Annotated in this window: 51 protein-coding genes and 2 pseudogenes (1 of these 53 cut by a window edge); 31 read left to right on the top strand and 22 right to left on the bottom strand. The window is 61.7% G+C overall.

Annotated features, from left to right (window positions below):
• Positions 1–480: Gfo/Idh/MocA family oxidoreductase (locus AC1ECN_RS01305; protein WP_477951937.1), on the top strand; the 480-nt coding region annotated here is incomplete at its 5' end.
• Positions 481–554: 74 nt separating this feature from the next.
• On the opposite strand, the pseudogene AC1ECN_RS01300 reads toward AC1ECN_RS01305, so the two are convergent.
• A pseudogene (locus AC1ECN_RS01300) lies at positions 555–958 on the bottom strand (DoxX family protein).
• Between the two features lie 239 nt (positions 959–1,197).
• Here AC1ECN_RS01300 and AC1ECN_RS01295 point away from each other — a divergent pair.
• Positions 1,198–2,571, top strand: coding sequence for a GH1 family beta-glucosidase (locus tag AC1ECN_RS01295; protein ID WP_130673117.1), 1,374 nt, complete (start codon positions 1,198–1,200; stop codon positions 2,569–2,571).
• Positions 2,572–2,772: 201 nt separating this feature from the next.
• Positions 2,773–4,986, top strand: a complete 2,214-nt coding sequence (locus AC1ECN_RS01290) for a putative bifunctional diguanylate cyclase/phosphodiesterase (protein ID WP_477951935.1) — start codon at positions 2,773–2,775, stop codon at positions 4,984–4,986.
• A gap of 53 nt (positions 4,987–5,039) precedes the next feature.
• Here the strand turns inward: AC1ECN_RS01290 and trhO are convergent, their stop codons facing one another.
• The 4 genes from trhO to AC1ECN_RS01270 all read right to left on the bottom strand — a co-directional run bounded on the left by trhO (position 5,040) and on the right by AC1ECN_RS01270 (position 8,047).
• Positions 5,040–5,969 (bottom strand): oxygen-dependent tRNA uridine(34) hydroxylase TrhO, encoded by a 930-nt coding sequence (trhO, locus tag AC1ECN_RS01285; protein WP_130673115.1) that lies wholly within the window; start codon positions 5,967–5,969, stop codon positions 5,040–5,042.
• Positions 5,970–6,040: 71 nt separating this feature from the next.
• Positions 6,041–6,517 carry a VOC family protein gene (locus AC1ECN_RS01280; RefSeq protein ID WP_130656254.1) on the bottom strand — a complete coding sequence of 159 codons (477 nt, stop codon included), beginning with the start codon at positions 6,515–6,517 and terminating at the stop codon, positions 6,041–6,043.
• 155 nt (positions 6,518–6,672) lie between these two features.
• Complete coding sequence (locus AC1ECN_RS01275) at positions 6,673–7,581, bottom strand: CHAD domain-containing protein (protein WP_024322282.1); 909 nt, start codon at positions 7,579–7,581, stop codon at positions 6,673–6,675.
• Positions 7,559–8,047: a CYTH domain-containing protein gene (locus tag AC1ECN_RS01270; protein WP_024322283.1), complete on the bottom strand. Its 489-nt coding sequence runs from the start codon at positions 8,045–8,047 to the stop codon at positions 7,559–7,561. The genes AC1ECN_RS01275 and AC1ECN_RS01270 overlap by 23 nt, the downstream gene beginning before the upstream one ends.
• 154 nt (positions 8,048–8,201) lie before the next feature.
• Here AC1ECN_RS01270 and AC1ECN_RS01265 point away from each other — a divergent pair, with 154 nt between their 5' ends.
• From AC1ECN_RS01265 to AC1ECN_RS01250, 4 genes are all read left to right on the top strand, one after another.
• The gene (locus tag AC1ECN_RS01265; RefSeq protein ID WP_130662259.1) at positions 8,202–8,840 is read left to right on the top strand and encodes a 2-dehydro-3-deoxy-phosphogluconate aldolase; all 639 of its coding nucleotides are present in this window, start codon (positions 8,202–8,204) and stop codon (positions 8,838–8,840) included.
• A 112-nt stretch (positions 8,841–8,952) separates the two neighbouring features.
• Entirely contained in the window at positions 8,953–9,672 is a 720-nt protein-coding gene (locus AC1ECN_RS01260; protein WP_018072739.1) for a tellurite resistance TerB family protein, read from the top strand.
• A 169-nt stretch (positions 9,673–9,841) separates the two neighbouring features.
• Entirely contained in the window at positions 9,842–10,537 is a 696-nt protein-coding gene (locus tag AC1ECN_RS01255; RefSeq protein WP_024322285.1) for a GNAT family N-acetyltransferase, read from the top strand.
• Entirely contained in the window at positions 10,534–10,740 is a 207-nt protein-coding gene (locus tag AC1ECN_RS01250) for a hypothetical protein (RefSeq protein WP_018072741.1), read from the top strand. Before AC1ECN_RS01255 ends, AC1ECN_RS01250 begins: the two co-directional genes overlap by 4 nt.
• 2 nt (positions 10,741–10,742) lie before the next feature.
• Here AC1ECN_RS01250 and AC1ECN_RS01245 read toward each other — a convergent pair whose 3' ends face one another.
• From AC1ECN_RS01245 to AC1ECN_RS01235, 3 genes are all read right to left on the bottom strand, one after another.
• Positions 10,743–11,819 carry a nickel/cobalt transporter gene (locus tag AC1ECN_RS01245; protein ID WP_130662258.1) on the bottom strand — a complete coding sequence of 359 codons (1,077 nt, stop codon included), beginning with the start codon at positions 11,817–11,819 and terminating at the stop codon, positions 10,743–10,745.
• Positions 11,813–12,454 (bottom strand): DUF1007 family protein, encoded by a 642-nt coding sequence (locus AC1ECN_RS01240; protein WP_130673114.1) that lies wholly within the window; start codon positions 12,452–12,454, stop codon positions 11,813–11,815. Before AC1ECN_RS01240 ends, AC1ECN_RS01245 begins: the two co-directional genes overlap by 7 nt.
• 138 nt (positions 12,455–12,592) lie before the next feature.
• Positions 12,593–13,486, bottom strand: coding sequence for a LysR family transcriptional regulator (locus AC1ECN_RS01235; protein ID WP_018483511.1), 894 nt, complete (start codon positions 13,484–13,486; stop codon positions 12,593–12,595).
• A 527-nt stretch (positions 13,487–14,013) separates the two neighbouring features.
• On the opposite strand from AC1ECN_RS01235, the gene odc2 reads away from it, so the two are divergent.
• The 4 genes from odc2 to AC1ECN_RS01215 all read left to right on the top strand — a co-directional run bounded on the left by odc2 (position 14,014) and on the right by AC1ECN_RS01215 (position 18,442).
• Positions 14,014–15,147 (top strand): ornithine/lysine decarboxylase, encoded by a 1,134-nt coding sequence (gene odc2, locus AC1ECN_RS01230; protein WP_130662257.1) that lies wholly within the window; start codon positions 14,014–14,016, stop codon positions 15,145–15,147.
• 94 nt (positions 15,148–15,241) lie between these two features.
• Positions 15,242–15,832, top strand: coding sequence for a GNAT family N-acetyltransferase (locus AC1ECN_RS01225; RefSeq protein WP_130662256.1), 591 nt, complete (start codon positions 15,242–15,244; stop codon positions 15,830–15,832).
• Between the two features lie 260 nt (positions 15,833–16,092).
• A complete protein-coding gene (locus AC1ECN_RS01220) occupies positions 16,093–17,121 on the top strand; it encodes a serine hydrolase domain-containing protein (protein WP_130673560.1) in 1,029 nt (342 codons plus the stop codon).
• Between the two features lie 163 nt (positions 17,122–17,284).
• Entirely contained in the window at positions 17,285–18,442 is a 1,158-nt protein-coding gene (locus AC1ECN_RS01215; RefSeq protein WP_130662255.1) for a GGDEF domain-containing protein, read from the top strand.
• A 34-nt stretch (positions 18,443–18,476) separates the two neighbouring features.
• On the opposite strand, the gene cysE is transcribed toward AC1ECN_RS01215, so the two are convergent.
• From cysE to AC1ECN_RS01190, 5 genes and pseudogenes are all read right to left on the bottom strand, one after another.
• A complete protein-coding gene (gene cysE / locus AC1ECN_RS01210; protein WP_477951928.1) occupies positions 18,477–19,295 on the bottom strand; it encodes a serine O-acetyltransferase in 819 nt (272 codons plus the stop codon).
• 98 nt (positions 19,296–19,393) lie between these two features.
• A pseudogene (locus AC1ECN_RS01205) lies at positions 19,394–19,890 on the bottom strand (N-acetyltransferase family protein).
• A 15-nt stretch (positions 19,891–19,905) separates the two neighbouring features.
• Positions 19,906–20,895, bottom strand: coding sequence for a WD40 repeat domain-containing protein (locus tag AC1ECN_RS01200; protein WP_130662254.1), 990 nt, complete (start codon positions 20,893–20,895; stop codon positions 19,906–19,908).
• Positions 20,895–21,962: a CobW family GTP-binding protein gene (locus AC1ECN_RS01195; protein ID WP_477951926.1), complete on the bottom strand. Its 1,068-nt coding sequence runs from the start codon at positions 21,960–21,962 to the stop codon at positions 20,895–20,897. The genes AC1ECN_RS01200 and AC1ECN_RS01195 overlap by 1 nt, the downstream gene beginning before the upstream one ends.
• Before the next feature lie 148 nt (positions 21,963–22,110).
• Complete coding sequence (locus AC1ECN_RS01190) at positions 22,111–22,899, bottom strand: creatininase family protein (RefSeq protein ID WP_130662252.1); 789 nt, start codon at positions 22,897–22,899, stop codon at positions 22,111–22,113.
• A gap of 85 nt (positions 22,900–22,984) precedes the next feature.
• Here AC1ECN_RS01190 and AC1ECN_RS01185 point away from each other — a divergent pair, with 85 nt between their 5' ends.
• From AC1ECN_RS01185 to AC1ECN_RS01155, 7 genes are all read left to right on the top strand, one after another.
• On the top strand, positions 22,985–23,497 hold the full coding sequence (locus AC1ECN_RS01185) for a MarR family winged helix-turn-helix transcriptional regulator (protein WP_024322296.1): 513 nt from the start codon (positions 22,985–22,987) through the stop codon (positions 23,495–23,497).
• Between the two features lie 117 nt (positions 23,498–23,614).
• Positions 23,615–24,637, top strand: a complete 1,023-nt coding sequence (locus tag AC1ECN_RS01180) for a LacI family DNA-binding transcriptional regulator (protein ID WP_003542973.1) — start codon at positions 23,615–23,617, stop codon at positions 24,635–24,637.
• A 29-nt stretch (positions 24,638–24,666) separates the two neighbouring features.
• Positions 24,667–25,623, top strand: a complete 957-nt coding sequence (locus AC1ECN_RS01175; protein ID WP_130673111.1) for a 2-hydroxyacid dehydrogenase — start codon at positions 24,667–24,669, stop codon at positions 25,621–25,623.
• Positions 25,624–25,833: 210 nt separating this feature from the next.
• Positions 25,834–27,009 (top strand): Toxic anion resistance protein (TelA), encoded by a 1,176-nt coding sequence (locus tag AC1ECN_RS01170; RefSeq protein ID WP_130673110.1) that lies wholly within the window; start codon positions 25,834–25,836, stop codon positions 27,007–27,009.
• Positions 27,010–27,031: 22 nt separating this feature from the next.
• Positions 27,032–27,739: a TerD family protein gene (locus tag AC1ECN_RS01165; protein WP_024322300.1), complete on the top strand. Its 708-nt coding sequence runs from the start codon at positions 27,032–27,034 to the stop codon at positions 27,737–27,739.
• Between the two features lie 13 nt (positions 27,740–27,752).
• Positions 27,753–28,790, top strand: coding sequence for a hypothetical protein (locus AC1ECN_RS01160; protein ID WP_130662250.1), 1,038 nt, complete (start codon positions 27,753–27,755; stop codon positions 28,788–28,790).
• A gap of 3 nt (positions 28,791–28,793) precedes the next feature.
• Positions 28,794–29,573, top strand: coding sequence for a VWA domain-containing protein (locus AC1ECN_RS01155; RefSeq protein WP_477951921.1), 780 nt, complete (start codon positions 28,794–28,796; stop codon positions 29,571–29,573).
• Positions 29,574–29,624: 51 nt separating this feature from the next.
• Here the strand turns inward: AC1ECN_RS01155 and AC1ECN_RS01150 are convergent, their stop codons facing one another.
• Complete coding sequence (locus AC1ECN_RS01150) at positions 29,625–30,404, bottom strand: gamma-glutamyl-gamma-aminobutyrate hydrolase family protein (protein WP_130673109.1); 780 nt, start codon at positions 30,402–30,404, stop codon at positions 29,625–29,627.
• Positions 30,405–30,697: 293 nt separating this feature from the next.
• On the opposite strand from AC1ECN_RS01150, the gene AC1ECN_RS01145 reads away from it, so the two are divergent.
• Positions 30,698–31,804: a TRAP transporter substrate-binding protein gene (locus AC1ECN_RS01145; protein WP_018072760.1), complete on the top strand. Its 1,107-nt coding sequence runs from the start codon at positions 30,698–30,700 to the stop codon at positions 31,802–31,804.
• Positions 31,805–31,888: 84 nt separating this feature from the next.
• Here the strand turns inward: AC1ECN_RS01145 and AC1ECN_RS01140 are convergent, their stop codons facing one another.
• Positions 31,889–33,379 carry a TRAP transporter large permease gene (locus tag AC1ECN_RS01140; RefSeq protein WP_477951918.1) on the bottom strand — a complete coding sequence of 497 codons (1,491 nt, stop codon included), beginning with the start codon at positions 33,377–33,379 and terminating at the stop codon, positions 31,889–31,891.
• A 21-nt stretch (positions 33,380–33,400) separates the two neighbouring features.
• Positions 33,401–33,940 (bottom strand): TRAP transporter small permease subunit, encoded by a 540-nt coding sequence (locus AC1ECN_RS01135; protein ID WP_018497531.1) that lies wholly within the window; start codon positions 33,938–33,940, stop codon positions 33,401–33,403.
• 327 nt (positions 33,941–34,267) lie between these two features.
• Here AC1ECN_RS01135 and AC1ECN_RS01130 point away from each other — a divergent pair, with 327 nt between their 5' ends.
• From AC1ECN_RS01130 to AC1ECN_RS01105, 6 genes are all read left to right on the top strand, one after another.
• On the top strand, positions 34,268–36,571 hold the full coding sequence (locus AC1ECN_RS01130) for a putative bifunctional diguanylate cyclase/phosphodiesterase (protein WP_018497532.1): 2,304 nt from the start codon (positions 34,268–34,270) through the stop codon (positions 36,569–36,571).
• A gap of 142 nt (positions 36,572–36,713) precedes the next feature.
• On the top strand, positions 36,714–37,466 hold the full coding sequence (locus tag AC1ECN_RS01125) for an N-acyl amino acid synthase FeeM domain-containing protein (protein ID WP_003542957.1): 753 nt from the start codon (positions 36,714–36,716) through the stop codon (positions 37,464–37,466).
• 235 nt (positions 37,467–37,701) lie between these two features.
• A complete protein-coding gene (locus AC1ECN_RS01120) occupies positions 37,702–37,926 on the top strand; it encodes an aa3-type cytochrome c oxidase subunit IV (RefSeq protein WP_003552834.1) in 225 nt (74 codons plus the stop codon).
• Between the two features lie 155 nt (positions 37,927–38,081).
• Positions 38,082–39,230 (top strand): Re/Si-specific NAD(P)(+) transhydrogenase subunit alpha, encoded by a 1,149-nt coding sequence (locus tag AC1ECN_RS01115; RefSeq protein WP_024322305.1) that lies wholly within the window; start codon positions 38,082–38,084, stop codon positions 39,228–39,230.
• Entirely contained in the window at positions 39,230–39,628 is a 399-nt protein-coding gene (locus tag AC1ECN_RS01110) for a proton-translocating transhydrogenase family protein (RefSeq protein WP_130662247.1), read from the top strand. Before AC1ECN_RS01115 ends, AC1ECN_RS01110 begins: the two co-directional genes overlap by 1 nt.
• A gap of 7 nt (positions 39,629–39,635) precedes the next feature.
• Entirely contained in the window at positions 39,636–41,030 is a 1,395-nt protein-coding gene (locus tag AC1ECN_RS01105; RefSeq protein WP_130673107.1) for an NAD(P)(+) transhydrogenase (Re/Si-specific) subunit beta, read from the top strand.
• 86 nt (positions 41,031–41,116) lie between these two features.
• Here the strand turns inward: AC1ECN_RS01105 and AC1ECN_RS01100 are convergent, their stop codons facing one another.
• From AC1ECN_RS01100 to AC1ECN_RS01080, 5 genes are all read right to left on the bottom strand, one after another.
• Positions 41,117–41,599 (bottom strand): DUF992 domain-containing protein, encoded by a 483-nt coding sequence (locus AC1ECN_RS01100; protein ID WP_018072768.1) that lies wholly within the window; start codon positions 41,597–41,599, stop codon positions 41,117–41,119.
• Between the two features lie 61 nt (positions 41,600–41,660).
• Complete coding sequence (locus AC1ECN_RS01095; protein ID WP_477951913.1) at positions 41,661–43,316, bottom strand: HWE histidine kinase domain-containing protein; 1,656 nt, start codon at positions 43,314–43,316, stop codon at positions 41,661–41,663.
• A gap of 448 nt (positions 43,317–43,764) precedes the next feature.
• The gene (locus tag AC1ECN_RS01090) at positions 43,765–44,634 is read right to left on the bottom strand and encodes a tetratricopeptide repeat protein (RefSeq protein ID WP_024322307.1); all 870 of its coding nucleotides are present in this window, start codon (positions 44,632–44,634) and stop codon (positions 43,765–43,767) included.
• A gap of 134 nt (positions 44,635–44,768) precedes the next feature.
• Entirely contained in the window at positions 44,769–44,981 is a 213-nt protein-coding gene (gene rpsU / locus AC1ECN_RS01085) for a 30S ribosomal protein S21 (protein WP_018072771.1), read from the bottom strand.
• A gap of 177 nt (positions 44,982–45,158) precedes the next feature.
• Positions 45,159–46,760, bottom strand: a complete 1,602-nt coding sequence (locus AC1ECN_RS01080; protein WP_130673106.1) for an adenylate/guanylate cyclase domain-containing protein — start codon at positions 46,758–46,760, stop codon at positions 45,159–45,161.
• A 286-nt stretch (positions 46,761–47,046) separates the two neighbouring features.
• Between AC1ECN_RS01080 and AC1ECN_RS01075 the strand changes: the two genes are divergently transcribed.
• Positions 47,047–49,218: a CHASE2 domain-containing protein gene (locus AC1ECN_RS01075; protein ID WP_130673105.1), complete on the top strand. Its 2,172-nt coding sequence runs from the start codon at positions 47,047–47,049 to the stop codon at positions 49,216–49,218.
• Between the two features lie 6 nt (positions 49,219–49,224).
• Here the strand turns inward: AC1ECN_RS01075 and AC1ECN_RS01070 are convergent, their stop codons facing one another.
• A complete protein-coding gene (locus tag AC1ECN_RS01070) occupies positions 49,225–50,220 on the bottom strand; it encodes a FecR family protein (protein ID WP_477951910.1) in 996 nt (331 codons plus the stop codon).
• A gap of 254 nt (positions 50,221–50,474) precedes the next feature.
• Between AC1ECN_RS01070 and AC1ECN_RS01065 the strand changes: the two genes are divergently transcribed.
• The 5 genes in view from AC1ECN_RS01065 to soxG are tightly spaced (at most 12 nt apart) and all read left to right on the top strand, a layout consistent with a single transcriptional unit that may run on beyond the window.
• On the top strand, positions 50,475–51,728 hold the full coding sequence (locus AC1ECN_RS01065; RefSeq protein ID WP_477951908.1) for a sarcosine oxidase subunit beta family protein: 1,254 nt from the start codon (positions 50,475–50,477) through the stop codon (positions 51,726–51,728).
• Positions 51,728–52,129 (top strand): hypothetical protein, encoded by a 402-nt coding sequence (locus tag AC1ECN_RS01060; protein WP_130673103.1) that lies wholly within the window; start codon positions 51,728–51,730, stop codon positions 52,127–52,129. Before AC1ECN_RS01065 ends, AC1ECN_RS01060 begins: the two co-directional genes overlap by 1 nt.
• Positions 52,130–52,141: 12 nt before the next feature.
• Positions 52,142–52,483, top strand: a complete 342-nt coding sequence (locus AC1ECN_RS01055; protein WP_018483536.1) for a sarcosine oxidase subunit delta — start codon at positions 52,142–52,144, stop codon at positions 52,481–52,483.
• Positions 52,480–55,473, top strand: a complete 2,994-nt coding sequence (locus tag AC1ECN_RS01050; RefSeq protein ID WP_018072780.1) for a sarcosine oxidase subunit alpha — start codon at positions 52,480–52,482, stop codon at positions 55,471–55,473. The genes AC1ECN_RS01055 and AC1ECN_RS01050 overlap by 4 nt, the downstream gene beginning before the upstream one ends.
• A protein-coding gene (gene soxG / locus AC1ECN_RS01045; RefSeq protein ID WP_075224416.1) for a sarcosine oxidase subunit gamma family protein crosses the window boundary here: on the top strand, positions 55,466–56,003 show its 5' portion. Its footprint extends 11 nt past the window's final position; the window shows 538 of its 549 coding nt (coding positions 1–538); it begins with the start codon at positions 55,466–55,468; the stop codon falls past the right edge of the window. Before AC1ECN_RS01050 ends, soxG begins: the two co-directional genes overlap by 8 nt.

Here is a 56,003-nt window from a genome sequence, read left to right as displayed (position 1 = left end):
GTTCCGGGCCGCCGGCTGGACGATAATGCGCATGTCATGCTGCGCTTCAAGGCGAAGGGTTCGGAGAAGCCGGCCAAGGGCATGCTCTGGTGCAGCCAGGTTGCTCCCGGCCATGAAAATGGCCTGATGGTCCGCGTCTACGGCACCAAGGGCGGGCTGGAATGGACCCAGAAGGACCCGAACTACTTGTGGTACACGCCTTTCGGCGAGTCGAAGCGGCTGATCACCCGGGGCGGCGCCGGTTCAGGCGCGGCTGCCGGCCGTGTCACGCGCGTGCCATCCGGGCATCCGGAAGGCTATCTCGAAGCCTTTGCGACGATCTATACGGAAGCCGCGCATGCGATCAATGCTCGCAAGAAGGGCAAGCCGGTCGACAAGGCTGTGGTCTACCCGACGGTCGATGACGGCGTGAAAGGTGTGGCCTTCGTCGAAGCCTGCGTCGCGTCTTCGAAGAAGAACGGCGCCTGGGTCAAGGTCTGAATTTACCGATCCGCGTGGCCAATGAAAAACGTCGAGGCGATCTCAAGTCGCCTCGGCGTTTTGTTTTATTTTGATCAGGCAGCAGCAGTGCGGCCACGCTTCAGCAGGCTGTCGACGCTCAACGGTCCGGCACCTGCCGCCACCAGATAAAGAAACACGAAGCAGAACAGGATCGCCGCGACGCCACCGTTCTGCGCGGGGTAGATGCCCTTCGACGCATGGCCGATGAAATAGGCGAAGGCCATCAGGCCGGAGAGCACGAAGGCTGCGATACGGGTCTGGAATCCGACAAGCACCAGGAAGCCGAGGTGAGTTCGAGCAGTCCGGCAATCCAGGAGAGCGAGCCCGCCGGCGGCACGCTTGCCGCAGCCGGAAAATGCAGGATCTTCTGTGTTCCGTAGCTGAAAAGTACAAGTGACGAGACGATGCGCAACAGGCTCAGCAGATGAGGCTGCAACGAATGGATCGAAGCGAGCATTGGATTCCTTTCACATTTGTGATGCCATTTCCCGTGTAAGGATCGCGGTCTCAACGGCCAAGTCACGACTGCTGACATTGCCGTTATGAGGTCGGCCGCGCGGTGAGGGAAGGTCAGTTGCAGCTGTTCTGCTTTTCCTCCTGCAACGTTGCAGTTTTTCTCGCCGTCAGCCTGTACTTTGCCTTCAGGCTTGGCTAAATCCGGCGCAAACGGCTCAACCTGAGAGATAGGATTTCCAGATGATCGATCCGAAGAAACTCGCGGAACGCTTTCCCGGCGACTTCACTTTCGGCGTTGCCACCGCTGCCTTCCAGATTGAAGGCGCCAGCAAAGCCGATGGCCGCAAGCCATCCATCTGGGATGCTTTCTGCAATATGCCCGGCCGCGTCCATAATCGCGATAACGGCGATATCGCCTGCGATCACTACAATCGCCTGGAGCAGGACCTCGATCTCATCAAGGAGATGGGGGTCGAAGCCTACCGGTTCTCGATTGCCTGGCCGCGCATTATCCCCGACGGCACGGGTCCGGTGAACGAGGCCGGCCTCGATTTCTACGATCGGCTGGTCGACGGCTGCAAGGCGCGGGGCATCAAGACCTTCGCGACGCTCTACCACTGGGACCTGCCTCTGCTGCTCGCCGGCGAGGGCGGCTGGACCGCGCGCTCGACTGCCCATGCGTTTCAGCGTTATGCCAAGACGGTGATGAACCGCCTTGGCGACCGCCTCGACCGGGTCGCGACTTTCAACGAACCCTGGTGCATCGTCTGGCTCAGCCACCTCTACGGCATCCATGCTCCGGGCGAGCGCAACATGCAGGCTGCCCTTCACGCCATGCATTACATGAACCTTGGCCACGGCCTCGGCGTCGAGGCGATCCGCTCGGAAGCCCCAAATGTGCCCGTCGGGCTTGTGCTCAACGCCGCCTCGATCATTCCCGGCTCCGACAGCCCGGCTGATCTTGCCGCCGGCGAGCGTGCGCATCAGTTCCACAACGGCGCTTTCTTCGATCCCGTCTTCAAAGGTGAATATCCAAAGGAATTCATTGAGGCGCTTGGCGATCGCATGCCGGTCATCGAGGATGGCGACATGAAGCTCATCAGCCAGAAACTCGACTGGTGGGGGCTGAACTATTATAAGCCCGAGCGGGTCACTGATGATGCCGAACGCAAAGGTGATTTCCCCTGGACGGTGGAAGCGCCGCCGGCAAGCGACGTCAGGACCGATATCGGCTGGGAAATCTATGCGCCGGGCTTGAAGCTCTCGGTCGAGGACCTCTATCGTCGTTACGACCTGCCGGAATGCTACATCACCGAGAACGGCGCCTGCGACAACACCGATGTCGTCGACGGCGAGGTCGACGACAAGATGCGCCTCGACTATGTCGGCGATCACCTCGACATCGTCGCCGGCCTCATCAAGGATGGCTATCCCCTGCGCGGCTATTTCGCCTGGAGCCTGATGGACAATTTCGAATGGGCGGAAGGCTACCGCATGCGCTTCGGCCTCGTGCATGTCGATTATCAGACCCAGGTACGCACGGTGAAGAAGAGCGGCAAGTGGTATCGCGAACTGGCGGCTCAGTTCCCGAAGGGCAATCACAAAGCGGGTTAGCGCAATTACTCCAGCGGGCACTTGATCCAGGCGCCTTTTGAACTTGCCCTTCCGGCGGAACGGCAAGCTGACGCTGCTTGCCATCAATTTCGCGACCACCGGCGGCACGGACAAAAATAGATCGTCAGACACGTGCAACAGGCGGTTGTTTAAACGTTTTTGAACCCTTGGCTGGCAAAGTACACCGGTCAGGGAGCTGTTATGCAGGCAGTCGGAAAGTCGCAGAGCAAGGGATCGGGAATAGGCCGTCACATTACCGTCACCGGCGTACTTTTCTCCTTCGCGGTCATCGTCGCCGTCGTCACCGTCATGGTGCTGACTGCGCTCGAACGCGTGACCGAAAACGCCAATCTCCTCGATGACGAGCGCTCGCGCGAAACGACGATCGGCGCGGTGAAGACATTCGAGGATCAGCTCGGCGCGACGCTCGACGATTATGCCGCCTGGGACGATGCCGCCGCCAACGTCTACGCGCCGGACGGTATGGCCTGGACGGTGAGCAATTACGGCGAGATGTCGGTCAATAGCTCGCTGTTCGACATAGCGATCGTCGTCGATGGCGAGAAGAAGGCGATCATGACCTATCGCGACGGCAAACCGATGGAGGAGCCGCTCACGGATTTCTTCGCGCCGTCGCTCTGGATCCTGCTCGACAGAGTGAAGGCGGCCGGCCCGGCCGATCGTCCTCAGGCGGTCGGTTTCGTCACCACCAAGCGGGGCATTGCCGCCGTCGGCGTGGCATTGGTGCGGAAAAAGTCTGGTGCGCTTGACGTGCCCGCCGACCAGCATCGTTATCTCGTTTTCGCTCGCCATCTCGATGACGACAGGGTGACTGCTCTCGGCCAGACCTATGTCATCGGCGGGCTGAGGCTGGCGCCGCCGAGCTTTGCGGCCGACTATCTCGTACCGATCGTCGATCCGACGGGGGCAACGCTCGGCAAGCTCGTCTGGGCCTCGCGTTCACCCGGCGATATCGCCTATGCACAGGTGCGGCCGATGGTCATCCAGGCGCTCGGTCTCGTCGGATTGTTTTTCGTAGTGCTGCTGGTCATCGGCTGGCTTGCCGGCCGCCGCCTGAAGGCAGAGGAAGGCAGCGCCCGCGAGGAGGCGCTGCGCGACAGGCTGAGCGGCCTTTCCAATCGGGATGGTCTCGGGCTCGCCGTCGATCGTTTTGTCATCGAAGCACGCCAGACAAAGCGCAATGTGCTGCTCCTCTACCTCGACCTCGATGGCTTCAAGGAAGTCAACGACAGCTATGGTCACGGCACCGGCGATCAGTTGATCCGTGCGGTCGCGGCCGGGCTCGCTGTGCTCATTCCGCAGGGTGCGGTTCTCGCCCGTATTGGCGGCGACGAATTTGCGATCGCCTTTCTCTCCGACAGCGAAAATGCCGCCGCCCTGCAGCTTGCCGAACAGATCCTCGATTTTCTCGTCGAGCCATTGGAGATCGGTCGCCGTGTCGTCGTCGTCGGGGCAAGCATTGGTATCGCCATGTCGCCTTTCGGTGCGATCGGGCGTGAGGAGCTGGTGCGCCGTTCCGACCTTGCCATGTACAAGGCAAAGGAGGCCGGCCGCGCGCGCATGACGCTCTACGATCCGTCGATGGATGCCGATCGAGAGCAGCGCAATGCGCTGGAACTCGACCTTCGGATCGCTATCGAAAGCGGCGACCTGACGCTTGCCTACCAGCCGCTGATCGATGCGGCGACGCATGCGATGACCGGCGTCGAGGCGCTGGTGCGCTGGAACCGTCCGGGCCATGGCCCTGTATCGCCCGAACTGTTTATCCCAATTGCCGAGACTAGCGGCCTCATCGAATCGCTCGGTCTGTTCGTGCTACGCAAAGCCTGCGAGACGGCGAAACAATGGCCGGACCTCAACGTTTCGGTCAACGTCTCGCCCGGCCAGTTCCGCAATCCCGCCTTTACCGACTATGTGCGCTACGTGCTGAAGCAGACGGAGATTGAGGCCGGCCGCATCACGCTCGAGATCACCGAAGGCTACATGATCCAGAATCCGCAGCGCACCCGCCAGTCGATCGAACGGTTGAAGGGGCTGGGGGTCAAGGTGGCGCTCGACGATTTTGGTTCTGGCTTCTCCTCGATCGGTTATCTCAGGCAGTTCGGCTTCGACCGCATCAAGATCGACCGTTCGCTGGTCATGGGTGTCAACGAAGACAAACGCCAGCGCGAGATGCTGCAGGCGACGGTGGCGCTCGCCCGCTCGCTCGACATTCCGGTGACGGCCGAAGGCATCGAGACCGAGGAGCAGGCAATAGMCATGCGCCTTTTCGGCTGCGACTGCCTGCAGGGCTATTGGTTCGGAAAGCCTGTGACATCAGACCTTATCACCGAGATGCTGAACGAGCGGCGTGCAGCCGGGCCGGAAACTCGGCGCCGTATCGGCGCAGCCTGACCGGCGGCCCGATCATCCTCAGGCAGCAAGGCTGGTCCAAACGGAACCCCGGCTCAGCTGCCGATATGCCGTTGGCCGCGCTTTTTCGCGAGGGCGATCTGGTGCTGCCGCTGACGGTAGCGCAGCCGGTCTTCCTCCGTGCGCGAGTGGTAGCAGTGGCTGCAGGAAACGCCTTCCTCGTAGAGCGGCGAGCTGATTTCCTCGGCGGTGATCGGGTTGCGGCAGGCGTGGCACAGCCTGTGTTCGCCTTGCTTCAGACCGTGCTCGACGGAGACGCGCTCGTCGAAGACGAAGCAGGCACCATCCCAGAGGCTTTCCTCCTGCGGCACTTCCTCCAGATATTTCAGGATGCCGCCCTTCAGATGATAGACCTCGTCGAAGCCCTCAGCCTTCATGAAAGCGGTGGCCTTCTCGCAACGTATTCCGCCGGTGCAGTACATGGCGACCTTCGGCTTGTTGTGCAGGCCGGTATTGTTGCGCACCCAATCGGGAAATTCACGGAAAGTCTTGGTCTTCGGGTCGAGCGCGCCGCGAAAGGTGCCGATTGCCGTCTCGTAATCGTTGCGGGTGTCGATGACGATGGTATCAGGATCGGAAATCAAAGCGTTCCAGTCCTTGGCCGCCACATAGGTGCCGACCACCTTGTTGGGGTCGATGTCCTCCACGCCCATGGTGACGATTTCCTTCTTCAGCTTCACCTTCATGCGCAGGAAGGGCATTTTCGAGGCGCGGCTTTCCTTGTGCTCCAGGCCCGAAAATTCCGGCTGGGCGCGCAGGAAGGCGAGCGCGGCGTGAATGCCGGCATCCGGGCCCCCGATCGTGCCGTTAATGCCTTCATGCGCCAGAAGCAGCGTTCCCTTGACGCCGTTCTCCTCGCAAAGCGTCTGCAGCGGTGCCTGCAGGCTGGCAAAGCGCGGCACGGAAACGAAATGGTAAAGTGCGGCCACGAGAAACGGGCTGGTGTGTGTCAGGCTGTCGGTCATGGGCCGGAAATACAGAAAATCGGCGGGCCGCGCAATTGCCTTCGCCGGCGGCGGCCTTGATCGCTGATCGATTACGCTCGCGCCTGCCACGCGGAAAACGGCCGTACGCCGAAACTCCGGTCGGGGATGTCGTCGAGAACGTTGATGAACTCGATCGAGTGCCCGTCCGGATCCTTGAAATAGATCGACAGCGCCGGCATCCAGCCGAGAACCACCGGTTCCGTCACCGGTTCACCGGCAAAGCCGAGAGGTTCCACACCCTTTGCCCTGAGAATGGCGGGCGCCTGAAGCACGCCGTTGGCGGTCATGCGGAAGGCGATATGCAGCTGCATTTTCAGCGGCCCGGTTCCTGTTTCCCAAAGGCCGAGCATGCCGGTCTTCCTGTCGTCCACCCAGAGGAAAGCGACTTTACGCTCCTCGAATGAGGCGGCAGGTTCGAGCCCGACGACATCGCGGTAGAAATCCGTGGAGGTCTCGAGATCGGCAACGGTCAGATGGGTCTCGTAGAGCCCGAGCACCTTCGGCATCGCGGCATTTTCGGCGGTCATTTTTTCCTCGCGGATCAAGTCTCTGCTTGTTCGACCACCGCAGGCTAGGACCTCAAGATTGGTTGAGGTCAACAGGTTTCCCCGCGAAAATCTTCAGATGCTGAAGCAATCGGAAATGCAGAGCAGCGCACAAGCACTTCCGGTTTCGCCGTCTCTCAACTCCCGGCCATCAGCCAGAGAAGCTCGATGCGCTGCGCTTCCTCGTCGGCATCATCGGCGAAGACGGCTTCGGCTTTGATCAGCGCTTGCCGCCGGTCTTCCTGCTGGCGGAAGATGATGATGTCGAGCAGATGCGCTAGGTCGTCATTGCGAGTGAAGAGCTGCGGTTCGGCCTCGACCAGTTCGGAGAGCACGGTGAGATCGTGGATGTGACCGAGATCCTCGACGAGTTCCTTGGCCGCATCCCGCTTGGCCTTCATCGCGCCCGGCCAGACGTCGCGCAAAAGGGTATGGTAGAGCCGATAGTCGTAGGTGCGTTTGCGCAGATCGTGGAAATCGTCGGCCGATGCCTCGCCGTGGCAAGCCGCAAGCGCGGCCTTGGCCTTGCGCGCAGTGCGGCGCCAGCTCTTCGCCAGCATGCGTGCATTCTTGCGGTGGCCGCCATCAAAGGAGACTGCGTCCAATGCGGCGATCGCCTCCTTCAGAACGCCGGAGGTTTCCGCGAGCCGCTGTTCCAGGCCGCTTTCGGCTTCGGCCATCCAGTCACGGCGTCCTTCGAGAATGGTGACGATGCGGCCGAGCGCCTCGCTCTCCTCGTTCCCGCGGGCTGCATGATGCAGATATTGAGCGGTGCCGATGAGGGCGGTAGCGTCGCGGATCGCCGAAAGCGAGCGTGCGGCATCGCGCAGCCGCGCATTTTCCTGGGCCTGAAAATCCGGCGTCTCGCGGGCCACGAGGCGATAGAGCGAGCGTAGTCGCTTCAGGTTCTTGCGGAAAGAATGGATCGCCTCATGCGCGCCGTCCGGGCGTTCCCCGAGGACAGTGACGGCGTGTTCCAGCTGCTTGGTCGCGACGCTGCGGAACGCTTCGGTGAAATCGGCGTCAGGCCGAATGCGATAGGCCATGCCTGTCGTGCCCGTATTCTGTGGCAAGCGCCTGGTTGGAATAACGGAAATCGCCGGTCACTTCGCGGCCGAGCCAGGCGGGCAGGGCCGGATCATCGGTTTCCGCCGTCATTTCGACCTCGGCGATTACCAGTCCACGATGCTCGCCGGTAAAGACGTCGACTTCCCAGACGAACCCCTCATGCGGAACGCGGTAGCGCGTCTTCTCGATGACGACGCCGATCGCGTTCTGCAACAGCTCTTCGGCGTCGGCGATCGGTATATCGTATTCGAATTCGTCACGGGTGATGGTGCTGCGGCCGATCTTGATCGTCAGTCTCGCCTTCTTGCCGTCGAGGACGCGTACCCGCACGGAACGATCGTCCATCGAGGCGATGTAACCCTGCCTGAGGACAGATTTCGTCTCGACAGCGGAACGCCATCCATCGCTGCGTACGAGAAACTTCCGCTCGATCTCTTTCGCCATACCGGTGAACCTTTTGTGACGATTGCGGCACGGTAGACCAATTTCCGCGCATTTCCTACCCATCTTGTCATATGGCCTGGTTTTATCTCGACAAGGTTCCGCCGGGGCGTTATTCGGGATCCGCATTCAATCGTTTCAAGGAAGTCGCACGACCATGGGCGAGAAAACAGACAAGCTCCTTTCCATCCTGAAACTCCAGCCGGTCGTTCCGGTTTTGATCGTCGACGATGCCAAGTCGGCGGTGCCGCTGGCCCGGGCGCTCGTCGCGGGCGGGCTGAAGGCGATCGAGATCACCATGCGCACGCCGGCAGCACTCGAGGCCGTGCGCGCTGTCGCAGCCGAGGTCGAGGGCGCCGAAGTCGGCGCCGGCACGATCCTCAATGTCGCCCATTGGGAGGCTGCCGTCGCGGCCGGTTCGAAGTTCATCGTCAGCCCGGGCACGACGCAGGAGCTGCTCGATGCCGCTGCCGATTCCGACGTGCCGCTGCTTCCGGGGGCCGCGACCGCCAGCGAAGTCATGGCGCTGCGCGAAGAAGGCTACCAGGTGCTGAAATTCTTCCCGGCCGAGCAGGCCGGTGGCGCCGCCTATCTCAAGGCGCTGTCCTCGCCGCTTGCCGGCACGCTGTTTTGCCCGACCGGCGGCATTTCGCTGAAGAACGCCAATGATTATCTCTCGCTGCCGAACGTCATCTGCGTCGGCGGCTCGTGGGTGGCGCCGAAGGAACTGGTCGCGGCCGGCGACTGGGCTGGCATTACCAAGCTCGCGGCAGAGGCGGCAGCGCTGAAGGCCTGAGTTTCGGCAGGGGGCGGGCGAGCCTGACGGCTCGATCCCGCTCCCCCTATTTGTATTTCAGCCGTCGCAAACCTATGTTCTCCTCCAGTTTCAAACAGGGAGACGACGAGGAATGTTCGACGCAAAGAAGCTTCTCGACCAGTTCTTGGGTTCACAGATGCCGGGTCTCGGCGGTTCGGTCCGCGACAGGGCCGGCGACGCCGTGCAGACGGCAAAGAACAATCCGCTGGCGACTGGCGCCATTGCCGCCGTGCTTCTCGGCACCAAGACCGGCCGCGGTATTGCCGGCAATGCACTGGCGATCGGCGGTCTTGCCGCGATTGCCGGCCTCGGCTACCAGGCCTACAAGAATTACCAGGCGGGACAGGCGCCCGCAGCCCCCTCGGATGCACCGTCGGCAAATAATCCGGTTCTCCTACCGCCGCCTGCCGAATCCGGTTTCGGACCGACATCGCCTGCCGGCAGCAATGAATTCGTCCTCGTGCTGATCCGCGCGATGATCGCCGCCGCCAAGGCCGACGGCCATATCGACGATGCCGAACGCGCCCTCATCATGGACAAGGTCAAGGCCGCCGATGTCAGCGGCGAGGCAGCGGCCTTCATCGAGCATGAACTCGCTTCGCCGACGGATATTGATGCGCTCGTTGCCGCCGCGACGACGGAAGAACAGCGCGTCGAGCTTTACACCGCCTCGCGGCTGACCATCGACCCGGATTCGCGCGCCGAGCGCGGTTATCTCGATCTGCTTGCCGGCCGCCTCGGCCTTGCCGACCAACTGGTCGACCATATCGAGGCAACGGTGTCCTCGGCCAAGGTGACCTTGTCACAGTGACATCTAAAGCATGTCGCGCAAAACTGTGCAGCGGTTTTGCGACAACGACATGCGTTGGAAATAGGGACCGAAAGCGCGAGGAGCGAATCTGAAAGATTGCGACGCGCTTTAGGCCGGTTGCCTTTGTTGGGTGGCTGGCCTATCCACTCTTGCGAAAAAGGGAGTGGACATGCGCGATCTTGCAAATTTCAAGGGCTGCCCGGCGCCGAAGCCGGTCACACTGAAGGGCCGTTTCGTTACCGTGGAGCCCTATCGGCGCGCCGAACATCTCGAGGCGCTGTGGGACGGGCTCGGCGGCATGGGCATCAATCCGCTGCTTCTCTATTTCGCCCAGGACGACTTCTCCGGTATCGACGATTTCGCCAACTGGCTGGAAAGCGCCTACACCAAGTCCGGCTGGCTCACCCATATCTTCCGCGACAACGCCACCGGCAAGATTCAAGGCATGGCCAATTACATGCGCGCCGACCCGGCGAACGGTGTCGTCGAGATCGGCGGTGTGGCGCATGGCGTCGAGATGAAGCGTTCGCCGCTTTCAACCGAGGCGCATTATCTGATGGCCAAACACGTCTTCGAGGATCTCGGATACCGCCGCTACGAATGGAAATGCGACAATAACAACGAAGCGAGCAAGACGACGGCCGCCCGTTACGGCTTCAGCTTCGAAGGGGTCTTCCGCCAGCACATGATCTCCAAGCATCGAAACCGCGACACCGCCTGGTTCTCGATGATCGATGCCGAATGGCCGATGATCAACGATGCCTTCGAAGCCTGGCTTTCGCCTGGGAATTTCGACGCCGAGGGCAACCAGATCCGCCGCCTGCAGGATGTCCGCGCCGATCTTGAAAAGGAAAGGCTCGTATGAGCCCGGAAAGCCGCTCGCAGGCAACCGCCGCCGGCATCATCCTGCTTGGCGCCGCTCTCGTCATCTATTTCCTGCCGACCATCGTGCTGTGGATCGGCAATTTCTCGCCGACGCTGGCGATCGTCGTCGGCGTCTGCCTGATCATGGCGTTTTTTGCAGTTTTCTGGCTGCGGGCGCGTTACCAGCGCAGCCGGGGAAAGTAATTTTATCCCTGCAGCGAGGCTCCGAGCAGCAGGGCGCCCATCAGCATGACGAGCACGGCGCCGAGGATTTCGATGGCGTTGCCGATCCAGATCGAGGCGGTCGAGCCGCGTCCGGAGAGGCGGACGGCCGCACTCTTGGCGGTGACGGCAAGTGTGGCAAGCAGGGAAACGGTGATCGCCGTGCCGAGCGACATGGCGGCGACCGAAAGCACGCCGCCGAGATAGAGCCCGTTCAATAGCGAGAAGGTCATGACCAGAAGTGCGCCGGAGCAGGGGCGCAGACCGACGGCAACGATCGCCGACCAGGCTTCGCGGACGCTGAACCTGTCGCCGCCGAGCAGGGCCGGATCGGGCACATGGGCATTGCCGCAGGTCTCGCAGACCATGCCGGGAACGAAGGTGTGGCCGGCTTCCACAGCCTGCGCCTTGCCGTTGAAGGCATAGGCCTGGCGTTCGGCGGCATTGTTCTTCCAGTCGAGCATCATGCTGACCGGACCGGCAGGCGTCGCCATCAGCCGGCGGCGCGGCATGTTGCCCACCAGTGAGCGCAGTTTGCGGAACAGCAGCCAGCCGCCGAACAGGATGACCATGACGAAGCTTGCGATCTCCATCGCGTGGGTCGCCGCCGTCAGCGTGATGCCGGTGCCGCGCAGCACCAGCCAGGCGCCGCCGACCAGCGCCACCGCTACCACGCCCTGGACGAAGGCCGAAATGAAGGAAATCACCACGCCGCGCTTCAATTCTACCTCGTTGGCGATCATGTAGGAGGAGATGACCGCCTTGCCGTGGCCCGGACCGGCGGCATGGAAGACGCCATAGGCGAAGGAGAGGCCGATCAGCGATGCCAGCTGCCACGGGTCTTGGCGCATCGCCTTCAAGGCGCCGGTCAGCGCCCGATAGAAGGCCTGCTGCTCATAGTTCACATAGAGCAAAAGCGGTGCGAGTGGCCCGCCTGTCGGCTGGAAGCTCGGCTCCGCCGTGCCGATGCCGAGCGGCGATTGCGCATGAGCGAGACTTGCAGCCGTCACCAGCGCAAGGGTCGCAGCAGAAAGGATGAGGGGTAGGCGTTTCGTCAGCATGTGACCTCCAGCCGGGTGGCGAAGAGTTTGGACATGTTGGTGCCGGTGGGATCGTTGAAGAAGGCGTCGGTCAGCGACTGTTTGTTTTGCGAGATCACCTCGTCGGCATCCGGCCGCACCACCTGATGTTTGCAGGCCTTGAAGCCGTCTCCGACGATCGCAAGCTCGTTGTCTGTGGGAAAATCGATCGAGGTGTAGAGCGTCGGGTCGTAGACGCCGAAGGTGAGCCTGCCCTTCAGCGGCATCTTCTCCACCGGCTTTACCGCGAAGAACATCAGCAGCTGGCCATCCTTGTAGTCGACATGGATGATGTCGGGCTTCTGGACGGTGATGTTCTTCCCGTTGATCGTCAGGTTCATGTAGTAGTCGTAATCGACAAGCGACTTCTTGACCGTGTTGCCGACGTCGGTCAGCTCGTTCGGCTCCAGCTTCAGGTCGGTGTTCTTGTCGAAATCCATGACCACAGAGGACGAAAAGACCTCGTCGAAGCGCCAGACATTGCGCAGTTCCTCGACACTGCCATCCTTGCCGGCCACGACTTCGAGACGTGCCTCCACGAAGATGTGCGGATGGGCAAAGGCGGCGGCCGGTGCCAGCGAAAGAAGCGCGGCGATCAGTATCGTTGATTGTCTCATCTATCCCGCTGCCCTGTTCGCTGCCCCTGACTTCTTGCCAGAAATTGGGACGGAATTGGGACCGGGCTCGGCATCGGATTCGCCGGACCGGATGTTGATCCGGGGCGGAATGTCGCATCGCTCCGTGAGGCCGTCGCCCTACGGATGCTTCTTGAACCAGTTGTGCAGGTAATCGACGAAGATCCTTACCTTGGCCGGCAGGTAGCGCCGGTGCGGATAGACGGCATAGATGCCGCGGTCGGTCGGGATGTAATCATTGAACAGCGTTACCAGTTCGCCGCTCTCGATCGGCTTGCGGGCGATGAAATCCGGGATGAAGGCTATGCCGATACCGGCGAGTGCCGCGCGTAATGTCGCATGAGGACTGTTGACCTCTATCGGTCCGGAAACGGCGACGGCGAACGAGGTGTTGTCGGGATTGTGGAAACGGATGCTCGCCTGGGTGCGCGCATTGGTGTCGACGATGAAGGGGACGTTGGAAAGGGCCGTCGGGTGATCGAGATCGGGATAACGCTCGAGAAACTCGGGTGTGGCGCAGATATGGATGCGGAAATCCGAGATCTTGCGGGCGATCATGCCGGAATCCTCGAGCTTGGTGATGCGGATCGCCACGTCGAAGCCTTCCTCGATCAGATCGACGAACCGGTCATCGGCGGCGATCTCCAGTGAAAGGTCCGGGTTCTCCTTAGCGAAATCGATCAGCGACTGGCCGACATCGGCATCGACAAAGGTGCGCGGCACGGAAATGCGCAGCCGTCCTTTAAGCTGTGCATTGTTCTCACGCACGAGATCGGCGAGGTTGTCGATCTCCTTGAGGATATCGGAAGCGGTGCGATAATAGGTGTGGCCGGCTTCGGTCATGGAGAACTGCCGGGTGGTACGGTTGAGCAGCAGCGCGCCGAGCTCATCCTCCAGTTCACGCACATATTTGGAGAGCAGCGCCTTCGAGCGGCCGGTGCGCCGCGCCGCAGCGGAAAAGCCCTCGGCTTCGACGACATCGATGAAAGCACGTATGCGGGTCAAGGTATCCATGGCACCCCTCGGGCTGTTTCGGAATGTTGAACAAATTGGCTTGTTTTGTTCAATTATTTTTTTGGCCTAAGATCAAAAAATCGCTTGATTATGAAGGCGAATATTCTTATTTCCCACTCAGCCCAAAGTCGCACGTGCCCATGGGTGTCCGCCGAACCCTCGAATTGGTGAGGAAATCGGTAAGGTACCTGGAATTAACCCCTCCAGTCGCTATTCCGGCCAACCGGAAAATGCGAGGACGCCTGAAGCAACGACGGTGCGGGCCTTTTTGTTCTCTCCCTGCTTTCCATCAGCGGGGGTTACTGAAGAGGCACACCATCATTGCCGGAAGTGCGGTTCGGATTCTCCCTCCAATCCATGGCAGACAAAGCCGAACTTACACCGCATCGCGGCGTTGGTTCACTATCTGCGCATCGAGCGCTTGCTATGGTTCCGGGGTCTCCACCGGCTGGTTCCAATGCGAGCTATCGTATGCCCTTTGTCCTCCGGTTGAAACCGGAGCTCTGGAATTGGAAGAGGGAATCGATATGACCACCCAGCGCATCCGCGACTTTCTCGCAACCCGACGTCCCGATGGTCCCTGCCTCGTGGTTGACCTCGACGTCGTTCGCGATAATTTTCACGCCTTCCGCCACGCCATGCCGGACAGCGCCATCTATTACGCCGTCAAGGCCAATCCTGCTCCCGAAGTGCTGAAGCTGCTTGCAGGCCTCGGCTCCAATTTCGATTGCGCATCCGTTGCCGAAATCGAAATGGCGCTCGAAGCCGGTGCAACCGCCGCCCGCATTTCCTACGGCAACACGATCAAGAAGGAACGTGACGTTGCCCGCGCGCATGCGCTCGGCGTCAGCCTCTTTGCCGTCGACAGCCATGAGGAAGTCGAGAAGATTTCGCGCGCCGCTCCCGGCGCCCGCGTCTTCTGCCGCGTGCTCACGGATGGTGAAGGCGCTGAATGGCCGCTGTCGCGCAAGTTCGGCTGCGTTCCGCAGATGGCTGTCGACGTTCTCGTCTACGCCCATCAGCTTGGCCTGCACTCCTACGGCGTCTCGTTCCATGTCGGTTCGCAGATGACCAAGGTCGATGCCTGGGATTCGGCGCTCGCCGATGCCAAGCGCGTCTTCGTATCGCTTGCCAAGCAGGGTATCCACCTGCAGATGGTCAACATGGGCGGCGGCTTCCCGACCAAGTACCTGCGTGACGTTCCGTCCGCAGAAGCTTACGGCAAGTCGATCTACCAGGCGCTGCGCACGCATTTCGGCAACCAGATCCCGCAGACGATCATCGAGCCGGGCCGCGGCATGGTCGGCAATGCCGGTGTCATCAAGGCGGAAGTCGTTCTGATTTCGAAGAAGTCGGACAATGACGAAGCGCGCTGGGTCTTCCTCGACATCGGCAAGTTCGGCGGTCTCGCCGAGACGATGGACGAAGCCATCCGCTATCCGATCCGCACGGATCACGACGGCGATGAGATGGAACCCTGCGTGATCGCCGGCCCGACCTGCGATTCGGCCGACGTGCTCTACGAGAAGAACCTTTATCCGCTGCCGATCTCCCTTTCGATCGGCGACGAGGTTCTGATTGAAGGCACCGGCGCCTATACGACGACCTATTCGGCGGTCGCTTTCAACGGTTTCGAACCGCTGAAGGCTTACGTCATCTAAGGTCGTTTCCGCCGGCCCCGTAACCAGCCGGGGCGGCAAATTCACAATTTTCCTTCATCGCCGCTGATAACGGTATTGGGTACGGGAGGCCAAGATGGCCGCTGTTCTTGATTCTGTCCGCGCATTCTTTGCGCCCACCACTTTCACCATCGACGCCGAAAATCCCTCGGATGTCGTTGCTCGTGAAAACCTGCTCGACCGCGTCATGGGCGCGGATCGCCGCAAGAAATCGTCGGAGAAGATTCGCCGCAACCGCGTTCCGGCCGAGGGTCTTGCGCTCGTCGCGCGCGATCGCGACGGCCGTGTCATCGGTACGGTGCGGCTCTGGAACATCGAGGCCGGCGTCAATGACGAAGGCACGCCGATCAATGCACTGCTGCTCGGGCCGCTTGCTGTTGCCTTACAGCATGGCGGTAAGGGCATCGGCGCGGCGTTGATGCGCGCGGCGGTCCTCGAAGCGAAGAATCGCGAGCACGGCGCCGTCCTGCTCGTCGGCGATGCGGCCTATTACGAGCGTTTCGGCTTCTTTGCCGAAAAGGCCCGCCATCTCGTCATGCCGGGTCCGTTCGAACGCTCGCGCTTTCTTGCGCTCGAACTCACGGAAGGCTGGCTTGACGGCGCGGCCGGCATGATCGTCCCTTCGGGGCGCATGCTGGCCAGCGCGCCGGTTCGCCGCGCAGCCTAGCGCATCGACCCGAAAAGACGCTCGGCTCTGTAAGGCTGCGCCGACCGGCCGGCCAGGTTGGGAATTCTTCCCCCGGCTGGTAATGTCCGCGCCGTTTGACCACCCAGGCAGGCGGGCCTGGTGTGGTTGCGGCGCGGATATCTTTTTGGCGGGTGAAGCGGCGCGTGGTCGCTAGCGCCCCGGCGCACGCGGAAACACAATCGCGTGAAACGGGCCGTCGGCAGGCGAACATGTCGCGGCGATATCCTATCTTGCGCCGCATGATCCGCCTTCTCTCCCTTCTGCTTCTCCTCTGCCTGCCGCTTGCCGCAACGGAGCCGGTGGCTGCCCAGAGCACGGCTTCCGCCGTTGCCGGGCTTGGTCCGCGTCTCGATCACGCGGCGAGCGACCCCGCGATGGGGTCTCTCAAGACGGTGATCGTCGCTCGCGACGGACGCGTGCTCAGCGAGCGCGGGTTCCATGGTCATTCGCCGTCGGAATCGACCAATATCAAATCCGCTTCGAAATCGATCATTTCGGCGCTGGTCGGTATCGCCATCGACAAAGGCCTGCTCAACGGGCCGGATCAGAAGATCGCACAGATCCTGAAGGCCGATCTCCCTGCAACGCCCGACCCGCGCATCAACGACATCACCATCGGTAATCTTCTCTCCATGCAGGCCGGGCTCGATCGCATGTCGGGGCCGAACTACGGTCACTGGGTCTCCTCGCGCAACTGGGTGCGTTTTGCGCTCTCGCAGCCTTTCGTCGATCAGCCCGGTGGCGAGATGCTCTACTCCACCGCATCCACGCATCTGCTTTCGGCCATTCTCACCAAGGTCGGCCGGCGCTCGACGCTGGCGCTGGCGCGCGAATGGCTGGGTCCTGTCGACGGTTTCCGCATCGGTGCCTGGGAGCGCGATCCGCAGGGCATCTATCTCGGCGGCAATCAGATGGCGATGAGCGCCCGGTCGCTGCTTGCCTTCGGCGAACTCTACCGCAACGGCGGCAAGACCGCTGACGGCCGCCAGATCGTCCCTGCCGACTGGATCTCCCAGTCGTGGCAGCAGCGCACAAACTCGCGCTTCTCGGGCGATGAATATGGCTATGGCTGGTTCACGCGGCAGATCGGCGGCGAGCAGGTGCATTTCGCCTGGGGTTATGGCGGGCAGATGCTCTACATCGTGCCGTCGCTCGATCTCACCGTCGTCATGACCTCGGAAGAGAGCGGCCCGTCTGCCCGGAATGGCTACAGGGACTTGCTGCACGGTCTGTTGGCGGACATTATCGGCGCGGTGCGGGCCGCCTGAAGACAGCGCCGCGCGTCTTTGCAGATGCATAAAGGACGCTGCAACGCCTGAATTGCTGCATTATGCAGCAGGAAAATCCCGCGATCGCTAAATTCTTAGCGAAGCCTCCAATCAAACCGCAAAACGCTTGCTGTAAGTTCCGCGGGAATTTCGGGAAAGCGCCATGCTGCTGGATCTCAGGACAATCTACTTCATTGTTGCCGTGAGCTGTTTCGTACTGGGCATTCTCCAGCTTGCAGCCTATGCGACCGGCCGCTTCGAGAGGTGGCCGCTGTGGTGGGGCCTGAGCAACCTTCTTGTCGGCGTCGGGTCCTTCCTCGTCGCGTTGCGCAATCTCGTTCCCTACTCTGTCTCGATCGACGGTGGCAATATCGTCACCATCGCCGGCTACATGCTGATGTTCTTTGCCGTGCGGGTGTTTTCGGGACGAGCGCTCGACCAGCGCACCTTCTGGCTTGCCATCTTGCTCGTCAGCGTTCCTGTCGTACTGATCGTCAGCGATCCATCGGCAATCTCGGCGAGGCTCCTCTACGTCTCCGTCATCTGCTGCCTCTGCGATCTTGCCGTCGCAAGGGAAGCGATCAGCATTGTCCGGCGCGAGAGGCTTTATTCGGCAGCCTTGCTTGTCGGCCTCTATACTTGCACCGCGGCGATCTTTGCGGTTCGGAGCATTCTCGCGGCGACTGGTGAGATTGGCGGGCCGGATCCTTTCGGCAGCAGTGCAATTCACAGCTGGATGGCGGTGTCGGCGGTTGCGTTCATCATGCTGCGCAGCATGGCCATGGTGCTGATGGCTGCCGAGCGCAGCCGAAATCAGCTGACGGAACTCGCTCACCACGATCCGCTGACCGGCGCGCTCAATCGCGGCGGCCTTGCCCAGCATCTGCCGGCTCTCGCTTCCCAGCCGGTATCGCTGCTGATCATCGATATCGACCATTTCAAGCAACTGAACGACAGGCATGGCCATGCCGCCGGCGACGACATGCTGCGGCTTTTCGCCAGCGTTTCGAGAGGCATCATGCGCTCCGACGACCTGCTTGCCCGTCAAGGTGGGGATGAGTTCCTGGCGGTGCTGAAAAACGCTTCCCGGGAAGATGCGGTGGCGATTGCCGAGCGCATCCGTCTCGCCTTCGCCGCTGCCGTCCTGCAGTGGCCGGATCTGGCCGTCTTTCCAACGCTGAGCATCGGCGTTGCCGCGCGTGCGGAAAGCGGCGGAGATTTTGAACGGCTGATGCAGAAGGCGGACGAGGCGCTCTATCGTTCGAAGCGCGAAGGCCGCAACCGGGTCGAAGTCTTTGGAGAAAATCAGCAGGCCGCTTAGCGAAAAGGGCCGAACTCATTATCTCGGAGCGATCCTAGATGTTCTGGTCCATCGTCTCGGCCGGGATTTCATCGGCGCGGTGGATGCGTACGACGGCGGCTGGCACGCCGGCGACCGTGCAATGCTCGGGCACCGATTTGAGCACGACGMTGCCGGCGGCGACTTTGCTGAAGGCGCCGATTTCGATATTGCCGAGGATCTTGGCGCCCGCGCCGATCATCACGCCGTGGCGGATCTTCGGGTGGCGGTCGCCGGTTTCCTTGCCGGTGCCGCCGAGCGTGACGTTTTGCAGGATCGAAACTTCATCCTCGATGACAGCCGTTTCGCCGATGACGATGCCCGAACCGTGGTCGAGCATGATGGACGCGCCGATCCGCGCCGCCGGATGGATATCCGGGCCGAAGACCAGCGAAACGAGATTGGCGAGCCAGCTGGCGATCTCCGAACGGCCGGCGACCCAGAGCGCATGGGCGATGCGGTGCGTCTGCAGCGCATGAAAGCCCTTGAGGTTGAGAAGCGCGTGCAGAAATGTGGTGCAGGCCGGATCGCGTTCGCGCACGGCAACGAGATCGGCCTCGACCTTCCGCATGATGTCTGTGGTCAATGTGGACCGGATGAGATCAAACAGATCACCTGTCTCGACCTGTGCCACGGAGAGTCGCGCGGCCAGCACGCTGGCGATGATCTCATCATTGCCGGCAGTGTCCGTTACCTCAGCGGCAAGCAGCCGCTGCAATATCGGCTCGCGTGCGGCAAGCTCGGCCGCCTCGGCGCGGATCACGGCCCAGACGGATGCATCGCCCAACGGCTGCGGCTGTTGCTCGGCTAAACCGAGGCCGGTCGATTTCGACATTCCCGTTTCCTCTGTCAGCCAGGGCGGCGCGCAAAGCGCGTCCTGCGTGCGGTTCATGTTTCGCCCGGGCAAGGCATTTGGCAAGCCCTGATTATAGTCTAGCCGTCCGACGGTTGCAGGCCAGGTGTCAGCTCCGGAAGCCGGCGCCAGTGATAAAGCACATCAGGCTCCCGTTCTTCGTTGTCGGCGCCATCGGTCTCCTCCTCGGCGGCAAAACCGTGCCGTTCGTAGAAAGCGCGAGCGCCCGCATTACGCTGGAAGGTCCAGAGCCTGATCTCGTCCATCTCCTCCTTGGCGCAGCCGAGAAGCAGGGAGCCGATGCCCATGCCCTGAAAGTCGGGGAGAACGTAAAGCTGCGCTATCCAATTGTCGCCATAGGCGATGACACCGATGAGTCGGTTGCCCATGGCAGCGCCGAGGATCGAGCAATTCGGCAGCAGGTGCATGCGCCAGTACTGCTCCTCTTCCTCGGGCGTATGCACATCCGGCAGCCAGGGCAGCCGCTGCCACAGGGCGACACGTCTGATTTCGGCTGCGGCTTGCATGTGGTCGGCCGTCAGCGCCACGATTCGGGTTCCGTCAGGGCGTCGTCCATTGCCGGCAACGGGTTTCAAGCCGAAATGTCGATGACGCCGCAGTCGCCGGCTTCGGAGCCGAAGGCGAGCAGCTTGCCGTTTTTGCTCCAGCTCATCGCCGTGATCGCGCCCTTACCAGGTCGGCGCAGCAGTGCTTCCTTGCTGTCGGCGATGCGCACGGCCAAGATCATGCCGTCGATGAAGCCGATGGCGAGGATATCCTCGAGCGGATGGAATTTCACCGCGGTCGCCATGATATTGGCGCGAGTGCCGAGCTCCAGCGGCGCCTTGCCCATCGGCCCGTCCTTGCCCTGGAAGGGCCAGACGATTGCCGCAGGCGCGCCTGAAGACGCGAGCCACTTGCCCTTGACCGACCAGGAGAGCGATTTCACCTTGGAGGGGTAGCCGGTCATGCGCATGTGGCGGGCTTCGGTGCCGGGCTTGATGTCTAGCTTCCAGCCGTGCAGTGCGTTTTCCTGCATCGAGGTGACGAGGAAATTACCATCCGGCGAGAAGCTGACGCCGGTATGCGCACCCTTCCATTCCAGATCGACCGGCTTGGCGTTCATGCCGATCCAGTGCAGCGACACGCCGTTGTAGCGCGCCGCCGCGATGCGCAGGCCTTTCGGAGCAAAGGCAAGGCCTTCGACCGTGCGCTCCTCGGGGAATTCCTTGGTCGTGCCATCGGCAAGGCGCACGAGCGCACTCTTGCCGTAGGAATAGGCAACGGCACCCTGCGGGCCGGCTGCGACCTGCGAAATCCACTTGCGCGGCGCGGTCGCGATTTCGCTGACGCTGCCGTCGGCGGCGATGCGCAGCACCTTGCCGTCCTCGCCGCCCGAGATCAGGCTCTCGCTGTAGGGGTCGCGGATGGCGGTGAGCATGCCCTGGTGGGCTTCGGAAACCCTGTCGCCGCCATCCAGACGGTGGAATGTACCGTTTGCGCTTGCGAAGAAGGGAACATCACCTAAAAATTCGACGGCCAGAACGTGGCCGTCGAGATCAAGCGGTGCAACTGTCGGCATCAGGCGGCTGCTCCGCAGGCCTTGAAGGAGGCTTCGAGCTTCTCGCGGTCGAGTTCGCGGCCGATGAAGACGAGACGGCTCTCGTGCTTTTCGCCTTCCTTCCAGGGCCGCTGGTGATCACCCTCGATGATCATGTGCACGCCCTGAACGACGTAACGCTCGGGATCGTCCTTGAAGGCGATGATGCCCTTGAGACGCAGAATATTCGGCCCCTGCGTCTGGGTGATCTTCTGGATCCACGGGAAGAAGCGCTCCGGATTCATCTCGCCGCCGCGCAGCGACACCGACTGCACCGTCACATCGTGAATCGCCGACATCGCGCCATGGTGGTGATGGTCATGGTCATGGTTATGATGGTGGTGGTCGTGATCGCAATCGGGGCCGCAGACATGGTCGTCATGGCCCTGCTCAAGGAAATGCGGATCGTTTTCGAGCGCGCGCTCCAGGTTGAAGGCGCCCTGATCGAGCTCGCGAGCGAGATCGACGCCGGAGCGGCTGGTCTTGTAGACGCGGGCAGCCGGGTTGATGGCGCGGACGATATCCTCGATCACATCAAGTTCTTCCGGGGTCACGAGGTCGCTCTTGTTGATGATGACGACATCGGCGAAGGCGATCTGGTCCTCGGCCTCGCGGCTGTCCTTCAGGCGCAGCGGCAGGTGTTTGGCATCGACGAGGGCGACGATGGCGTCGAGCTCGGTCTTGGCGCGCACGTCGTCATCCATGAAGAAGGTCTGGGCGACCGGCACCGGATCGGCAAGGCCTGTCGTTTCGACGATGATGCCGTCGAAGCGGCCGGGACGGCGCATCAGGCCTTCGACGACGCGGATCAGGTCGCCGCGCACCGTACAACAGACGCAGCCATTGTTCATCTCGTAGATTTCTTCGTCCGAYTCGACGATCAGGTCGTTGTCGATGCCGATTTCGCCGAATTCATTGACGATGACCGCATATTTCTTGCCGTGATTTTCAGAGAGAATGCGGTTGAGCAACGTCGTCTTGCCGGCGCCGAGATAACCGGTGAGCACGGTAACGGGAATAGGCTTGAGGGTGGAGATCGCGTCGGTCATGAGAACCTCTAGGATTAGGCGTGCGGCCGAGCGGCTTGGGATCGGCTGCTTGAACGGTTGGTCTCATATAATGGCTTGAGCGTGGCAGTTCAAAGGGTTTTATAATGTTATAAGATCACATCGTTTGCGCGGCGCAGATGTGCCATATTTACCGCAGCTGAGTGACGTCAAATGCATCGACATCCTCCAGCAGTTCCACCAGTCCCTTGACCGCATGGGTAATCAGCGCCTCACCCTTTTGCGCCGTCGCAGCTGCGGCGTTGCCTGCCACGCCTTCGGCATTAAGGTCCGACATCTTCCAGCCGAAGGCGTGCGGCCCGTAGGCGCGCAGATGCTTGAAACGCTCGGCGAATTCCGTCTGTCGCGAGGAGAAGTCTGCCGCCTTCGCCATATCAACCTTATCGGGATGAAGTGCCAGCATAACCGAGGTCTCGATATCGCCGCCATGGATGCCGATCGCCTTTTCCTCCGACGTGACCACGCCATCCGGCACGCCGAAACGGGTCCAGCTCGTCGCCACCGCCAGCATGGCAAAGCGAACCCGCGCCTCGGTCGCAACGACTGATATGACGGGCGAATTGCCGCCATGGGCGTTCAGCATCACGAATTTGCGGATGCCCTGCTTCGCCAGGCCTTCGGCGATGCCGAGCCAGCGGTTTACCGCTTCGTCGAAGGCAAGCGTCTTCGTTCCTTCAACATCCATGTGCTCTATGGAATAGCCGATGGATTCGGCGGGCAGGAAGGTGACCGGCAGGCCGGCGGGCAAACCTATCTTCAATCGCCCGGCGATGCCTTCGGCAATCAGAGTGTCGGTTTCGAAGGGCAGGTGAGGGCCGTGCTGTTCATGGGCGCCGAGCGGCAACACGGCGATCAGATGGCGCCCGTCAGGTGCAAAGGCCGGACTGCTGTCCTCGAAGCGCGGCGAAGGTGTCATCATCCGGTCGTTGCCTCTTGTTTATGACGAGATCCTGGGCAATGTCATATCGCAGCGGCGTCGGGGCTTAAAGATCAAAGGGATGGCTATGGGAAAGAAGCACAAGGACGGCAAAAAGAACAAGTCCAAGAAGAAGGACCAGACCGAGTATACGCTCGTCGATCTCTCTCCGGCTCTGACCCAGGCGGCGCGTTCCATGCGGACGGTGCTCTCGCGCAACCTGCTTGAAAGCGGCCTCTATGCCGGCCAGGATGGTGTCATCCTCTCGCTTGCCGAAAGTGACGGCATGACGGCAGGCGGCCTCGCCCAGAAGCTCGGCGTCAAGGCGCCGACGATGACCCGCACGATCGGCCGCATGGAGGCGCAGGGCTTTCTCGAGCGCAAGCCCGATGCCGAGGATGCACGCCTGACCAAGGTCTATCTCACCGACCTCGGCCGTGGCAGCGTGCAGGGGATCGAGATGGCGGCTTCGGCCTGCGACATGCTGGCGACGCAGGAGTTCTCCGAGAAGGAAATCCGCAATCTCGTCCGCCTGCTGAAGGCGATCGATGCCAATCTGCAGGCCGAAGCCATTCCTATCGAAGAACCGGACGAAGACTGAAATTTCCCCGAAAGACGAATTGCTTCCGCCGATTAAATCTTTTAATTAAACATTTTAAGGGCCGCGCCGGTTTGACGGCGGGGTCTTGTCGCTTGCGTGCTGCCTGGAGGAGGACACGTGGTCCAGAAGATCAAGCTTTCGACGATCGCCGAAACGCTCGGCATTTCAACGGCGACCGTATCGCTTGCCTTACGCGACAGTCCGCTCGTCGCCGGCAATACCCGGGAGAAGATCAAGGAACAGGCCCGCGCGCTCGGCTATATCTACAATCGCCGTGCCGCCAGCCTTCGCACTTCGCGCTCCGGCATCATCGGCGTCGTCGTGCACGACATCATGAACCCCTTCTATGGCGAGATCCTGAAGGCGATCGAAAGCGAGCTCGACCGCAGCCGCCACACCTTCATCCTTTCCAACCACTACGACAATGTCGAAAAGCAGCGCACCTTCATCGAGACACTGCTGCAGCTCGGCGGCGACGGCGTCATCATGTCGCCGGCGATCGGTACGCCGCCTGAGGACGTGCAGCTGGCAGAAGACAACGGCATGCCGGCGATCCTGGTCGCCCGCTCGATGGAAGGGCAGGACCTGCCGACCTATCGCGGCGACGACAGCTACGGCATCTCGCTTGCCACCAACCACCTGATCGGCCTCGGTCATCGCTCGATCGCCATGATCGGCGGTACGGACCAGACATCCACCGGCCGCGATCGCTACCAGGGTTATGTCAACTCGCTGCGCAAGGCCGGCATCGAGGTCGATCCGAACCTGCGCATTCCCGGACCGCGCTCGAAACAGGGCGGTTTCGAGGCCGCGGTGCATTTCCTTTCGCTACCGCAGAAGCCGACCGCAGCCGTCTGCTGGAACGATCTCGTGGCGATCGGCCTGATGAACGGCATTGCACGCGCCGGTCTGGTGCCGGGACGCGATATTTCCGTCACCGGTTACGACGATCTCGAGGAGGCCTCGATCGCTACGCCTGCGCTAACGACCGTCTGGAACGGGCAGGCCGAGGTCGGGCGCCTGGCCGCCCGGGCGCTGCTCGATCGCCTTGCCGGCAGCCATGAGCCTGATGGCATGCATCTGATCAAGCCGGAAATGCGCATTCGCCAGTCCACCAGTCCCCATCGGCCCCGCGCCTGAACCACGACCGCCATCCAATAGGAAAAGCCATGTCCCGCATCGCCATTCTCGTTCCTGGGAAGATACACGAGCGTGTTCTCGAAAGGCTGAAGGATCGTTTTGAGATTATTGCCGTCGCACGCGAGGAGAAGCTTGCGCTTGACAGCGAGACCGCCGGCCACATCCGCGGCGTCGCCGTTTCCGGTTCCTTCCCGGGCGCCTGGATGGAGCAGCTGCCGCATGTCGAAGTGATCGCCAATTTCGGTGTCGGCTATGACGGCGTCGATGTGAAACACGCCGCCGAAAAAGGCATCGTCGTCACCAATACGCCTGATGTGCTGAACGATGAGGTCGCCGATACGGCGATCGGCCTGCTGCTGAACACGGTGCGCGAGCTGCCGCGGGCCGAAGCCTGGCTGCGTGCCGGCAACTGGAAGCCGGGCACGGCCTATCCGCTGTCGCGCTTCTCGCTCAAGGGTCGCCATGTCGGGCTTTATGGCCTTGGCCGCATCGGACTCGAAATCGCCAAGCGGCTGGAGCCGTTCAAGGTGAAGATCAGTTATCACACACGTTCACGCCATGCCGATGTGTCCTACGATTATCACCCGACGTTGAAGGGGCTGGTGGAAGCGGTGGATACGCTGATCGCCATCGTTCCGAAGACGCCGCAGACGCACAAGACGATCGATGCCGATATTCTGGCAGCACTCGGCCCAAACGGCATTCTCGTCAATGTCGGCCGCGGTTGGACGGTGGACGAGGAGGCGCTGAGTGCCGCGCTTGCTTCCGGCGCGCTCGGTGCTGCCGGTCTGGACGTCTTCTATGAAGAGCCCACGGTGCCGGCCGAGCTGTTTGAGCCGACCAATGCCGTGCTGCTGCCGCACGTCGCCTCCGCGTCCGTGCCGACACGCAATGCGATGGCCGATCTCGTCGCCGACAATCTCATCGCCTGGTTCGAGAAGGGTGCGGCGCTGACGCCGGTGCCGGAGACGCCGCAGAAGGCTTAGGTGCGTCGGATAGAACTTGATTCATGCGATATGCTTCAGGTCTTTGATGCCGATACCGGCTCTGTCAATCGACTGTTGTCGTTGGACGATATGTTGCTCGGCACGATCCCTTCGGTTACATTCTCGCCGATTTTTACAACTTATGTTCGCAACCTTCCGTACGGCTTGGAGCCGCGTCGACAGGCTAGCCGAAGAAAAGGAATTGACGGCATGTCGGAGCCAAGTGCGTCGAACACGACGACCCTCGAGACCGGCCAGGGTCTGATGCTGGCGATTTCGACCGGCAGTCTGCCGGCGGTCGTGACGGTTATTCTTCCGCCTGAGAAAGCCGGCGAGGTCAGCGAGCTTGCAGAGCGGTACCGGCTGGCAACGGCGGAGCCGCATACTTTGATTACCTTCGGCCAGGAGGCCATCGGCGGTTTCGGCGCCAAGCTCGATGCCATCCTTTCGCAGATTACCAATGCGCAGTCGCCGGTGCTGTTCGAATTGTTCCGGACGATCCGGGACGGCATCAACGACGCCGATCTCAAAGGGCTCGAGGCAAGTATCCGGGAAAAGCTGAAGGGCAGTTTCCTGGAGCGCCTGCTGATCGCTGTCGGCCTTGGTGACCCGGCCAAACGCCTGAAGACGGTGACGGACGAGGTTCGCGGCATGCTGCAAAGCAAGGCCAAGTCCCTCGGTGATCTCGTCAAGCCGATGGAGGTGCAGATCGAGGAGGAGAGTGGCAAGCTTATCCTCGAGGTGTCACGCATGAGCACGCTGGCGCAGGGGTATCGCGATACGATCGTGTCTCTCGGCGTCTTCGTCGAGGCCGGTCGACGTATTCTTGCCGATGCCGGCCACGAACTTGACCGGTTGACCAACGAGGCAGCCTCCGGCGATCCGCTCAAGGTGCAGGAAGCCCGTGATTTCTCGCAGAAGCTCGATATCTTCCAGAACCGGGTCCTCGTTCTCGAAACCGCCTATGCCAAGGCGCCGGCCGATCTCGACTCGATCGGTATTGCCCGAGGTGCGGCGCTTTCGACCCTTGCGGATACGGTAACCTCGGCCAATGCAGAATTCAACGACATCAAGTCGATCCTGATCCGGCTGCACGCACTCTTCCAGATGCAGTCGATCCAGCAGATGAATGCCATGCGGCGCGAACTGCGCGCATCGCTTCAACAATATGGATCCGAGGTGCTCGAGGATGTCTCGGTCACTTCAGTCAAGGGTGCCGGGGAGACCCGGCTTGCCGATGCCGATCTGGTGCTTAGCACCGCGCAGCGGCTGCGTAATATCGCCGACAAGGTGGTCGCCGAAGGCGAGCGAAACAAGGAGCGTTATGCCGCCGCCCGCGTCAAGCTCGAGCAAGCGCGCCAAATCGTGACCGATCGCCCGATCTGAGACTTCAGGAGAAATACAGCGCATGGCAACCTTCAAGCTCAACAAGGGTCAGTCATTTCAGATCCAGAAGGAAATCCAGCTCGTCCATTCGGGACTTGTCTGGGATCCGCCCGAAGGTTCGGGCCCGGCCTTCGATCTCGATGTGCATTGTTTTGCGCTGGTCCATCCCGGCGGCGATGCCAACCGTGCGCGGCTCTACAATGAAGGCTCGCATGCGCTGTGTTATGCTTTCGTGCGCAGTTCCGGCAATCCGGAAGGCTCGCTCATCAAGAACGCCGACGGCTCCTTCCAGACGGATGACGGCTCGATGTGGCACGAACGCGATGACCGGACCGGACGTGGCGGCCTGATAAAAGGGTCAGAACCGGACGATGACGGTGACGAAGACGACCATGGCGGCGGTCACCATGACGAGGGTTTCCGCGAGGAGTTCAAGATCGTGCTGGCGAAGCTGCCGGGGGAGGTCTCGGAGCTTGCCGTCTGGGCGACGATCCATGATGCCGAGCGCAAGAGACAGGATTTCGGCAAGGTCAAGAACGCCTATATCGAAGTTTGCGATGCGATGGACGACGAGCTCTGCCGCTATCAGCTTACGGCCGAGTTTGCCGGCAAGACGACGATACAGGTGGCTTCCTTTCTGAAACAGCCGGATGGATCCTGGCGATTCCATGCCGTCGGCGCGGGATCGAACGCCGGACTTGGCGACATCATTCAAGCCTATTTCGGCTGAGCGGGAGCCTCAATTGACAAGCGGCGAGGCAGATGGACCACCGGAAAAGCAGCCGGGCCGGTTGCCAAAGGTGCTTTTTCCGGAAAGCGCATCGCCTGAGATTGCCGCTCCTTCCCGGCCGCCTGCTGAACCGAGGATCCTGTTTGGTTCGCCGCAAGCCCCGACACTCAAAGGCGACACACCCCGCGTTCTTGCGGCCGGCGAAGTTCGCCGGCGCATTCCCTGCAGCGTGGCGGCGCTTCTGGAGATCGACGCCAACGCTGCGGCATCGCTTGCGTCAATGGCGTTGCGCATCGTTGACGGGACCAATCTCGACGACCATCATTTCGACGACGTCGTGCGCTTCGGCGCCAGCCTCCAGACAGAGCATGGCAGGCTTGCCGAAAGCGAACTCGCCCTTGTCGACAGCGAAGTGTTGGCGCGTGGAAAGCGCCTGAGTGCCGAGCTGCTCCAGCGTCTCGGCGATCTCGACCCTGACCGCGTCTTTGCCGTTCGCGGCGGCGTTCTGAGGGCGATCAAAGTGCTGGCGGCGCCGCGCGAGCCTGCCGCCCTGTATTCGCAGCTTTACCCTGAAGTGCAGGCCTTGGCGAAGGAACTCGATGCGCTTGCTCCCGAGATTGTCGTCATCGCGAAAGAGCTGCGCGCGGTCGGCAAAGGCTATGCGACGCTCGACCGCAATCTGGCGGCCCATATCCTGGCGGGGCGTTTCCTCGTTCATTACGTCAGCGGGCTCCAACTGTCCGATCACGAGCGGCAGGCCCATTACACCTCGCAAGCCGAAGCGATCGAGACGAGGACTGTCAGTCTCGCGGCCACGAAAGCCACGATCGAGGTGAGCACGCGGACGGTTGCTGCCGTTGCACGACACGTCGAGGCATTGGGACACGCTGCAGAAGGCCTGTTGCAGGAGGAGCTGCCGGCGTGGCATGCGGCCTATTCCGCGGCGCTGACGGCGGCGCGAACCGCTCAATCACCAGCGCAGGCCGGCGCCGGAGCGCCGTTGCGCGGCATTCACGCGCGTATTCTAGGAAAACTCAAATCGGAGGGATGACCCATGACGACATTCAAGCTGCACAAGCCCGAGGAAGAAGTTCGCCGCGTCGGCTTCGTCCTTCAGAAACAGGGCATTCACGAGCGCATTCCGGCGCAGGTCGGCCTCAACATCGATGTCTCGGGCTCGATGAGCGACCTTTTCAAATCCGGTGCGGTACAGGCGGCGCTCGAGCGTATTCTTCCCGTCGCTCTCTATTTCGATGATGACGGGCGTATCGATACCTGGGTGTTCTCCAATCAGGAGAAGATGGCATCGCTCGCGCCGGCTACAGCGAAAAATTACGAAGGTTACGTCGAGCGCGAGATCATCAGCAATAATAAGCTGAAAACCGTGCTCTGGGGTGGCACCGATTACGGCCCAGTCATCCGCTCGAACCTGATGACATATGGTTTGATGGAAGAGGAGGCGGCTGGCGGCCTGCTCGGCATGATCTTCGGCATGAGCCGCGATACATTCGGCGAGGAGACACGTTCGGGTGTTCCGGCGATCAACTACTTTCTCACGGATGGCKAGAATGCCGACCGGGATGCGGCCTGGACGTTGCTGCAGAAGGCCGAGCACGCCGAATCGCAGATCTACTACGTCATGGTCGGCGTTGGCGACGAACGCTTCGACTTCCTGCGCAGCGCGGCAGAGCAATTTCCGAATGTCGGCTTCGTCAGCGTCAAGGATCTTGGGGAGTTCGTCGGCAGCGACGATGCCTATGAGAAACTGCTGCCGGCGGAGCTCTGCACCTGGCTCAAGCACGAGCATGATGACGAGGACGACGATCACCATTGATCGACGCGGTTCAACGCCCGGCGGGTCTGGTCGCTCGCCGGCACCGCGCTGTCAGGCAATCGCCTGCGCGGGTCTGATCGGCAGCTTGGCCGCAGCATAGCTGCGGACGGCGTCGCCGAAAGCAGCGAACAGCTGGTTCGAAGACTTGTCGGTTTCAGCCCAATATTCCGGATGCCATTGCACGCCGACGGCGAAAGCCTTGGCGTCGATGACGGAAACGGCCTCCACCGTGCCGTCCTCGGCGATCGCTTCCACCTGCAGGCGTGGGGCGGTTCTGGCAATTGCCTGGCGATGCAGGGAATTCACGCGGATCTCGCCTGGGCCGAGAATGCCTGCGATGCAGGAACCTTCCTTGACGTGGACGGTCTGGCGAATGGCGTACATGCCGTCCCGGTCGACGCCTTCTGGCCGGCGATGGTCCCAGATGCCGGGCTGCTCCTGGATCTCGCTTGCCAGCGAGCCGCCGAGGGCGACATTCAGCTCCTGGATGCCGCGGCAGATGGCGAGCAGCGGGATGGCGCGGTCGATGGCGCGGCGGATGAGCGGCAGGCTGGTGGCGTCGCGGGCGGGGTCGAAGGGGCCGTCCTTGTCATTCGCCTCGGCACCGTAGAGCAAGGGATGAACATTGCTGGCCGAACCGGAGACCAGCAGACCGTCGACGCGGTCGAGGATCGCGTCGGTATCGTAGCCCTCCTCGAAAGCGGGGATGATGAAGGCCATGACACCGGATGCGTTCAATGCGGCGCGCAGATATTGATGCTGCACGGCATGCCAGGTCGCGCCGTCGAAGCTACGGATATCGGCAGGAATGGCAACGATCGGTTTCGTCATATCAGCCCCGGTGAAAATCTTTATTCTCGTCGTTTCTTCCGCCTGAACGGCCGTCAAGTCAACGCTTGGCTGCATTAGGCGGCCAAATTGCGACGGAAGCGGCGCCCTGCCTTTCCGGTTTACCGCTAAGCCGCTGATTCTGATGGATACGTGCGCGTTGCCTTATTGCCGTCTTGATGCCAAAGGCTAATAGACTAAAGCTTGAATCGCGGCTTGCGCCATGCTTAGCTTTGCCCTTGCTGCGGGTAGGGGTGAGATTGGCCGCGCAGTGTCATCTATATGGGAGGTTTTTGATGGATCGTCGTTCGTTTTTCAAGAAGGCGGGAACCGCCAGCGCCGGTGCGGTCGCCGCAACGGCTTTGGCAGCGCCTGCGATCGCGCAGGAGAATCCGAAGATCGCGTGGCGCTTGACATCGTCGTTTCCGAAGAGCTTGGATACGATCTATGGCGGAGCCGAGGATATCGCCAAGCATGTTGCCGCGGCGACAGATGGCAATTTCACGATCCAGCCCTTTGCGGCCGGTGAAATTGTGCCGGGTTTGCAGGCTGTCGATGCCGTTGCCGCCGGTACGGTCGAGGCAGCCCATACCACCTCCTATTATTTCGTCGGCAAGGACCCGACTTACGCCATCGGAACGGCCATTCCGTTCGGGCTGAACAGCCGCCTGACCAATGCCTGGTACTATGAAGGCAACGGCAATAAGCTGATGAACGAATTTTATGCGACGCAGGGCATGTATGCGCTGCCGGCAGGCAATACCGGTGCGCAGATGGGCGGCTGGTTCCGCAAGGAAATCAACACGCTCGATGACCTCAAGGGCGTCAAGATGCGCATTGCCGGTCTCGCCGGCCGCGTCATGGAGAAGGTCGGCGTCATCCCGCAGCAGATCGCCGGCGGCGACATCTATCCGGCGCTGGAAAAAGGCACGATCGATGCGGCGGAATTCGTCGGCCCCTATGACGACCTGAAGCTCGGCTTCCACAAGGTGGCGAAGTACTACTATTATCCGGGCTGGTGGGAAGGTGGCCCGACGGTGCACGGGTTCTTCAATCTCGAAAAATGGAGCAGTCTGCCCAAGCATTATCAGGCAGCGCTGACCGACGCCTGCGCTTTCGCCAACACCAACATGCTGGCGAAGTACGACACGAAGAACCCGACCGCGCTGAAGCAGCTGGTCGCGGAAGGTGCGACGCTGCGCCCGTTCAGTCAGGAGATCATGGAAGCCTGCTTCCAGGCGGCGACGGGCATCTACAGCGAAATTTCGGGCACGAACCAGTATTTCAAGAAGATCTACGACGACCAGACCGCCTTCAAGCGGGATGCCTATCTCTGGATGCAGCTGTCGGAGTACACCTTCGATACGTTCATGATGATCCAGCAGCGGGCCGGGAAGCTTTAAGGCTTTCCGCCGGCAGGCTCGGCGCTTTAGACGAATGCGATACCAGAACCCCGGATTTCCGTCCGGGGTTTTGTTTTTGCTGGACTATTTCGCCGGTGGCGGCGGTGCTCCCGGCAGGCCGTTCGGTGGCGGCAGGGTCAGGCCGGGGATCTGCGGTGAGCTATTGCCACCGCCCAGCGGCGGCAGGCCGAGCTGGCCGCCGAAGCCCGGGACTTCGATCTTGATCGAGTTCGGGTCGACCTKCGGACCKTKRTYSAGCCAATAGGTYACCGAYTGCGGCCAGAAGATCACGATSGCSACSAGGATMAGCTGCATGCCGACCCAGGGGAGGGCGCCCATGTAAATATCCGAGGTCTTGACGTCCTTGCTGGCGATCGAGCGCAGATAGAAGAGCGCGAAGCCGAAGGGCGGATGCATGAAGCTCGTCTGCATGTTGACGCAGATCAGGACGCCGAACCAGATCAGGTCGATGCCGAGACTGGAGGCGACGGGAGCGAGCATCGGGATGACGATGAAGGCGATCTCGAAGAAATCGAGGAAGAAGGCGAGCACGAAGATGAAGATGTTGACGAAGATCAGGAAACCAACCGGGCCGCCGGGAATGCCCGACAGCATGTGCTCGATCCAGCGCGAGCCGTCCATGCCCTGGAAGACCAGGCTGAAACAGGTGGAGCCGATCAGGATCATCACCACCATGGATGTGATGTGCGTGGTCGATGCCATGGCCTCGCGGATCAGCGGCCAGGTGAGGCGGCGATTCATGGCGGCGAGCAGCATGGCGCCGACGACGCCGAGCGCGCCTGCCTCCGTCGGTGTCGCAAGGCCCATGAAGATCGTGCCGAGCACGAGGAAGATCAGCACGATCGAAGGCACCATGCCCATCAGCACCTTCACGAGCAGCGCCCAATTGAAATCGCCACGTACTTCCTTGGGCAGCGGCGGCATCGATTTCGGCCTGATAATCGACATCACCAGGATGAAGAGCACGAAGATCGCCACCTGCAGGATCGAGGGACCGATCGCGCCGAGATACATGTCGCCGACCGACCTTCCGAGCTGATCGGCAAGAACGACGAGCACGAGCGAGGGCGGGATCACCTGAGTAATCGTGCCGGAGGCCGCGATGACGCCGGTGGCAAGGCGCGGATTGTAGCCATAGCGCAGCATGATCGGCAGCGAGATCACCCCCATGGTGATGACGGAAGCGGCCACCGTGCCGGTGATCGCTCCGAGCACGGCACCGACGAGGATGACCGCATAGGCGAGGCCCCCGGGTATGCCACCGAAGAGTTTGCCGGTGCCTTCGAGCAGGTCCTCTGCCAGCCCGCAGCGCTCCAACACCGCGCCCATGAAGGTGAAGAAGGGGATGGCGAGCAGGAGGTCGTTGGAAAGAATACCGAAAAAGCGCAGCGGCAGAGCCTGCAGGAAGACCTCGCCGAAATGGCCGGTGGCGATGCCGACGATGGCGAAAAACAGGCCGACGGCGGCGAGCGAAAAGGCGACCGGAAAGCCGTAGAGCATGAAGATGACCATGCCCAGGAACATGGCCGGAGGAATGATACCGAAATCAAACAAATCCGCTTCTCCCAGCCGGCGTTACTGCAGCGGCTTTTCGTATGTCGTGTCGATGGTGATGTGGCCGGTGAGCGCTGCGATCCGCTTGACCAGTTCCGAGACGCCCTGAAGAGAGAGCAGCGCGAAACCGGCGACAAGGATCAGCTTGACGGGCCAGCGGATCAGCCCGCCGGCATTGCCCGATATTTCCCCCTGATGGTAAGAGAGCGTGAAGAAGGGCCAGCACAGCCAGGTCAGATAGACGCATGCGGGAAGCAGGAAGAGGATGAGGCCGACGATGTCGATCCAGATCTTCGCCCTGTCGGAAACGGAACCATAGATCAGGTCGACGCGGACATGTTCGTTGTTGCGCAGCGCATGCGAGGCACCGAGCATGACGACGAAGGCGAAGAGATACCACTGGATCTCAAGCCAGCCGTTCGAACTGTAGTTGAAGGCATAGCGGACGATGGCGTTTCCGGCGCTGATCATACAGCAGAACAGCACCATATATTCGGCAAGTTTACCCATGAACTGACTGATCGAGTCGATCAGCCGGCTTGCTGCCAGAAGTACCGACATTCGCCTCCCCTTGTTCTTATCCCGCCGGTTTCCGGCAGCTTTCCCTCTTGCAATCGATGTAGACCACGGCCTTTGAAATTGGAAGGATAAATGCCTCGGGTTGGAGTATAGTCTTAGATGCACCGGCCCGGCTGTAGGGCCGTCGAATATTTCAACAACCCAGGCGTGGATAAATTATTTCAATAATCTCGCCGGCAGGCTGTATTAACGCGCGTAGGCTGTGCGGTTCACCCTGTGGTTTTAGAAAATTTGACCAAATGTTTGATTCCATTGAAATCAATTTTTAAAGGGTTGGGCTTAGAATTCCCGCGCACAGGGAAAGTGTGGATGAAGCCAGATAACCCGAACAGGGTCCCTTTAGATGTGTATCTGTCGTTTGTGAGCTCCCTTTCCGGGAACCGCATGACGTTGCTTGCTGGCGTGATCGTGCATGTCGCGACCTGCCTTGCCGTTGCTGCCAAGACGCAGTCCTTCGTCTACATCCTGCTGGCAGCCGCCTTCCTCCTGGTCTTCTGCGTTCGCATGGTCGTCTTCCGGCAGTTCGACCGCGTCGACAAGGAGAGCCTGTCGCACGCTGGAATCGAGCGTTGGGAGCGGATCCTGGTTGCCGGTGCGGCCTGCACTACCGCCCTGCTTGGCATCGCCAGCGGCTACGCCATCTTCGTCGTGCATGATTCCTTTGCGGAACTTGCCTGCATTGCCGTCACCATGGCGACCATGGTTTCCGTTGTCGGCCGCAATTACGGTTCGCGCCTGGCGGTCGACCTCCAGACCTTCTCCTGCTGTCTGCCGATGATCGTCTGCAGCCTGTTGGCGCTGGATTTTTATCGTGGCCTGCTGTCGATCTTCCTCATTCCCTTCTGGCTGACGACGCGGGCCATGGCGAACGGCGTCCGCGAGTTCCTCTATGAGAATGTCATCGCGCGCCGGGAAATCACCATCATCGCCGACCGCTTCGATACGGCGCTCAACAACATGCCGCATGGCTTGGTCATGGTCGATGCCGAAAACCGTATCCAGGTCGTCAATCGCAAAGCCTGCGAGCTTCTGAAGATCGGTGCGCCGGAGCGGTTGAAGGACCGCGACCTCGGCGCCGTGCTGCGCTACGGCGCGCGCTACAGCTTCATGGACGCCTCGCAGCCGGAGCTCATCCTGCGCCAGCTCACCCAGGTCGCCGAAGGTAACCTGTCGCGCACGCTCATTCATTTCCCCGAGGGCCTGTCGCTCGAATTCTCCGCCAGCCGAAGGGCCGACGGCGGCGCGGTGCTGATCTTCGAGGACGTGTCGAGCCGGGTGAAGGCAGAGCAGAAGATCATGCACATGGTCCGCTTCGATGCGTTGACCGGCCTGCCGAACCGAGAATATTTCGGGCAGCTGGTGCAGGAGTATCTCGCCAAGCATCAGAGGAAGTCCGGGCCGCTCGGCTTCATGGTCCTCGATATCGACGAGTTCAAACATGTCAACGACATGCGCGGCCACGTCACGGGCGACCATCTGCTCTGCGCCATCGCCGCCCGCATCAAGCAGGCCTCTGGCAATGCCATCCTCGGCCGGTTGATGGGAGACCAGTTCATCCTGTTCTTCCCGCATGCCAAGGAGCCGGCTTCGCTCGATATCGAGATCCGCCGCGTGCACGCCGCAATCCAGGGCAATTACGCGGTCGACGAACTGACCTTCCTCGTTTCGCTCAGCGCCGGCTACGCGATCCTCGAAAGTGCCGCGTTTGCGATGGACGAATGGAGCGTTAAGGCGGACCTAGCGCTGTTCGAAAGCAAGTCGCGCTTCAAGGGCGGCATTTCCGGCTTCGAGCGGGAGATGGATGGCCGCTATATCGAGCAGCAGAAGCTGAAGGCGGATCTGCGCGACGCGGTCTCGGCGCAGGCGCTGCATCTCGCCTTCCAGCCGATGTTCCGGGCAGACGGCTCGCGGATCGAATGCGCCGAGGCGTTGGCGCGCTGGGTGCATCCGGAGAAGGGCTCGATCCCGCCCGACGTCTTCATCCGGCTCGCCGAGGATATGGGGATCATCTCCGACATTACCCGGTTCGTCCTGTTCAAGGCGTGCAGCGAATGCATGAACTGGCCGGAGCATATCGCTGTCTCGGTCAACCTCTCGGCGCGGGACCTGCGCGATGCCGATATTGTCTCGGTGGTCGCCGAAGCGCTTGCTCATTCCGGCCTCGACGCGGCGCGGCTACATCTCGAAGTCACCGAAAGCTGCCTGATCGACGAGCCGGCGGCCGTGCGCGCCATCCTGGCGGAGCTCAGGGCCCGCGGCATCACCATCGCTATCGACGATTTCGGTACCGGCTTCTCCAGCCTCAGCTATCTCGACACGCTGCCGCTCGATATCGTCAAGATCGATCGCTCCTTCGTGCGCAACATCGTCGAGGATAACCGCCGCCTCAAGCTGCTGCGCGGCACGGTCCATCTCGCCCGCGAACTGGGCCTGAAGATCGTCATCGAAGGCGTCGAAACCGAGGAGCAGCTCGCGCTGCTCAACAAGCACCGCAGCGCCGATCTTGTTCAGGGCTATGTTTTCTCGCCGCCGGTGCCTTCGCAGAATATCCCGCTGTTGCAGCAGGGCATCGGCCGCCGCGTCGTGCAACGCCGCCGCAACAAGGTCGCCTGAGCGCTCTGCGACGGCCAGTTTTCCCCTGAAGAGCGCGCGCCGCGTTAACCTTAACACTTTAAAAACAACGGAAATTATCGGATTTCCTTGCCTAAATTTCGCTGGCGTATGATTAATGATCCGTTAACGAGCGGATCGAGAAATGTCAGAGACACTGTTCAAGCGTAGTGATTTCAGCACAAAAATTTTGGAAGTTTTGGATCATGTCGAGTATCGCCGCGTCGAAAGCAGCGAAGACATGGAGCAGGTGGAACGGTTGCGCTACAAGGCTTACAAGGCCCATGACGTGCTGGCGCTCGCCCCGAAAGGGCTGCTGGACGACAGCGATTTCGACAGCCACGCCTATATTTTCGGTCTGTATTATTATGGGGAACTGGTCAGTACGATCCGGGTTCATTATGTGACACCCGAACATCGCCTCAGTCAGTCCGGTGGCGCCTTCCCCGAGGCGATGGATGAACTTCTGGATGCCGGGTTGACCTTGATCGATCCGGCACGTTTTGCCGCCGACCCCGAGCTTACCGCCGATCTGCCGTGGGTGCCCTATCTGACGCTGAGGCCCACCATCGTGGCGGCGGCGTATTTCCGTGCGGACCGCGTTCTTCAGTTCGTTCGGCCTCCGCATGCGGCCTTCTACAAGCGGGTCTTCTATGCCGATACAGTTGTGCCGGGCCGGCTGGCGAAGAATTACGGGATCGACATGACGCTGATGGCGACGAATGTGATCGAGGTCGGGCGGAAGCTGTTGACGCGCTATCCCTTCTTCATCTCCAGCGCCAGCGAGCAACGCATGATGTTTTCGCGTAATCCCAACGACACCTTGCCGCCGCTGACCATCATTCCGACGGCGCGTTTCGTGCCGCAAGGCGAACTCGGCACCGACCTGCCGCTATAATTTGTCCTTGTCCCCGAGGGGGAGGTGAAGGGCAGCTGACGTGGCGACGGAGGCAGGCGAATCGGCCGTCCTTCAGGCCACGTTCCGGGCCGCTGACATGGCAGTTGCGGCGTGTGCCTGCGGCATTCTCATGGATTGCGCTTTCGCCTGTCATTGTGTAATCCCTGCACGTAGGGATTTCCCTCGCCTAGAGGGAAATTAGGCAGCGCAGAGGCATTTCAGGGAGACGATATTTATGGCCGAACATCATACCGGACCGGTCGAGACCGGCGCGCCGATGGATTACAAAGAACATGAAAAGACCTACGACATGTTCATCGCCAGCGCGAAATACGGCTCGATGCTTCTCATCGTCCTCCTGCTTGCGATGACCGCCGGTTTCTTCGGCGGCGCCGGTCTTCTCGGCGGCCTCTTCGTCTTCATCATCCTTCTCGCCGCCGGCATCTTCCTGTTCCGCTGATCGCGTAGATTCAGAGGGTCAGAGCGTCCTTTGTGCGTCCGAAAGGACACACGGCGCTCTGAGGGGAGGAGAGCTTCTCCGAAGCTTTGTGAATGAGGTGCTTGGCCCGCGCAGGTGAGCCTGCGGCGGTCCGGCTGACCCGGAGGAGGGGGCAGTTGGGCAATATCGTTTTCGTTGCAAGGGAAATTGCGGGCGAGGAGACACGTGTCGCTGCCTCCGCCGAGACCGTGAAGAAGATGAAGAATTTCGGCTTCGACGTCGTCGTCGAAGCCGGTGCCGGTGCGGCTTCGCGCATTCCAGACGGGGAGTTCGAGGCCGCGGGCGCCAGGATCGGCAGTTTTGCGGATGCAGCCTCCGCGGATGTGGTGTTGAAGGTGCGCCGGCCCAGCGGATCGGAAATCTCCGGCTATAAAAGCGGCGCCGTGATCATCGCCATTATGGATCCCTACGGCAATGACGAAGCGATTGCGGCTTTGGCAAGTGCCGGGCTTTCGGCTTTCGCGATGGAACTGATGCCGCGCATTACCCGCGCCCAGTCTATGGATGTGCTGTCGTCCCAGGCCAATCTCGCCGGTTACCAAGCCGTCATCGAGGCGGCCGCGGTTTATGACCGCGCCATGCCGATGATGATGACGGCGGCCGGCACCGTGCCGGCCGCCAAGGTCTTCGTCATGGGCGCCGGCGTCGCGGGTCTTCAGGCGATCGCGACCGCGCGCCGCCTCGGCGCGGCGGTCTCGGCCACCGATGTTCGCCCCGCCGCCAAGGAGCAGGTCGCCTCACTCGGCGCCAAGTTCATCGCCGTCGAAGACGACGAGTTCAAGGCGGCGGAAACGGCCGGCGGCTATGCCAAGGAAATGTCCGCCGACTATCAGGCGAAACAGGCGGCTCTGATTGCCGAACACATCGCCAAGCAGGATATTGTCATCACCACCGCGCTGATCCCCGGTCGTGCGGCACCGCGGCTCGTTTCGCGCGCCATGCTCGCCTCGATGAAATCAGGTGCGGTCGCCATCGACCTCGCGGTCGAGCGTGGCGGCAATATCGAGGGCGTCGTCCCCGGCGAGATCGCCGATGTCGAAGGCGTCAGGGTGATCGGTTTCGCCAACATGCCGGGCCGGGTTGCTGCCAGCGCCTCGGCGCTCTACGCCAAGAACCTCGTGACCTTCCTCGAGACAATGGTCAACAAGGAAACCCGGAGCGTCGTCGTCAATCTTGACGACGAGCTCGTCAAGGCGACGATGCTGACCTATGCCGGCGACGTGGTTCATCCCGCCTTCGGCGGCGCGAAGAAGGGAGACATCTGATGGCCAGTGAAGCAATGGACAGGGCGCTGGAGCAGCTCGACCAGGCGGTGACCGCCGTCATCACGGCGGCGGCCCAGGCGCCGGAAGCGGCAAGCGCTGCGACCGGCGGGGCGATCGATCCTTTCGTCTTCCAGCTCGCCATCTTCGTATTGTCGATCTTCGTCGGCTATTACGTCGTGTGGTCGGTGACGCCGGCACTGCATACGCCGCTGATGGCCGTCACCAATGCGATCTCCTCCGTCATCGTCGTCGGCGCGCTTCTGGCGGTGGGCATCTCGACCAGCGGGCTTGCGACCGGTTTCGGATTCGTCGCCCTCGTGCTCGTCTCGGTGAACATCGTCGGCGGTTTCCTCGTCACGCAGCGGATGCTTTCGATGTACCGCAAGAAGGACCGGTGAGGGACCGATGACCAATATCGCAGCCTTCCTCTACCTCGTCTCCGGCGTGCTCTTTATCCTGGCGCTGCGCGGCCTGTCGCATCCAGCCACCAGCCGCAAGGGCAATCTCTACGGCATGATCGGCATGGGGATCGCGATCCTGACGACGCTGGTGCTGGCGACCCCGAATTTCGGCGGCTTCGTGCTGATCGTCCTTGGCCTTGCCATCGGCGGCAGCGTCGGTGCCTATGTCGCCCGCACCATCCCCATGACCTCGATGCCGCAGCTCGTCGCCGGTTTCCATTCGCTGGTTGGCCTTGCCGCGGTGCTGGTCGCGGCCTCCGCGCTCTATACGCCTGCCTCCTTCGGCATCGGCGAGATCGGCCAGATCCACACCGAAGCGCGTATCGAGATGGCGCTCGGCGTCGCGATCGGAGCACTGACCTTTACCGGTTCGATCATCGCCTTCCTGAAGCTCGACGGACGCATGTCCGGCAAGCCGATCCTGCTGCCTTACCGGCATGTGATCAATGCGAGCCTGCTGGTGCTGATCGTGCTCTTCATCATCGGGCTTGCCGCCACCGAAAGCCATTTCGACTTCTGGGCTGTTGTGGCCTTGTCGCTGGCGCTCGGCGTTCTGCTGATCGTGCCGATCGGCGGGGCCGATATGCCCGTCGTCGTCTCGATGCTGAACTCCTATTCGGGATGGGCTGCGGCCGGCATCGGCTTCACGCTCGGCAATCTGGCGCTGATCATCACCGGCGCGCTCGTCGGTTCCTCCGGCGCGATCCTCTCCTACATCATGTGCAAGGGCATGAACCGTTCCTTCGTCTCCGTCATCCTCGGCGGTTTCGGCGGTGAGACGGCGTCCGGCGGACCCGACACATCAGACAAGACCGTCAAGCTCGGCTCGGCCGAGGATGCGGCTTATCTGATGGCCAACGCATCGAAGGTCATCATCGTGCCGGGATACGGCATGGCCGTCGCCCAGGCCCAGCATGCGCTGCGCGAACTTGCCGACACTCTGAAGAAGAACGGCGTCGAGGTGAAATATGCGATCCACCCGGTCGCAGGCCGGATGCCCGGCCACATGAACGTGTTGCTCGCCGAAGCGAATGTTCCCTATGACGAGGTTTTCGAGCTCGAGGATATCAACTCGGAATTCGCCCAGGCCGATGTCGCCTATGTCATCGGCGCCAATGACGTCACCAATCCGGCGGCGCGCGACGACAAGACTTCGCCGATCTACGGCATGCCGATCCTCGACGTCGACCGGGCAAAGACCTGCCTCTTCGTCAAGCGCTCGCTCGGTTCGGGTTATGCCGGCATCGACAATACGCTGTTCTACAAGGACGGTACGATGATGCTGCTCGGTGATGCGAAGAAGATGACCGAGGATATCAACAAGGCGATCGCGCACTGATCGACGCAGATACAGCCGCCCTTCGAGCGGCTGCTTCTTCATGCGGCAGGCCACTGCTGTCTGCCTTGGCTGGCCGGGCGCTTTCGTCAGGTCTCGCCCGGCACGAGTGTCATCTTTTCGACGCCGATCGCCAGGTTCAGGCCTTCCTGAGCCTGGACGTTCAACGGCTGCAGCATGAAGGCCTTGTCGGTGCCGCCGGCGATGACCTTGGCGCCGGCGCCTGCACCGATGCTCGCATCGGCGCCGATCCCGTAATATTCGCCGGCAAGGGCGAATTGCGGGATATCCGTGCCGGTCTTTGCCAGCACCTGCCAGATCATGACGCTCTTGCCGGTCTGGCCGATATCGAGGCCGAATTTCTCGATTTTGCCGGCATAGACTGCCTTTGCGCCGCCAGCCGCCGGCGTATAGGTGCAGATAAGGTTCTTCTGCGAGGTGACGATCAGACCCTGACCGCCATCCGATCCGCAGACCAGACGGCCAAGCGTGACATAGTTTTCCGCGCCCGCCGGGCTCGCCCAGGCAGTGGCCGTCAGCGCTGCGGCTGCGATCATCGTTTGCTTGAACATGGTCTTTCTCCTTTGGAACGACCTGTCCGAAACGGGTGGAGGTAGCGATTGTTCCCGGGGCTTAGTCCCGCTCCAACGTCGCGCGCTGCGCCGTCAGCACCCATAACAGGCCTTCGGGCCGGAAATCGATCTCGACCGTGCCGCGAAAGGCGGAGGCGGCATGGGCTTTGATAACGGTCGTGCCGAAGCCCGAGCGCGATGGCTGCTCGGTGACTGGTGGGCCGCCGCGCTCCTCCCAGGTGAAGCGAAGCAGGGCATCCGGCTTGTCTTCTTCGCTGACGTCGCGCCACTCGAAGCGGACACGGCCTTGCGGTACGGAAAGCGCACCGTATTTCACCGAATTGGTGGCGAGTTCATGCAAGGCGAGGCCGAGATTCTGCACGGCATCCGGCTTCAGCACGAAGTCTTTGCCGCTGATGTCGATCTGCTCGCGCGATTGCGGGAAGGCCTGCAGATGGATGTCGACGACCCGCCGCAGCGACACGCCTCCCCATTGCTCGCTGGTCAGCAGCTCGATTGAACGCACCAACCCCTCGAGGCGGTCGGAGACGGCGGCGCGGAAGGACTCGACGCTGTCGGACTGCTTGGCGAGCTGGCGCATCATTGCCTGGGCAAGCGTCAGGAGATTCTTGGTGCGGTGGACGAGCTCGTGCATGACGAAACGCAGCCGGTCCTCGGTCTGGCTACGATCGAAAGAGGCATTCGAAAGGGCAATCGCCACCTGGTTCGCCTCGATGACGCTGGTTTCGACCGGTGAGACGATATGGCCTTCGCCCATGCGGTTCGCCATGTCGGCGATATCGCGGATGGTGGTGCGCACCTGCCGTGCGACGGCATAGGCGGCCAGCACGGCGACGAGCACCAGTGCCACGCCGCCGATGATGAGGAAACGCCAGGTGCTGAGGATCGAAGCCTGGGCGATCGGTCCCCAGATCACCGTCTTCCACGACCAACCGGGAATTTGGGCATAACCGAGGAGCATGTGCGGCAGGATCTTCTCGTCTTGGAAGACGCCGCGGGACACGGTGAGCGCCGGTAGAATGCGTGGGTCGAAGGGCGTGCCGGGTTCGAGATTGGCAGGGCCGGTCGCTGCAACGACGTGGCCGCTCTCGTCGATGACGGCGGCCCACCAGCCGGGCGCAAGGCCTTCGGTGGTCACGAGCTTGCCCAGATCCTTGGCGTCCTGCGTGATGATGAGGGCCGCGACCGGATCATTCTTCCGTGGCAGGGTGACGTTATAGACCCATTCGCCGCTGGTCCGGCCGCGAAAGACGTCTGATGCCTCGATGCGACCGGAAGCCATGACCGCTTCGAGGGATGTCATGTTCGCCGTCTTGCCGAGCGGCGTGCCGAACGCCCGGCGCGTGTTCAGCAGCTGCTGGCCGGTGCGGTCGACGGCAATGACGAAAAGCGTGTTGTCTCTAAGGGCCGTTTCCGTGCGCTCGTGGAAGGAGGCGAGATTGCCGTTTTCAAGCTCGGGCGAACTCGAAAGGAGCCGCAGGGTCGTCGCCATGTCCTGAAGCTGGCGGTCGATGATGCGTGAAAGGGCAAGCGCATCCTGGGCCGTCTCGCGCTTCAGCGTCGAACGCTGGTTGTCCTCCAGCTGCAGCAGAAGCAGCGCCACGAATGCGAAGATCGGCAATGCGATCGCCACCGCCATGGCGACGAGGTAGGTTCCGATCGAGGCTTTCGGAAAGAACAGCGCGACGATCTTCATCTGTCGCAATTCAAAATGTTGCAATGTCCTTTGCGCGTCTGAAAAGACGCGCGGCGCTGTGATGCGCGTGGCCCGCAACGTTTTTCGCTTGCGGCCAGGACAGCAAAGATCCACATCTCTCGCAAACCGCCCCCAACACGTGTTCAAACGTCCGATAGCGGGCTATCGAAGCAGGTCCATGTTAGGGGGAGCAAGAGCAGGTTGCAACATACTATGACAGGCCATCGACGACGACGGACGCTTTTCGGCGTCGTGTCTTAATGGCGATGCGGCCGCCCTTGCGCCACGTCGCGTCCACCGCCTGGCGTGGCACGATATCACCTCGATGATATCCAGAGCCGGAAGATTCGTTTGAATCATCAGGGCCTTTGCCGGTGTCCGATGGGTGGTGCGACCGGCAAGTGGTGGTTGCGGGCCGCCCGATGCTCCGGGCCGCCCAATTATGTCTTTAGCCGGCTGGGGCCACGCCGACGCGGGCAAGGCCGTCGCGAGCCGGCTGGTATTTGGGGTCGAGGCCGATCGCGTGGCGATAGGAGCGGGCGGCCTTTGCCTTGTCGCCGCGGCGTTCGTAGACGAGCGCCTGGTTGGCCCAGGATTCGGCGATGTTGCCGTTGAGCTCGATCGCATGGTTGAAATCGGCAAAGGCGTTGTCGTCGTCGTTCAACGCGATATAGGAAATGCCGCGGCCATTATAGGGCTCGGGCGAATTCGGCGCGAGCGAGATCGCTTTCGAGAAATCGTCGATCGCCTTATCCTGCTGATTACGCTTCTGATAGATCAGGCCACGATTGTGATAGGCGCGGCCATCGGTGGTGCCGAGCTGGATCGCCTTGCCGAAATCGTTGAAGGCCTGGTCGTCCTGGCCGGCCATGCGATAGACATTGCCGCGGCCGATATAGGCGACGTCGTAGCTCGGATTGATCTGCAGAGCGGCATTGTAGTCGGCAATCGCCTGGGCCTGCTGGCCCATATTGCGATAGACGAGGGCGCGGTTGGCGTAAGCCTGGAAAAACCGCGGATTGATCTGCAGCGCCGTGTTGAAATCGTTCAGCGCCGGGCGGAACTGGCCGGCGCGGCCATAGGCGGAACCACGGACGTTGTAACCTTCCGGATCCCGCGGATTGGCGTTGATAACCGCCGTCAGGGAAGCGATATTCTCTTCCGAACCCTGCGCCTTATCGATGCGGATCACGGCATCCGAGGTATTGGTCGTGTCGCAGCCGGCGAGGCCGAACATTGCCGCCAGCGCCAAAGCGGTCAGGAACGCCGTTTTCTGCAAGCGCAAAGCGCGGGACGGATTGAAGGTGTTGACAGCCATTCGGGCTCGCTTTCCCCATGCGGCATACCCGGTGCGCGGATATGCGATCTTCAGCGGCAAACTAAAAAAGCGGCGGCGAACCCATCGCCCCCGCCACAATGCATCTGAAAACGTCGAAAAAACGACGGAAACGCTCAGCGTGCGACCACACCTTCGCGCTGGGCGCGCTTGCGGGCCAGCTTGCGAACGCGACGAACAGCCTCGGCCTTTTCGCGAGCGCGCTTCTGCGACGGCTTCTCGTAGTAGTCGCGCATCTTCATTTCGCGGAAAATGCCTTCGCGCTGCATCTTCTTCTTGAGAGCGCGGAGAGCCTGATCAACATTGTTATCGCGGACAAGTACCTGCACGAGAATCACGTTCCTTTGGTTGGTTGATGCCGGAGGCGGCGCAGCGGCCAGAGGCAAAACAATAACGTTCGCGCGGCCGCAGCCTTGCGATTGGTGATGCGGGATAGCAGATTGGGCACGGGAAGTCCAGATGGATATGGGAGGCGCACGGAAAAATCATTCTTGCCCGATATCCGGTCACGATCCGGCGGTTTCGGGCAGGGTTTCGTCTAGCGCGTCGATCGCCTCCTTGAGAGCCGTTCTGACCCGGAGGCGATCGGCAGGCTCCAGCCGGCTCATATCCAAATGCAGGTCAAGGCCCGAGATGTGCTCGCTGAGAACGCGGCTCTTGTGGTCAACACCGAGCGTCAACCCATCCACCGCATAGGGTACGATCTCGCGTTGTATGCCCTTCATCGTGATCGGCGGCAGGGGATGGGCGTCGACGATTTCGTTCACCAGCGCGTAGGTTTCGTAGCTGATGACGATCTCCCCTCCTTGGGCGATCGATTGCAGTCGGGCTGCGAGATTGGCCTCCGCCCCGATGATCGTATAGTCCATGCGGTCGTTGCTGCCGAAATTGCCGACGTTGCAATAGCCGCTGTTTACCCCCATGCGGACGACGAAAGGCTCTTCGGTGCCGTTTCTGCGCCATCTGTCCTTGAGTTCGCCGAGACGGCGCTGCATGTCGACGGCCATGCGCAGACATGCTTTCGCATCCTCTTCCGGGCCTTTGGTTTCGGGATCGCCGAAGAAGACCAGCATCGCGTCGCCGATGAATTTGTCCACCGTGCCGCCATGCTCCAGGGCAATGTTCGACATCTCGGTCAGATATTCGTTGAGCATCTCCGTCAGGGCTTCCGGTTGCAGGCGCTCGGTCGTCGCCGTGAAGTCCTTGATGTCGGAGAAGAAGATCGTCAGGCGCTTGCGCTCGGTATGGACGACGACATCCTTCTGCCCGGAGAAGATGCTCTTGTAGATCTGCGGCGAGAGATAGCGCGAAATCTTCATCGAAACGCTGGCGAGGAATTCGTTCGCCGCTTCCAGATCCTGGTTGGCGCTATGGATCGCGTGCGTCTGCTGCCGCTGGAGCACAATGAAGCTGATGCCGATGACGGCGACGAAAAGAAAATAGCAAAGCAGGTATTTGAAGGCGAAGACGTTGCTCGCGTAGGGTTGCCTGATGATGACTTCCTGAATGCCGCGCACATCGCCCACCTTCCAATCGGTCTTCGGGCTTTCGGGGTGGGTATTGTGGCAGGCAACACAGGCCTGGCCCATGACGACGGGGGTGATGAACCGCAAGGTATCGGTCAATCCGACGCGGGTGAGATCGTTCAGGGTCTGCTGCGGATTGGCGCGCAACGCGGCGAGCGCTTTTTTCTCAAAGTCGTCGAGCTCGTGGGATGCGCGGCTCTTGAACGGCAGGTCGGAGACGAAACGGTAGGTGATATTGGCCTGCTGCTCCTTGATGACGTCGCCGAGCTCCAGGGAAAGCGTGGCCGGCAGCGGGATGGCGCCTGGAATATTCGCATAATTGTGAGAGACCACCGTGCCTTCGGTCGTGCCGCTGGCATGGGCGGCCAGAACGCGCCCCACGACATTCGTGGAATAATAGGAGCGGATGCTCGATATCAGCGAGCTCATGTCGCGGGCCTGGCGGCGCAGGGTATTGCCCGAGAGATCGCTGATATCAAGCCAGACGGCAAGCGGCAGCCCGGCGAGCATTGCCAGCACGACGACAATCAGCCAGTAGCCGCTTCGGCGTGCGGCGGATTCGGAAATCACGGCGACCTTCATCCTTCTCTCGAAAGAGCATCCGATTTTCGATCGTTACAAGAGCATTTCACCGCGCGCCGGGCAAGGTTGAAGCCTTTTCATCCAGGCAAAAGCCCGGCGAAAACTGGAGGCGTGGCCGTATGGAAGACGGTTCCCTGCCGTTCGCCGGAAAGCGAAATGCGGGAGGCGGAAAAGAGCGCGCCCGGGATGCATCTGCGAATGGTGTTTGGGAGGAAAGCGGCGTAGCTTGTCTGCCGGCAGGTGCGGGTCGCCCTGCCGGCCGTGGGAGGGGACACCCGGTGAGATCATGACGCGTGCGCAGCAAATCGGTGTCGTTCTCGGCCTGGCGATCGTGACTGCGCTGACGATCCTTCGAGCAAGTGATCCCGGGATCTTCAAGTTGATCCGCGGCGTGACCTTTGACGAGTATCAGCGGCTGGTTCCCAGAACCTTCGAGCCGATGCCGGTGCGCGTGATCGACATCGACGAGACCTCGTTGCACGAATTCGGCCAATGGCCCTGGCCGCGCGACCGGATGGCCTTGCTGGTGAACCGGCTGTCGGAGATGGGCGCATCGGCCATCGCCTTCGATATTCTTTTCGCCGAGCCGGACCGGCTGTCACCGCGCAATGTTGTCCGCGACGTCGCGGGGATAGACCCTGCGCTTGCCGAGAAACTGCCCGACAACGACGAGATATTCGCTCGATCGATTGTCGAAAAACCCGTCGTGCTCGGCTTCGGCCTTTCCAATGAAGGCCACTACCGGCCGCCGGTGAAGGCGGGCTTTGCCTTTACAGGCGAAAGCCCCGTTTCGGCTCCACCCTATCTCGGTGCCTCGACGCCGCTGCGGCCGCAATTGGAGACCAACGCGGCGGGGCTCGGCCACATCAGCCTCAATCCCGGCAATCCCTCGCCGGTGGTACGGGCGGTCCCCCTGTTCCTGACCGACGGCGAGCAGCTCTATCCGAATCTCGCGATCGAGGCGCTGCGTGTCGCACAGGGGGCTTCCACATATGTTTTATCAGGCGCGCCCGATCGGGCCGGCATCATGACATCGGTAAAGATCGGGGATTTCGTCGTGCCGCTGACGGCGGCGGGCGAGCTCTGGCTCTATGTCACCCCCGACCGGGCGGAGCGTTATATATCCGCCCGGCAGGTGCTTGCGGCCGAAGGGGTCTCTCCAGATGTCGCCGCCGCCATCGACGGCAGCATCGTCTTCGTCGGGACATCGGCGGCCGGCCTGCAGGACATCCGCGTCACCGCGCTCGGCGAGAACGTTCCCGGCGTTTCGCTGCATGCGCAGGCCGTCGAGCAGATCCTCTCCGGCCGCTTTCTCTCGCGGCCCGACTGGGCGGACGGGCTGGAAATCCTGATGATCGCCGTGCTCGGATGCCTGCTCGTCGGGGTGACGACCTTCGTCAGTCCCGCCGTCGCTCTGGCCTGCGGCCTGCTGATTACGGCCATGGCACTGGTGGCGTCCTGGCTCTCGTTTCTTTATGCGGGGCTTCTCCTCGATCCGCTGGCTCCGATCATCAGCGGATCGATCACCCATTTCGCCTCGACCTCGTTCCGGATCCTGGTGATCGACAGAGAGCGGCGCGAGGTGCGGCGCGCCTTCGGGCATTATCTTTCCCCGTCGCTGCTCCATCGCATCGAGCATTCCCGCGACGCGTTGCGCCTCGGCGGAGACGACCGCGAGCTGACGGTCATGTTCGTCGATGTCAGGAGCTTCACCGAGATCAGCGAGCGGCTGGCGCCGACTGCCGTGGTCGCGTTCCTGAATACGTTGCTCGATGCGCTGAGCCGCCATGTGGTGGCCAATGAAGGCACGCTCGACAAGTTCATCGGCGATTCGATCATGGCGTTCTGGAATGCACCCGTCGATGTGGCGGACCATGAAACCAAGGCCGTTCGCGCAGCGCTTGCCATGCGCGAAACGCTGGCCGAACTGAACGCCGGCGACGCTTTCGGCTTCGGATCCGGACAAGAGGTCGGGATCGGCATCGGCATCCATACCGGCCTTGCCTGCGTCGGCAATATGGGCGCCAAGACGCGCTTCAACTATTCGGCGGTCGGCGATGCCGTCAACATTGCGGCGCGGCTGGAATCATGCTGCAAAGAGGTCGGTTTCGATATTCTGATATCAGACAGCACGGCGAGATCGGCGCAGGGAATGGCGCTGATCGAGGCCGGCGCCATTCCGCTCAAGGGGAAAAGCAGCCGAACGCAGATCCTCGCCGTCGTCGGCGACGAGCGCGTCGCAACCTCCGCCGAGTTCGCCGCGCTTGCGGTGGTTCATGAGCAGCTGACACAGGCGCTGCATTCGCATTCGAAAAATACGCGCAAGCTTATCGGCACGGCAAAGCTCAGGGCGGCGCAGGTGATCGGCGGGCTGGCGGAATTCTACCGGCGGATATCCAGCAGAAGCGATCACTTCCGCGAGGTGGCTGATGGATTCGAGAAGAGCGTCGCCGATTGAGCGGCATCAGCGGTTGCGATTGAAATTCCGGCCCCTGTCGTGGTTCCTGTCCCCATCACGATCACGATCGCGATCTTTATCGTGATCGCGGTCACGATCTCGATGATGCCCTTGATCGTGATAGTCGTGATCATCGTGCTGATCGTGATGTTCATGCCGGCCACGGCCATCATGCTTGTCGGGTTTATCCGGTTTGTCGTGATGCGGCATGTCAGGCTTGGTCGGCCGCTCCTTCTGCGGCTCGGCCTGTTTCTGCGGCGGATCCTGCCTCTGCGGCACGGGCGAAGCCGGAGGCGGGGGCCGGTTTCTGTCCTTTCTTTCCGGCGCGACGGAGGCCATATCGCAGCCGCCGAGCATGCCTATGCCGCCAGCAAGCCGCTGATTGCCGGAGAGGAAGGGCAGGGCGCGCTCATTTCCGAGCGTCTCGAAGATGCTCGGATCGACCCGGCGCGCCGCCGACATATTGCCGTTCGGCTTGGCCACCACACAATCGCAGCGCTGCTGCAACTGCCGGCAGCCGCCCGGACCGCAGAAACGGGCAGCACCATTCAGCAGCACGACGGCGGTCGTGCCGTCAGGGCCGACGTAGAAATCGAAAGCGGTGCCGCGTACGCCGATCGTGCCGGCCGGCGTCAGGATCTGGTAGGCTGAAGAATTGGAACTGCCGCTGACCCAGCGGAACGTACCCTTTGCCGCCCTGATGGTCAGTTTCTTGACCGATTGGGAATCATCGAAGACATATTTGTCGATGACGACCGACGAACCCCAGCCGACCGCGAGCTTCGTGCCGTCACGAAACAGGAACTGGCCAAGCCCCGATTGCGATGTCTTGATGCGTTCGTTGCGATGAACGCTGGTGTCGACCTCGATCGGGCCGCTCTGTCCTGTCACCTCTGTCTTGATGAYGACAGCCTGGCCGACCGGCTCGGCAGCGGGTGCCGGCCATGCGCTGCTTAACGCGATGCAAAGCGTCGCGACTGATACTGAGCGCCAACCCCACATGATACACATACCCCACAACATGTGATTGTTAACATTTTAGCAATTGCTTGTCTTCTAACCCTGTTGGGTTAGGCCCCAGGGTCGGCGGTTAAGCGCAAATGCCGTCGGCGGCGTCATTCGCCTGAAGCGGCATTCTCTTCAGCGTGTCGAAACCAAAGCTCTCGCGCGTCGCAAAAGAACCGTTGTGCCGCATTTGGATTTGCGATTTGTATGAGCGCGGAGAACAAGCCCTTTCCCGAAGGAGAAGAAGGCGGATGCGGAAATATTCGGTTTTTGCCGTGGCACGGGAGGCCCTTCGCGGCCACAAGGGCTGGGAGAAGCAGTGGACGTCACCGGAGCCGCGTGCCGAATACGACGTCGTCATCATCGGCGCCGGCGGCCACGGCCTGGGTGCTGCCTACTATCTCGCCAAGGAGCACGGCATCACCAATGTGGCGGTGATCGAGAAGGGCTGGCTCGGTGGCGGCAATACCGGGCGCAATACCACCATCATCCGCTCGAACTATCTCTACGAAGAGAGCATGCACATCTACGAGCATTCGATGAAGCTCTGGGAGGGGCTGTCCCAGGAGCTCAACTACAATGTGATGTATTCGCCGCGTGGCGTGATGATGCTCTCGCACAACATTCACGACCAGCAGTCCTTCAAGCGGCATATCCATGCCAACCGGCTCTATGGCATCGACAATGAATGGCTGACACCGGAACAGGCGAAGGCCTATTGTCCGCCGCTCGATATCTCAGCCAGCGCGCGCTACCCGATCAACGGGGCGGCACTGCAGCGGCGCGGCGGCACGGCGCGGCACGATGCGGTTGCCTGGGGTTATCCACGGGCGGCTTCAGACCGCGGCGTGCACATCATTCAGAATTGCGAAGTGACCGGTATCCGGCGCGGCGCAGATGGACGGGTGACCGGGGTCGAGACCTCGCGTGGCTTCATCGGCGCCAGGAAGGTGGCGGTGTCGGCGGCCGGCCATACGACCACTGTCATGCAGATGGCTGGTGTGCGCGTGCCGCTGCAATCGAGCCCGCTGCAGGCGCTGGTTTCCGAACCGCTGAAGCCGATCTTTCCCTGCGTCGTCATGTCGAACACGGTGCATGCCTATATCTCCCAGTCCGACAAGGGAGAGCTCGTCATCGGCGCCGGCACCGACCAGTACAATTCCTATTCCCAGACCGGCGGGCTGCAGATCATCACGCACACGCTCGACGCCATCTGCGAGCTCTTCCCGATGTTCCGGCGCGTCAAGATGATGCGGCAATGGGGCGGCATCGTCGACAATACGCCGGATCGTTCGGCGATCCAGTCGAAGACGCCGGTTCCCGGGCTCTACGTCAATTGCGGCTGGGGCACCGGCGGCTTCAAGGCGACGCCGGGTTCGGCCAATCTCTTTGCGCATCTGATTGCCCGCGATGAGCCGCACAAATTCAATGCCGGGCTGACGCTGGAGCGCTTCCGCAGCGGCCGGCTGATCGACGAGGCGGCGGCGGCGGCGGTGGCGCACTGATGTTGACAGAGGCTCTCCTGACGATCGGGATCAGCGGCGCGGCAATGCCGGCCGGTGACGTCTTTCCCGGCGTCGGAGATTTCCGCCTGCAGAAGATCCACAGGGCTGCCGGCGAAAGCGAATGGCCCTTCGTTGCCGAGAGCGGCACGCTGCTTTGCGCGATGATCCTGCGCAAGCCAGCCGTCTATTTCCTGCCTGAGGCCGGCGGAACGCCGGGACGTGCTTTCGCGATCGACAATGATATTACCATGATGGCTTTTGCGAATATCGGCATGACCGATGTGCTGGAGCCCTACGACAATTTCGAACAGCTTCTCAAGCGCCTCATTCCCTATGTGACGATGGGAAAGCGTCTCTGCAATCAACCTCCCGGAACCAATGTTTCCGGATCGGAACTCTAAGACGGGTAACACATGCTGCTGATCTATTGCCCCTACTGTCAGGAAGAGCGCTCCGAACTCGAATTTCGTGGCGCTGGTGACGCGCATATCGCGCGACCCACCGATATCGCCTCGATCTCGGACGAGGAATTCGAGGCCTATTTCTTTCTGCGCGACAATCCGAAGGGGCTGATCTTCGAACGCTGGCGGCATATTCACGGCTGCGGGCGCTTCTTCAACGCGGCGCGCGATACGGTGAGCGACAAGTTCATCGTGACCTACAAGGCGGGTGAGCCGAAGCCTGCGATCGGTGCGGCGGCCGAGCAGCATGGACCTGTCGAGACATATGAAGCCGTGGAAGGAGAGGCGCAATGAGCGGCGTGAACCGTATCGCCGGCAAGGGGCGTCTGACACCGGCCAAGACTGCGCGTTTCAGCTTCGACGGCAAGACCTATACGGCGCTCGAAGGGGATACCGTCGCCTCGGCGCTGATTGCCAATGGCGTGCATCTTCTGGGACGTTCGTTCAAATATCACCGGGCCCGCGGTATTCTGTCGGCGGGGGCCGAGGAGCCGAACGCGCTGATCGACGTTTCCCGCGATACGGCGCGCAAGCAGCCGAACGTACGCGCCACCGTGCAGGAAGTCTTCGACGGCATGATCGTCAGCTCGCAGAACCGCTGGCCCTCGCTTGCCTTCGATGTCGGCGCGGTCAACAATCTGATGTCGCCGTTCTTCGCCGCCGGTTTCTACTACAAGACCTTCATGTGGCCRCGCGCCGCCTGGAAACACGTCTACGAACCGCTCATCCGCCGCGCCGCCGGCCTCGGCGTCGCGCCGACGGAGGAGGATCCGGACCATTATGCCAGCCGCTATGCCCATTGCGACGTGCTGGTGGTCGGCGCTGGCGTGGCCGGGCTTTCGGCAGCGCTGGCCGCGGCCGAGACCGGTGCCCGGGTGATCCTTTGCGACGAGCAGGCGGAAGCCGGCGGGGCGTTGCGCTACGATACCGGCGTGACGATCGACGGACAGGACGGCAATAGTTGGGCGCAGACGGCCGTGGCGCGGCTGAAGGCGATGGACAACGTCGAAGTGCTGGTCCGCACGACCGCCTTCGGTTACTACAACCACAATTTCGTCGGTCTTGCCGAGCGCGTCACCGATCATATCGCCAAGCCTTCCCGCGACCTACCGCGCGAGCGGCTTTGGCAGGTTCGGGCCAAGCGGGTGATCCTCGCCACCGGCGCGATCGAACGGCACATGGTATTTCCGAACAATGACCGGCCGGGCATCATGCTGGCCTCGGCAGGGCGGATGTATCTCAATCATTACGGCGTCGTCGTCGGGACCAAGGTCGGCATCTACACGGCGCATGACTCGGCCTACGAGGCGGCCTTTGATCTGAAACGATCGGGTGTTTCKATTGCCGCCATCGTCGACAGCAGGCAGGCGCCGGGAGCAGCGGTGCTGGAAGAGGCGCGTGCGCTCGGCATCGATGTTCTGGCCGGCCAATCGGTCGTCAATACGTCGGGTCGGCTGCGCATCTCATCGATGACGGTAGCGCGCAACGGCGGCGGTTCGCCGCGCAAAATCGCAGTCGATGCGCTCTTGGTTTCGGCCGGCTGGACGCCGTCCGTGCATTTGTTCTCGCAGTCGCGCGGCAAAGTGGCCTTCGATGCCGAAAGCCAGCGTTTCCTCCCCGGCTCCTATGCCCAGGACTGTCTCTCGGTCGGCGCCTGCAACGGCACCGACGACCTGCAGCGGACGATCGAGGAATCGCTTGCCGCCGGCGAGCTGATGGCGCAGGCCACCGGCAAAAGCAGCGGCGAGAAAATCGCAATTTCGGCCGAGCAACCCTATGACTGGACAGGCGGCATGATCGGCGCTGCCGAAGGCGCCGGACCGAAGACCAACGCCAAGGCCTTCATCGATTTCCAGCACGACGTCTGTGCCAAGGATATCCGCCTTGCCGTGCGCGAGGGCATGCATTCGATCGAACATATCAAGCGCTTCACCACCAACGGCATGGCCTCGGACCAGGGCAAGCTCTCCAACATGCATGGCCTGGCGATTGCCGCCGAGATGCTCGGCAAGGAAATCCCGCAGGTCGGGCTCACCACTTTCCGCGCACCCTATACGCCGGTCACCTATGGGACACTGATCGGCCATTCGCGCGGAGAGCTGTTCGATCCGACGCGCAAGACGCCGCTGCACGGCTGGGAAGAAGCCCATGGCGCGGTCTTCGAGGATGTCGGCAACTGGAAGCGTGCCTGGTTCTATCCCCGGGCCGGCGAGACCATGCATCAGGCGGTTTCTCGCGAATGCCGGACGGCGCGCGAGGCGGCCGGTATCTTCGACGCCTCGACGCTCGGCAAGATCGAGGTGGTGGGGCCGGATGCAGCGGAATTCCTCAATCTCATCTACACCAATGCCTGGGACACGCTGAAGCCCGGCAAGGCCCGCTACGGCATCATGACCCGCGAGGACGGCTTCGTTTATGACGACGGTGTTGTCGGACGCCTGGCGAACGACCGTTTCCATGTGACGACGACGACCGGCGGCGCGCCGCGCGTGCTCCATCACATGGAAGATTACCTGCAGACGGAATTCCCGCATCTGAAGGTCTGGCTGACCTCGGTGACCGAACAATGGGCTGTCATCGCCGTGCAGGGCCCGAAGGCGCGTGAGATCGTCGCGCCGCTGGTCGAAGGGCTCGATCTTTCGAACGAGGCCTTCCCGCATATGAGCGTGGCCGAGTGCACGGTCTGCGGGGTGCCGGCGCGGCTCTTCCGTGTCTCCTTCACCGGTGAAACCGGCTTCGAAATCAATGTGCCGGCCGATTACGGCCAGTCGGTGCTCGAAGCGGTCTGGGCCAATGCCGAACCGCTCGGCGCCTGCGTCTATGGCACGGAGACCATGCACGTTCTTCGCGCCGAGAAGGGTTACATCATCGTCGGGCAGGATACGGATGGGACCGTGACCCCCGATGACGCCGGACTTTCCTGGGCGGTTTCGAAGAAAAAGACGGATTTCGTCGGCATTCGCGGGTTGAAGCGGCCGGACCTCGTCAAGGACGGGCGCAAGCAGCTCGTTGGCCTCGTCACCAAGGACCCGAAGCTGGTGCTCGAAGAAGGCGCGCAGATCGTCGCGAGCCCGAACGAGCCGAAGCCGATGACCATGCTCGGCCACGTCACATCAGCCTATTGGTCGGACAATTGCGACAGGTCGATCGCCTTCGCGCTGGTCGCCGGCGGCCGGGCGCGGATGGGCGAGACACTCTATGTGCCGATGCCGGATCGGACGATCGCCGTCGAAGTGACGGATCTGGTATTCTTTGACAAGGAAGGGGGCCGCATCCATGGCTGATGTCGCAATTCGCAAACCGGCGCTTGCCGGCCGTCTCGGCGGCTCCGCAACGGTGCGGCTGACGACCGCACGCACTGCCAGCCGGGTGGCGCTGCGTGCGCCTGCAGAATCGCTTGCAGCACTTTCCGCTGCTCTCGGCGTGTCTCTGCCGGCCGCCCCGAAAACATCCGGCCGGGCTGGCGCCCGATCGGCACTCTGGCTCGGGCCGGACGAATGGCTGGTGATCGATGAGGATGGCGCCGACCTGATGGCGGCATTTTCCGGCGCCGGTGCGCTGCATTCGGCGACCGACGTGTCCCACCGCAATGTCGGGATCATCGTCTCGGGACCGGGTGCGGAGGCGACGCTTTCGGCCGGCTGCCCGCAGGATCTGTCGCTTGCTTCCTTCCCGGTCGGAGCCGCATCGCGCACGATCCTCGGCAAGGCGGAGATGGTGCTTTTCCGTACGGAAGAAGACACCTTCCGGGTCGAGTGCTGGCGGTCATTTTCGGACTACGTCTTCGGGTTGCTGAACGAGGCCGCCGAAGACG

The organism is Rhizobium sp. 01N447_2, assembly GCF_056399245.1.
Note: the sequence above shows the minus strand (reverse complement) of the source record. Positions and strands in the feature narration are given on the sequence as shown.

What these genes read in the sequence shown, in the direction of transcription:
- AC1ECN_RS01295 (WP_130673117.1), top strand. Translation starts at nt 1,198, where the DNA reads ATGATCGATCCGAAGAAACTCGCGGAACGCTTTCCCGGCGACTTCACT.
- trhO (WP_130673115.1), bottom strand. Translation starts at nt 5,969, where the DNA reads ATGACCGACAGCCTGACACACACCAGCCCGTTTCTCGTGGCCGCACTT.
- AC1ECN_RS01280 (WP_130656254.1), bottom strand. Translation starts at nt 6,517, where the DNA reads ATGACCGCCGAAAATGCCGCGATGCCGAAGGTGCTCGGGCTCTACGAG.
- AC1ECN_RS01275 (WP_024322282.1), bottom strand. Translation starts at nt 7,581, where the DNA reads ATGGCCTATCGCATTCGGCCTGACGCCGATTTCACCGAAGCGTTCCGC.
- AC1ECN_RS01270 (WP_024322283.1), bottom strand. Translation starts at nt 8,047, where the DNA reads ATGGCGAAAGAGATCGAGCGGAAGTTTCTCGTACGCAGCGATGGATGG.
- AC1ECN_RS01265 (WP_130662259.1), top strand. Translation starts at nt 8,202, where the DNA reads ATGGGCGAGAAAACAGACAAGCTCCTTTCCATCCTGAAACTCCAGCCG.
- AC1ECN_RS01260 (WP_018072739.1), top strand. Translation starts at nt 8,953, where the DNA reads ATGTTCGACGCAAAGAAGCTTCTCGACCAGTTCTTGGGTTCACAGATG.
- AC1ECN_RS01255 (WP_024322285.1), top strand. Translation starts at nt 9,842, where the DNA reads ATGCGCGATCTTGCAAATTTCAAGGGCTGCCCGGCGCCGAAGCCGGTC.
- AC1ECN_RS01250 (WP_018072741.1), top strand. Translation starts at nt 10,534, where the DNA reads ATGAGCCCGGAAAGCCGCTCGCAGGCAACCGCCGCCGGCATCATCCTG.
- AC1ECN_RS01245 (WP_130662258.1), bottom strand. Translation starts at nt 11,819, where the DNA reads ATGCTGACGAAACGCCTACCCCTCATCCTTTCTGCTGCGACCCTTGCG.
- AC1ECN_RS01240 (WP_130673114.1), bottom strand. Translation starts at nt 12,454, where the DNA reads ATGAGACAATCAACGATACTGATCGCCGCGCTTCTTTCGCTGGCACCG.
- AC1ECN_RS01235 (WP_018483511.1), bottom strand. Translation starts at nt 13,486, where the DNA reads ATGGATACCTTGACCCGCATACGTGCTTTCATCGATGTCGTCGAAGCC.
- odc2 (WP_130662257.1), top strand. Translation starts at nt 14,014, where the DNA reads ATGACCACCCAGCGCATCCGCGACTTTCTCGCAACCCGACGTCCCGAT.
- AC1ECN_RS01225 (WP_130662256.1), top strand. Translation starts at nt 15,242, where the DNA reads ATGGCCGCTGTTCTTGATTCTGTCCGCGCATTCTTTGCGCCCACCACT.
- AC1ECN_RS01220 (WP_130673560.1), top strand. Translation starts at nt 16,093, where the DNA reads ATGATCCGCCTTCTCTCCCTTCTGCTTCTCCTCTGCCTGCCGCTTGCC.
- AC1ECN_RS01215 (WP_130662255.1), top strand. Translation starts at nt 17,285, where the DNA reads ATGCTGCTGGATCTCAGGACAATCTACTTCATTGTTGCCGTGAGCTGT.
- AC1ECN_RS01200 (WP_130662254.1), bottom strand. Translation starts at nt 20,895, where the DNA reads ATGCCGACAGTTGCACCGCTTGATCTCGACGGCCACGTTCTGGCCGTC.
- AC1ECN_RS01190 (WP_130662252.1), bottom strand. Translation starts at nt 22,899, where the DNA reads ATGATGACACCTTCGCCGCGCTTCGAGGACAGCAGTCCGGCCTTTGCA.
- AC1ECN_RS01185 (WP_024322296.1), top strand. Translation starts at nt 22,985, where the DNA reads ATGGGAAAGAAGCACAAGGACGGCAAAAAGAACAAGTCCAAGAAGAAG.
- AC1ECN_RS01175 (WP_130673111.1), top strand. Translation starts at nt 24,667, where the DNA reads ATGTCCCGCATCGCCATTCTCGTTCCTGGGAAGATACACGAGCGTGTT.
- AC1ECN_RS01170 (WP_130673110.1), top strand. Translation starts at nt 25,834, where the DNA reads ATGTCGGAGCCAAGTGCGTCGAACACGACGACCCTCGAGACCGGCCAG.
- AC1ECN_RS01165 (WP_024322300.1), top strand. Translation starts at nt 27,032, where the DNA reads ATGGCAACCTTCAAGCTCAACAAGGGTCAGTCATTTCAGATCCAGAAG.
- AC1ECN_RS01150 (WP_130673109.1), bottom strand. Translation starts at nt 30,404, where the DNA reads ATGACGAAACCGATCGTTGCCATTCCTGCCGATATCCGTAGCTTCGAC.
- AC1ECN_RS01145 (WP_018072760.1), top strand. Translation starts at nt 30,698, where the DNA reads ATGGATCGTCGTTCGTTTTTCAAGAAGGCGGGAACCGCCAGCGCCGGT.
- AC1ECN_RS01135 (WP_018497531.1), bottom strand. Translation starts at nt 33,940, where the DNA reads ATGTCGGTACTTCTGGCAGCAAGCCGGCTGATCGACTCGATCAGTCAG.
- AC1ECN_RS01130 (WP_018497532.1), top strand. Translation starts at nt 34,268, where the DNA reads ATGAAGCCAGATAACCCGAACAGGGTCCCTTTAGATGTGTATCTGTCG.
- AC1ECN_RS01125 (WP_003542957.1), top strand. Translation starts at nt 36,714, where the DNA reads ATGTCAGAGACACTGTTCAAGCGTAGTGATTTCAGCACAAAAATTTTG.
- AC1ECN_RS01120 (WP_003552834.1), top strand. Translation starts at nt 37,702, where the DNA reads ATGGCCGAACATCATACCGGACCGGTCGAGACCGGCGCGCCGATGGAT.
- AC1ECN_RS01110 (WP_130662247.1), top strand. Translation starts at nt 39,230, where the DNA reads ATGGCCAGTGAAGCAATGGACAGGGCGCTGGAGCAGCTCGACCAGGCG.
- AC1ECN_RS01105 (WP_130673107.1), top strand. Translation starts at nt 39,636, where the DNA reads ATGACCAATATCGCAGCCTTCCTCTACCTCGTCTCCGGCGTGCTCTTT.
- AC1ECN_RS01100 (WP_018072768.1), bottom strand. Translation starts at nt 41,599, where the DNA reads ATGTTCAAGCAAACGATGATCGCAGCCGCAGCGCTGACGGCCACTGCC.
- AC1ECN_RS01095 (WP_477951913.1), bottom strand. Translation starts at nt 43,316, where the DNA reads ATGAAGATCGTCGCGCTGTTCTTTCCGAAAGCCTCGATCGGAACCTAC.
- AC1ECN_RS01090 (WP_024322307.1), bottom strand. Translation starts at nt 44,634, where the DNA reads ATGGCTGTCAACACCTTCAATCCGTCCCGCGCTTTGCGCTTGCAGAAA.
- AC1ECN_RS01080 (WP_130673106.1), bottom strand. Translation starts at nt 46,760, where the DNA reads ATGAAGGTCGCCGTGATTTCCGAATCCGCCGCACGCCGAAGCGGCTAC.
- AC1ECN_RS01075 (WP_130673105.1), top strand. Translation starts at nt 47,047, where the DNA reads ATGACGCGTGCGCAGCAAATCGGTGTCGTTCTCGGCCTGGCGATCGTG.
- AC1ECN_RS01065 (WP_477951908.1), top strand. Translation starts at nt 50,475, where the DNA reads ATGCGGAAATATTCGGTTTTTGCCGTGGCACGGGAGGCCCTTCGCGGC.
- AC1ECN_RS01060 (WP_130673103.1), top strand. Translation starts at nt 51,728, where the DNA reads ATGTTGACAGAGGCTCTCCTGACGATCGGGATCAGCGGCGCGGCAATG.
- AC1ECN_RS01055 (WP_018483536.1), top strand. Translation starts at nt 52,142, where the DNA reads ATGCTGCTGATCTATTGCCCCTACTGTCAGGAAGAGCGCTCCGAACTC.